53 protein-coding genes and 1 riboswitch (1 of these 54 only partly in view) are annotated in these 56,232 nt (G+C 75.2%); of the genes, 31 read left to right on the top strand and 22 right to left on the bottom strand.

The window, feature by feature from the left end; genetic code table 11:
* Positions 1-739: the 5' portion of a glycosyltransferase family 2 protein gene (locus FVA95_RS00970; protein WP_161992154.1), read on the bottom strand. 638 nt of this gene lie to the left of the window's left edge; only the first 739 of its 1,377 coding nucleotides appear in the window; the start codon lies at positions 737-739; the stop codon falls past the left edge of the window.
* 597 nt (positions 740-1,336) lie between these two features.
* On the opposite strand from FVA95_RS00970, the gene FVA95_RS00965 reads away from it, so the two are divergent.
* A complete protein-coding gene (locus FVA95_RS00965; RefSeq protein ID WP_240051181.1) occupies positions 1,337-2,461 on the top strand; it encodes a C40 family peptidase in 1,125 nt (374 codons plus the stop codon).
* 330 nt (positions 2,462-2,791) lie between these two features.
* Here the strand turns inward: FVA95_RS00965 and galT are convergent, their stop codons facing one another.
* Together galT and FVA95_RS00955 are read right to left on the bottom strand one after the other, a co-directional pair.
* The gene (gene galT / locus FVA95_RS00960) at positions 2,792-3,871 is read right to left on the bottom strand and encodes a galactose-1-phosphate uridylyltransferase (RefSeq protein ID WP_149662561.1); all 1,080 of its coding nucleotides are present in this window, start codon (positions 3,869-3,871) and stop codon (positions 2,792-2,794) included.
* Between the two features lie 14 nt (positions 3,872-3,885).
* Entirely contained in the window at positions 3,886-4,677 is a 792-nt protein-coding gene (locus FVA95_RS00955) for a DeoR/GlpR family DNA-binding transcription regulator (protein ID WP_060714509.1), read from the bottom strand.
* Positions 4,678-4,991: 314 nt separating this feature from the next.
* On the opposite strand from FVA95_RS00955, the gene FVA95_RS00950 reads away from it, so the two are divergent.
* From FVA95_RS00950 to FVA95_RS00930, 5 genes are all read left to right on the top strand, one after another.
* Entirely contained in the window at positions 4,992-6,677 is a 1,686-nt protein-coding gene (locus tag FVA95_RS00950) for a sodium:solute symporter family protein (RefSeq protein WP_149662505.1), read from the top strand.
* Between the two features lie 13 nt (positions 6,678-6,690).
* Positions 6,691-6,999 carry a hypothetical protein gene (locus FVA95_RS00945; RefSeq protein ID WP_161992153.1) on the top strand — a complete coding sequence of 103 codons (309 nt, stop codon included), beginning with the start codon at positions 6,691-6,693 and terminating at the stop codon, positions 6,997-6,999.
* A 312-nt stretch (positions 7,000-7,311) separates the two neighbouring features.
* Entirely contained in the window at positions 7,312-7,938 is a 627-nt protein-coding gene (locus tag FVA95_RS00940) for a YigZ family protein (RefSeq protein WP_149662504.1), read from the top strand.
* 4 nt (positions 7,939-7,942) lie between these two features.
* Positions 7,943-8,428, top strand: coding sequence for a GNAT family N-acetyltransferase (locus tag FVA95_RS00935; RefSeq protein ID WP_149662503.1), 486 nt, complete (start codon positions 7,943-7,945; stop codon positions 8,426-8,428).
* Positions 8,429-8,523: 95 nt separating this feature from the next.
* Positions 8,524-9,783, top strand: a complete 1,260-nt coding sequence (locus tag FVA95_RS00930) for an Nramp family divalent metal transporter (protein WP_149662502.1) — start codon at positions 8,524-8,526, stop codon at positions 9,781-9,783.
* Position 9,784: 1 nt separating this feature from the next.
* Here FVA95_RS00930 and FVA95_RS00925 read toward each other — a convergent pair whose 3' ends face one another.
* Together FVA95_RS00925 and FVA95_RS00920 are read right to left on the bottom strand one after the other, a co-directional pair.
* Positions 9,785-10,588: a crotonase/enoyl-CoA hydratase family protein gene (locus FVA95_RS00925; protein WP_051050258.1), complete on the bottom strand. Its 804-nt coding sequence runs from the start codon at positions 10,586-10,588 to the stop codon at positions 9,785-9,787.
* A gap of 9 nt (positions 10,589-10,597) precedes the next feature.
* Positions 10,598-11,488 (bottom strand): alpha/beta fold hydrolase, encoded by an 891-nt coding sequence (locus tag FVA95_RS00920; protein WP_149662501.1) that lies wholly within the window; start codon positions 11,486-11,488, stop codon positions 10,598-10,600.
* 128 nt (positions 11,489-11,616) lie between these two features.
* Between FVA95_RS00920 and FVA95_RS00915 the strand changes: the two genes are divergently transcribed.
* The 4 genes from FVA95_RS00915 to FVA95_RS00900 are packed head-to-tail and all read left to right on the top strand — an operon-like array spanning position 11,617 to position 16,059.
* Entirely contained in the window at positions 11,617-13,404 is a 1,788-nt protein-coding gene (locus tag FVA95_RS00915) for an SDR family oxidoreductase (RefSeq protein ID WP_149662500.1), read from the top strand.
* Between the two features lie 19 nt (positions 13,405-13,423).
* A complete protein-coding gene (locus tag FVA95_RS00910) occupies positions 13,424-14,335 on the top strand; it encodes a metal-dependent hydrolase (RefSeq protein ID WP_149662499.1) in 912 nt (303 codons plus the stop codon).
* Positions 14,332-15,381, top strand: coding sequence for a PDR/VanB family oxidoreductase (locus tag FVA95_RS00905; RefSeq protein ID WP_149662498.1), 1,050 nt, complete (start codon positions 14,332-14,334; stop codon positions 15,379-15,381). The genes FVA95_RS00910 and FVA95_RS00905 overlap by 4 nt, the downstream gene beginning before the upstream one ends.
* Before the next feature lie 27 nt (positions 15,382-15,408).
* Positions 15,409-16,059, top strand: a complete 651-nt coding sequence (locus FVA95_RS00900) for a TetR/AcrR family transcriptional regulator (RefSeq protein WP_240051180.1) — start codon at positions 15,409-15,411, stop codon at positions 16,057-16,059.
* On the opposite strand, the gene FVA95_RS00895 is transcribed toward FVA95_RS00900, so the two are convergent.
* From FVA95_RS00895 to FVA95_RS00870, 6 genes are all read right to left on the bottom strand, one after another.
* Positions 16,017-17,366, bottom strand: a complete 1,350-nt coding sequence (locus FVA95_RS00895) for a phosphodiester glycosidase family protein (RefSeq protein ID WP_149662497.1) — start codon at positions 17,364-17,366, stop codon at positions 16,017-16,019. The two genes, FVA95_RS00900 and FVA95_RS00895, sit on opposite strands and share 43 nt — an antisense overlap.
* Before the next feature lie 272 nt (positions 17,367-17,638).
* The gene (locus tag FVA95_RS00890; RefSeq protein ID WP_149662496.1) at positions 17,639-19,006 is read right to left on the bottom strand and encodes an LLM class flavin-dependent oxidoreductase; all 1,368 of its coding nucleotides are present in this window, start codon (positions 19,004-19,006) and stop codon (positions 17,639-17,641) included.
* Positions 19,003-20,355, bottom strand: coding sequence for an MFS transporter (locus FVA95_RS00885; protein ID WP_149662495.1), 1,353 nt, complete (start codon positions 20,353-20,355; stop codon positions 19,003-19,005). The genes FVA95_RS00890 and FVA95_RS00885 overlap by 4 nt, the downstream gene beginning before the upstream one ends.
* 170 nt (positions 20,356-20,525) lie before the next feature.
* Positions 20,526-21,290 carry an rRNA adenine dimethyltransferase family protein gene (locus tag FVA95_RS00880; protein ID WP_149662558.1) on the bottom strand — a complete coding sequence of 255 codons (765 nt, stop codon included), beginning with the start codon at positions 21,288-21,290 and terminating at the stop codon, positions 20,526-20,528.
* A gap of 205 nt (positions 21,291-21,495) precedes the next feature.
* Positions 21,496-22,404: an enoyl-CoA hydratase-related protein gene (locus FVA95_RS00875; protein ID WP_149662494.1), complete on the bottom strand. Its 909-nt coding sequence runs from the start codon at positions 22,402-22,404 to the stop codon at positions 21,496-21,498.
* 24 nt (positions 22,405-22,428) lie between these two features.
* Positions 22,429-23,181: a DUF1990 family protein gene (locus FVA95_RS00870; protein WP_149662493.1), complete on the bottom strand. Its 753-nt coding sequence runs from the start codon at positions 23,179-23,181 to the stop codon at positions 22,429-22,431.
* 58 nt (positions 23,182-23,239) lie between these two features.
* Here FVA95_RS00870 and FVA95_RS00865 point away from each other — a divergent pair, with 58 nt between their 5' ends.
* From FVA95_RS00865 to FVA95_RS31550, 4 genes are read left to right on the top strand one after another with little or no spacing between them, the layout of a single operon-like run.
* A complete protein-coding gene (locus tag FVA95_RS00865; protein ID WP_149662492.1) occupies positions 23,240-23,470 on the top strand; it encodes a hypothetical protein in 231 nt (76 codons plus the stop codon).
* 56 nt (positions 23,471-23,526) lie between these two features.
* Positions 23,527-24,198, top strand: a complete 672-nt coding sequence (locus FVA95_RS00860) for a DUF1990 family protein (protein ID WP_240051178.1) — start codon at positions 23,527-23,529, stop codon at positions 24,196-24,198.
* Between the two features lie 31 nt (positions 24,199-24,229).
* Positions 24,230-24,652 (top strand): DUF5313 family protein, encoded by a 423-nt coding sequence (locus FVA95_RS00855; protein WP_149662491.1) that lies wholly within the window; start codon positions 24,230-24,232, stop codon positions 24,650-24,652.
* Positions 24,649-24,999, top strand: a complete 351-nt coding sequence (locus FVA95_RS31550; protein WP_255474605.1) for a nucleotidyltransferase domain-containing protein — start codon at positions 24,649-24,651, stop codon at positions 24,997-24,999. Before FVA95_RS00855 ends, FVA95_RS31550 begins: the two co-directional genes overlap by 4 nt.
* A gap of 144 nt (positions 25,000-25,143) precedes the next feature.
* Here the strand turns inward: FVA95_RS31550 and FVA95_RS00845 are convergent, their stop codons facing one another.
* Positions 25,144-26,286: a Glu/Leu/Phe/Val dehydrogenase gene (locus tag FVA95_RS00845; RefSeq protein WP_149662556.1), complete on the bottom strand. Its 1,143-nt coding sequence runs from the start codon at positions 26,284-26,286 to the stop codon at positions 25,144-25,146.
* A gap of 327 nt (positions 26,287-26,613) precedes the next feature.
* Here FVA95_RS00845 and FVA95_RS00840 point away from each other — a divergent pair, with 327 nt between their 5' ends.
* The 5 genes from FVA95_RS00840 to FVA95_RS00820 all read left to right on the top strand — a co-directional run bounded on the left by FVA95_RS00840 (position 26,614) and on the right by FVA95_RS00820 (position 34,274).
* Positions 26,614-27,564: a LysR family transcriptional regulator gene (locus FVA95_RS00840; protein WP_149662489.1), complete on the top strand. Its 951-nt coding sequence runs from the start codon at positions 26,614-26,616 to the stop codon at positions 27,562-27,564.
* A gap of 122 nt (positions 27,565-27,686) precedes the next feature.
* On the top strand, positions 27,687-29,231 hold the full coding sequence (locus FVA95_RS00835; RefSeq protein WP_240051177.1) for a molybdopterin-dependent oxidoreductase: 1,545 nt from the start codon (positions 27,687-27,689) through the stop codon (positions 29,229-29,231).
* A gap of 130 nt (positions 29,232-29,361) precedes the next feature.
* A complete protein-coding gene (locus FVA95_RS00830; RefSeq protein WP_149662488.1) occupies positions 29,362-30,036 on the top strand; it encodes a fasciclin domain-containing protein in 675 nt (224 codons plus the stop codon).
* A gap of 282 nt (positions 30,037-30,318) precedes the next feature.
* Positions 30,319-33,519 carry an arabinosyltransferase domain-containing protein gene (locus FVA95_RS00825; protein ID WP_149662487.1) on the top strand — a complete coding sequence of 1,067 codons (3,201 nt, stop codon included), beginning with the start codon at positions 30,319-30,321 and terminating at the stop codon, positions 33,517-33,519.
* A 266-nt stretch (positions 33,520-33,785) separates the two neighbouring features.
* The gene (locus FVA95_RS00820; protein WP_020622184.1) at positions 33,786-34,274 is read left to right on the top strand and encodes a carbonic anhydrase; all 489 of its coding nucleotides are present in this window, start codon (positions 33,786-33,788) and stop codon (positions 34,272-34,274) included.
* 101 nt (positions 34,275-34,375) lie between these two features.
* Here the strand turns inward: FVA95_RS00820 and FVA95_RS00815 are convergent, their stop codons facing one another.
* Positions 34,376-35,179, bottom strand: a complete 804-nt coding sequence (locus FVA95_RS00815) for a helix-turn-helix domain-containing protein (RefSeq protein WP_149662486.1) — start codon at positions 35,177-35,179, stop codon at positions 34,376-34,378.
* Between the two features lie 47 nt (positions 35,180-35,226).
* Here FVA95_RS00815 and FVA95_RS00810 point away from each other — a divergent pair, with 47 nt between their 5' ends.
* On the top strand, positions 35,227-36,147 hold the full coding sequence (locus tag FVA95_RS00810; RefSeq protein ID WP_149662485.1) for a TIGR03564 family F420-dependent LLM class oxidoreductase: 921 nt from the start codon (positions 35,227-35,229) through the stop codon (positions 36,145-36,147).
* Between the two features lie 185 nt (positions 36,148-36,332).
* Here FVA95_RS00810 and FVA95_RS00805 read toward each other — a convergent pair whose 3' ends face one another.
* The 8 genes from FVA95_RS00805 to FVA95_RS33770 form a co-directional block, all read right to left on the bottom strand.
* Entirely contained in the window at positions 36,333-36,536 is a 204-nt protein-coding gene (locus FVA95_RS00805) for a hypothetical protein (protein ID WP_149662484.1), read from the bottom strand.
* A gap of 122 nt (positions 36,537-36,658) precedes the next feature.
* A complete protein-coding gene (locus FVA95_RS00800; RefSeq protein ID WP_149662483.1) occupies positions 36,659-38,287 on the bottom strand; it encodes an ABC transporter ATP-binding protein in 1,629 nt (542 codons plus the stop codon).
* On the bottom strand, positions 38,284-39,192 hold the full coding sequence (locus tag FVA95_RS00795; protein WP_149662482.1) for an ABC transporter permease: 909 nt from the start codon (positions 39,190-39,192) through the stop codon (positions 38,284-38,286). The genes FVA95_RS00800 and FVA95_RS00795 overlap by 4 nt, the downstream gene beginning before the upstream one ends.
* Positions 39,189-40,139, bottom strand: a complete 951-nt coding sequence (locus tag FVA95_RS00790; RefSeq protein ID WP_075307361.1) for an ABC transporter permease — start codon at positions 40,137-40,139, stop codon at positions 39,189-39,191. The genes FVA95_RS00795 and FVA95_RS00790 overlap by 4 nt, the downstream gene beginning before the upstream one ends.
* Complete coding sequence (locus FVA95_RS00785) at positions 40,136-41,767, bottom strand: ABC transporter substrate-binding protein (protein ID WP_240051176.1); 1,632 nt, start codon at positions 41,765-41,767, stop codon at positions 40,136-40,138. Before FVA95_RS00785 ends, FVA95_RS00790 begins: the two co-directional genes overlap by 4 nt.
* Entirely contained in the window at positions 41,764-43,140 is a 1,377-nt protein-coding gene (locus FVA95_RS00780; RefSeq protein WP_149662481.1) for an NtaA/DmoA family FMN-dependent monooxygenase, read from the bottom strand. Before FVA95_RS00780 ends, FVA95_RS00785 begins: the two co-directional genes overlap by 4 nt.
* Positions 43,137-44,390: an LLM class flavin-dependent oxidoreductase gene (locus FVA95_RS00775; protein ID WP_149662480.1), complete on the bottom strand. Its 1,254-nt coding sequence runs from the start codon at positions 44,388-44,390 to the stop codon at positions 43,137-43,139. Before FVA95_RS00775 ends, FVA95_RS00780 begins: the two co-directional genes overlap by 4 nt.
* A gap of 117 nt (positions 44,391-44,507) precedes the next feature.
* Positions 44,508-44,606: a putative leader peptide gene (locus FVA95_RS33770; protein ID WP_368667283.1), complete on the bottom strand. Its 99-nt coding sequence runs from the start codon at positions 44,604-44,606 to the stop codon at positions 44,508-44,510.
* A gap of 5 nt (positions 44,607-44,611) precedes the next feature.
* A riboswitch (SAM riboswitch) is annotated at positions 44,612-44,706 on the bottom strand.
* A 581-nt stretch (positions 44,707-45,287) separates the two neighbouring features.
* Here FVA95_RS33770 and FVA95_RS00770 point away from each other — a divergent pair.
* The 9 genes from FVA95_RS00770 to FVA95_RS00730 all read left to right on the top strand — a co-directional run bounded on the left by FVA95_RS00770 (position 45,288) and on the right by FVA95_RS00730 (position 54,059).
* Positions 45,288-46,382, top strand: a complete 1,095-nt coding sequence (locus tag FVA95_RS00770) for an ABC transporter substrate-binding protein (protein ID WP_149662479.1) — start codon at positions 45,288-45,290, stop codon at positions 46,380-46,382.
* Positions 46,383-46,410: 28 nt separating this feature from the next.
* Positions 46,411-47,211, top strand: coding sequence for an ABC transporter ATP-binding protein (locus FVA95_RS00765; protein ID WP_149662478.1), 801 nt, complete (start codon positions 46,411-46,413; stop codon positions 47,209-47,211).
* A 10-nt stretch (positions 47,212-47,221) separates the two neighbouring features.
* On the top strand, positions 47,222-48,097 hold the full coding sequence (locus tag FVA95_RS00760) for an ABC transporter permease (RefSeq protein WP_240051175.1): 876 nt from the start codon (positions 47,222-47,224) through the stop codon (positions 48,095-48,097).
* Between the two features lie 748 nt (positions 48,098-48,845).
* Positions 48,846-49,691, top strand: a complete 846-nt coding sequence (locus FVA95_RS00755; RefSeq protein WP_149662476.1) for an ABC transporter permease — start codon at positions 48,846-48,848, stop codon at positions 49,689-49,691.
* A complete protein-coding gene (locus tag FVA95_RS00750; RefSeq protein WP_149662475.1) occupies positions 49,664-50,407 on the top strand; it encodes an ABC transporter ATP-binding protein in 744 nt (247 codons plus the stop codon). The genes FVA95_RS00755 and FVA95_RS00750 overlap by 28 nt, the downstream gene beginning before the upstream one ends.
* Entirely contained in the window at positions 50,404-51,519 is a 1,116-nt protein-coding gene (locus FVA95_RS00745) for an LLM class flavin-dependent oxidoreductase (protein ID WP_149662474.1), read from the top strand. Before FVA95_RS00750 ends, FVA95_RS00745 begins: the two co-directional genes overlap by 4 nt.
* Positions 51,516-52,601 carry an Rrf2 family transcriptional regulator gene (locus tag FVA95_RS32510; protein ID WP_149662473.1) on the top strand — a complete coding sequence of 362 codons (1,086 nt, stop codon included), beginning with the start codon at positions 51,516-51,518 and terminating at the stop codon, positions 52,599-52,601. Before FVA95_RS00745 ends, FVA95_RS32510 begins: the two co-directional genes overlap by 4 nt.
* Positions 52,602-52,669: 68 nt before the next feature.
* Positions 52,670-53,080: a cupin domain-containing protein gene (locus FVA95_RS00735; RefSeq protein ID WP_051050164.1), complete on the top strand. Its 411-nt coding sequence runs from the start codon at positions 52,670-52,672 to the stop codon at positions 53,078-53,080.
* Positions 53,081-53,273: 193 nt separating this feature from the next.
* Positions 53,274-54,059, top strand: a complete 786-nt coding sequence (locus FVA95_RS00730) for an ABC transporter substrate-binding protein (protein ID WP_205015726.1) — start codon at positions 53,274-53,276, stop codon at positions 54,057-54,059.
* 76 nt (positions 54,060-54,135) lie between these two features.
* On the opposite strand, the gene FVA95_RS00725 is transcribed toward FVA95_RS00730, so the two are convergent.
* Positions 54,136-55,308, bottom strand: a complete 1,173-nt coding sequence (locus FVA95_RS00725; protein ID WP_149662472.1) for an LLM class flavin-dependent oxidoreductase — start codon at positions 55,306-55,308, stop codon at positions 54,136-54,138.
* A gap of 140 nt (positions 55,309-55,448) precedes the next feature.
* Between FVA95_RS00725 and FVA95_RS33765 the strand changes: the two genes are divergently transcribed.
* Together FVA95_RS33765 and FVA95_RS00720 are read left to right on the top strand one after the other, a co-directional pair.
* Complete coding sequence (locus FVA95_RS33765; protein ID WP_368667282.1) at positions 55,449-55,598, top strand: putative leader peptide; 150 nt, start codon at positions 55,449-55,451, stop codon at positions 55,596-55,598.
* A 460-nt stretch (positions 55,599-56,058) separates the two neighbouring features.
* Positions 56,059-56,232 (top strand): leucine zipper domain-containing protein (locus FVA95_RS00720; RefSeq protein WP_149662471.1); only part of this gene is annotated, 174 nt, incomplete at its 3' end.

The raw sequence follows: 56,232 nt of genomic DNA, 5'->3' as shown, positions 1-56,232 counted from the left end.
AGAACGGGAACACCGGGGAGTCCGCGGGTGGGTCGTCGAGCCGGAACCGGCGCGGCAGGAAGCCCTTGTTCCAGGCCAGCGCGACGTCGGCGGCCCGCTCCTCGGGGGTCTCCAGCCGCGCGGCGAGCACCGGACCGCTCAGCGCGACGAGCTCGGGATCCTCGGCGAAGGACCCGGCGATCCGTGACGCCCACCGCGGGTCGGGCTCGGTGTCGTCGTCGGTGAACGCGACGACCGCGGTGCGGGCCTCGGCGAGGCCGCGGTTGCGCCCGACCGAGACACCGCGGCGCGGCTCGCGGACGTAGCGGACCCGCGGGTCCGCGCAGTCGCGGACGACCTCGCGGGTGCGCTCGTCGGGCGGGTCGTTGTCGACGACGAGCACGGTCACGTCGGGGTGGTCGCCGGCCAGCACCGCGGCCAGGCAACGACGGACGCTCTCCGGCCGCCCCCGCGTCGCGACGACGACGGTCAGCGGCTCGGCCGACACCGCGGGCTCGGCCGGTGGTTCGCGCCCGGCGACGGCTGCGGCGGCCCGGGCCAGGTCCGCGGCGCGCGCCCGGCCCCCGTGCAGCGGGACGACGGCCTGACCGACGGGGACACCGCCGTCGGTGACCAGCAGCCGGGCCGAGCCGAACCGCGGCGGGACGGCGAGGTCACCGGCCCCGTGGCCGCTGCCGTGCACGCCACGGTGGTGGGCGAGCTCACCCACCCAGACGGGGTCGCCTGCTCGGTCCGGCACTGCTGCGACCTCCCGGGATCGTGGGTCGGTGTCGGTGGTCGGCCCGACCGGCGCACGCCCCGCCGGTCGCGACGGGCACCCGCCCCGATCGTCGCAGAGCGTCCGGCACCCGCGCTCGCCAGGCACGGGACCCGCTCCGTCCGCTGCTCCGTCCGCCACGGTCCGGACGACCTCCCGGCCCAGTCACGCCGACGTAGTGCCACCGGCGGCACCGCCGGGTTCGGGACAGGGTGGTCCGTCCGGGGCTCTCCCGGTCACCGTGCGCACCGCGACACCCGGGTACACACACCGTTCGGCGCGGCCGAACGACCGTACGACCCGAACGACGCACCGTCCGCACCGTTGGTCGCGGCCCCGGTGCGTGGATCGCGCCGGACCGGCCGCTCGCCGCACACCCGGCGAGCCCCGTCGGTGTCCGAGTCACGGATCGGTTACGGTCCCTCTCGGCTGGTCGACGAGATGTCGGCTGGTGCGCCTGGTCGGTCGCCTGCTCCCCGCTGGCCGACACTCCCCCTGGCGCCCACCCAGCACGCAGCGGGGCGGAGCCGTGTCCGGTCACGAGGACCGGGGCGGGTTCGAGGCGGCGAGGACCCCCGAATGACCACTGCACTCACCCCGGAACTCCATACACCCGAGAGCGACGTCCCCCGGCGTCGCCGGGACCGTGACGCCGGCGCGGGCATCTCCGCCGCCGAGCTGCTCGCCCGCTACTCCGAGGCCGGGTTCGACACCCCCGCGACCGGTGGCCGTCGTGCCCGCCGTGCCGACGCCCCGGGCCCGGACCTGGAGCGCATCGGCACCCCCGCGACCGGTCTGCCCGCCGCGCCCGGCAGCGACACCGTCATCACCCGCGACGCGCCGGACACCCCCGCCGGCGTCACCTCGCGGACCGCGGTCGGCCTGCTCCGCGGCACCTCGGACACCGGGCCGCTCGGGCGCAATCCGCGCGCCGTCGTCGCGACCATGTCGGCGACGCTCGTCGGCGCCACCGCGGTCATGGGCGTCGTGTCGACCCTCAGCTCGCCGGAGCAGTCCCCCGAGACCTCCGCGGACATGGACCTCACCGGCGCGGCCAACGAGGCCACGATGAAGCTGTCGATCCCGGCCGCGGGCTCCGAGCACGGCGGAACCGGCACCAGCGACGCCGCGTCCACCCTGACCAGCGGGTTCGAGCACGTCACCGCGTCGGTGCCGCAGGCCTTCGAGAAGGCCGACGCGGCCCGCATCGCCGCCGTCGCCCAGAAGGAGGCCGCAGCGAAGGCGGCCGAGGCCCGGGCGAAGGCCGCCGCGGGGTCGGCCCGGCACGGTGGGGACGACGACGGCGACGGTGGCGGCGTGATCGGCGACATCGTCGGTGGCCTGACCGGCGGCTCCGCCGAGGGCGCCCAGGCCCTCGCGCAGGCCAAGCAGCAGCTCGGCAAGCCCTACAAGTGGGGCGCCACCGGCCCGAGCGCGTTCGACTGCTCCGGCCTGATGGTGTGGGCGTTCGAGCAGATCGGCATCGACCTGCCGCGCACCTCCAGCGCGCAGTCGCAGATGGACGGCACCCCGGTCTCCAAGAGCCAGCTCAAGCCCGGCGACCTGGTGTTCTTCTACTCGCCGGTGAGCCACGTCGGCATCTACGCCGGCAACGGCAAGGTGCTCCACGCCTCCACCAGCGGCGAGCCGGTCAAGTACTCCGACATCGACTCGATGCCGTTCCACAACGCCGTCCGGGTCTGACCCCCGCCGCACCCTGCCTTCGAGGCCGCACCCCTGGGGAGGGGTGCGGCCTCGACGCACGTCCGGCCCCGCCCGCCCCGCAGCCCAGGGCCCGCCCAGCGACCCACGGCCCGCACACAGACCCACAGCCCGCGCGGTGATCCGCCCGGCGCGCAGTGATCCGCCGGACGCGCGATGATCCGCCCGGCGCGCGATGATCCGCCGGACGCGCGGTGATCCGCCGGGCGCGCGCGTCTGAACGCGCGCGAACAACGGATCATCGCGCGGGCTGCGGATCACCGGCGGACCGCGGGCAGCACCGGCGGGCGGCTCCCCGTGGGAGGGCGGCGGCTACAGCGAGCGGAGCCGTTCCGCGACGCCCTCGGGCAGCACGTCGGAAATGAACGCGCCCGCGCCGGACTCGGACCCGGCCAGGTACTTGATCTTGCCGGGGGCCCGGCGGATCGAGTGCAGCCGCAGGTGCAGCCGGGCGTCGGAGCGACCGTCGGACTCCAGCACCGGGGCCTGGTTCCAGCCCGCGACGTAGGGCAGCTCGTCGTCGTAGAGAGCGTCGAGGCGGCGCAGCACGTCCAGGTAGAGGGTCGCGAACTCGGCGCGCTGGGCCTCGTCGAGGGCGGGCAGGTCCGGGGTGGGCCGGTGCGGGTACAGGTGCACCTCGACCGGCCAGCGCGCCGCCTGCGGCACGAACGCCGTCCAGTGCTCCCCGGCAACGACGACGCGCTCCCCCGCCCGCTCGGCGGCCAGCTGCGTGTCGAACAGGTTCTCCCCCGTTGCCTCGCGGTGCGCGGCGACGTGGGCCAGCATCCGCTGCGGGAACGGCGGGACATAGGGGTAGGCGTAGATCTGGCCGTGCGGATGGGACAGCGTCACGCCGATCTCGGCGCCCCGGTTCTCGAACGGGAAGACGTAGCGGACCCCCGGCCGGGCACCCAGCTCGGCGGTCCGGTCGGCCCACGCCTCCAGGACCAGACGCGCCCGGTCGGGGGTGAGCCGGGAGAACGGGGTGTCGTGGTCGTCGGTGAAGCAGACGACCTCGCACCGCCCCGACGCAGCCTGCGGCACCGGGCCCGGTTCGGGCAGCGGGGCGCCGGGTGCAGACCCGAACGACGGGAAGCGGTTCTCGAACGCGACGACGCCGTACTCCGGGCTCGGCACCTCGGTGTGGCGACCGTCGCGGCTGGGGCACAGCGGGCACTGGTCGGCCGGCGGCTTGTAGGTGCGGTCCTGCCGGTGCGCGGCGATCGTCACCCACTCCCCGGCCAGCGCGTCGTAGCGCAGCTGCGAGGCGGGCACCACCCGCGGGAGGTCGCGGGCGTCGACCAGGTCGGCCGGGTCCCGGGGAGCATGGTCGGGGCCGTCGAACCAGAGGATCTCCCGGCCGTCGGCCATCCGGGTGGCCAGCTTCTGCACCTTCTGCACGTACGTCACCTTCCGGGCCGGGCAATGATCACGTGGTCGACCTCGCCCTCGAGGACCGCACGGTCGGCGTCGGCCAGACCGCTGTCGGTCACGAGCACGTCGGCCTCGGACAGCTCGGCGATCGTCGAGATCCCGACGGTGCCCCACTTGGTGTGGTCGGCGACGACCACCAGCCTGCTGCCGGACTCGATCAGGGCGCGGTTGGTGTCGCGCTCGGTGAGGTTCGGGGTGGAGAAGCCCGCCGCGGCGCTCATCCCGTGCACCCCGAGGAACACCGTCTCCAGGTTCAGCGAGCGCAGCGCGGCGATCGCGACCGGGCCGACCAGGGCCTCCGACGGCGTCCGCACACCTCCGGTCAGGATCACCGTGGTCCCGCGGGAGTCGGCGCCGCCGGTGTGCAACGCGTCCGCGACGGCGACGGAGTTGGTCACCACCGTCAGCCGCGGCACCGCGGCGAGCAGCCGGGCCAGCCGCCAGGTCGTCGTGCCCGCGGACAGCCCGATCGCGGCGCCGGGGGTCACCAGCTCGGCGGCCGCGGCGGCGATGGCGTCCTTCTCCTCCAGCTCGCACACCGACTTGGCGGCGAACCCGGGCTCGGACGTGGTGTGCTCGCCGACGGCCGTCGCGCCGCCGTGCACCTTGTCCACCAGGCGGCGCCGGGCCAGCACGTCGAGGTCGCGGCGCACGGTCATCTCCGACACACCGAGGTGGTCGGCGAGCTCGGACACCCGCACCGCGCCGCGGGTGCGGACCTGCTCCACGATCACCTCGCGCCGCTGCTCGGCGAGCAGGCTCATCGTGTCCGGGCCGGACACCGTCGGGGCTTCACCCGCACAGAATGCAACACAACCGAACGTGCGGCAAGGGTCGACCGAGCGTATCGATCGGCCACCCGAGGGGCGTCCAGGTCACCGACCGGTCTCGAAATCGAGCGAAAGTGTTCACTTCTGATCGAGTCCGGTCTAGCTTGTGCGTTGGTCCGCGCAACGCGCCGTCGTGCACCACCGGCCGGCGGACCGGCAGCACACGCACTCGACGGCGAGGAGCTATCCGAGATGGAGCATCACGAGACGGCCCGGCGGGCCCCGGGGACGTCGCGGGAGGGCACGGCATGACCGCCCAGGAGGTCCTGCGCCTCAACCCCAACCTGGTCGACTACCTGCTGGTGGCCTTCTACTTCGTGCTGGTGCTCGGCATCGGCTTCGCGGCACGCCGCTCGGTCTCCTCCAGCCTCGACTTCCTGCTGTCCGGCCGGTCGATGCCGGCCTGGATCACCGGCCTGGCGTTCATCTCGGCGAACCTCGGCGCGATCGAGCTCATCGGCATGGTCGCCAACGGGGCCCAGTTCGGCATCCCGACGGTGCACTACTACTGGCTGGGCGCGATCCCGGCGATGGTGTTCCTGGGCATCGTGATGATGCCGTTCTACTACGGCTCCAAGGCCCGCAGCGTCCCGGAGTTCCTGCTCAAGCGGTTCAACAAGACCACCCAGCGGGTGCAGGCGGTGATCTTCGCGGTCGCCTCGATCCTGATCGCCGGGGTCAACCTGTTCTCCCTGGGCCTGGTCCTGGAGGCGCTGCTCGGCTGGTCGCTGTACCTGGCGATCCCGGTCGCGGCCGTCGTCGTCCTGGGCTACATCTCCCTCGGCGGGCTGTCGGCCGCGATCTACACCGAGGTCCTGCAGTTCTTCGTGATCCTCGCGCTGCTGATCCCGCTGACCGTCGCCGGGCTCAACCGGGTCGGCGGCTGGGACGGCCTGACCCGCGCGGTCACCGAGGGTCCGAGCGGCGGTGCGGACCTCAACGCCTGGCCCGGCACCCCGCTCACCGAGATCGCCAACCCGTTCCTGTCCGTGCTGGGCATCGTGTTCGGCCTCGGGTTCGTCCTGTCCTTCGGCTACTGGACGACGAACTTCGCCGAGGTCCAGCGCGCCCTGTCGGCCAAGTCGATGTCCGCCGCCCGGCGCACCCCGATCATCGGTGCGTTCCCGAAGGCGCTGGTCGTGCTGGTCATCGTGACCCCGGGCATGATCGCCGGGATCCTGGTCCCGCAGATCGCCGCGGTGAAGTCCGGCGGCGGCGACGCCGTCGAGGGCATCACCTACAACAACGCGCTGTCGCTGCTGATGAAGGAGGTCCTGCCCAACGGGATCCTCGGTGTCGCGATCGCCGGCCTGCTGGCCGCGTTCATGGCCGGCATGGCGGCGAACATCAGCTCGTTCAACACGGTGTTCACCTACGACATCTGGCAGGACTGGGTGCGCCCGGGCCGGGCCGACCGCTACTACCTCGGCGTCGGCCGGCTGGTCACGATCGTCGGCTGCGTGCTCGCGATCGGCACCGCGTTCATCGCCTCGGGCTCGGCGAACCTGATGGACTACATCCAGTCGCTGTTCAGCTTCTTCAACGCACCGCTGTTCGCGATCTTCATCCTGGGTCTGTTCTGGAAGCGGATGACCGGGCCGTCGGCCTGGATCGGCCTGCTCTCCGGTACCGCCGCGGCGGTGCTCGTCGACATCCTCGTGCGCACCGAGGTCTGGACGATGTCCAGCCAGGCGGGCAGCTTCGTCGGCGCCATCGCGGCGTTCGTCGTCGGTGTCGGCGTGGCCGCGGGGGTCTCGCTGGTGACCACCCCGAAGCCGGACGCCGAGCTGGTCGGCCTGACCTGGAGCCTCACGTCCAAGGAGGCCCGCACCCATTCCACCGACGGCGACGACGCGGGCTGGTACCGCAGCCCGGGTGTGCTCGGTGCGCTGGTGCTCGCGATGACCGTCGTCCTCTACATCGCGTTCGGCTGAGCGGAGACCTGCGATGAGCTCGAAGAGTGCAGACCACACCCCCGGCGACCGCGCCGGGGCCGACGCCCCGGTCTCGACGACCGCGGCCAACCTGTTCGACCTGCGGACGGTGATCGCCCTGCTGTTCGGGGTCTACGGCATCGTGCTGCTGATCATGGGCATCGTGTCGGGGAACGACCCGGAGAACCTCGCCAAGACCGGCGGTACGAATCTCAACCTGGACACCGGCATCGGGATGCTGGTGATCGGGGTGCTGTTCGTGCTGTGGGTGTACCTGCGGCCGCTGAAGCTGGCCCCGCCGGCGGCCGACGAGCAGGACTGACCCGGACCACGCCGGCCGGGAGTGCCCTCAGCGCTCGCGGCCGGCGGGGTTCGGGTAGACCGGGTTGAACGCCGCGAGGGTGTAGTCGTCGATCCGGCGCACCACGCGGGTCAGGCCGGAACGCAGGACGCGGAGTGTGTCGATCATGGGTGGGATTCCCTTCGGTGTCGGCGGTGGGACCGCCTGCTGTGGACGAGGGAGCCCGCCGGGTGAGGCGGGCGGCCTCGTCACCGGACCCTTCCAGGATGCACTGAATCGATCCCGACGCGCCGCCGATCGCGAGCGCGGTCACGATGTGAGGCCGGTCGCGGCGTGCGGGTGATCGCCCGCGACGGCGCGCACGAGATCGAGATCGCGCGGTCGCGCTTCCGCTGCACCGTCGCCCGCGTCGTCGACGTCGCAGCGGCCCAGGCCGTGATCGACCGCGTCCGCCGGGCCGGGCCGGACGCCACCCACCACTGCACCGCGCTGCGCATCGGCGACCCCGCCACCGGGGACCTCACCGCCCGCAGCAGCGACGACGGCGAGCCGTCGGGCACCGCGGGCGTGCCGATGCTGGAGGTGCTCACCCGCCGCGGGCTGACCGACGTCGTCGCCGTCGTATCACGCTGGTTCGGCGGGACGAAGCTCGGCGCGGGCGGACTGGTCCGCGCCTACTCCGGTGCCCTGACCGCGACCCTGGACGTGGTCGGCGAGCTGCGCCGGGTCCGGCACCGCGAGCTGCTGCTCGCCGTCGGCCACGACCGCGCCGGGCGCCTGGAGCACGACCTGCACCACTCCCCGTACCGCCTGTGCGACGTCACGCACGGCGCGGACGTCACGCTGACCGTGGCCGTCGCCGAGACCGACACCGGCGCCTTCGTCGACTGGCTCGCCGAGCACACCGGCGGCGACGTCGAGGCGCTCGACGCCGGCCCGCGCGACCTCTACCTACCCTGAGCGCGTGCACATCCGCCCCGCCACCGCCGACGACCTCCCCGCCGTCCTCGACGTGCTCCGCCCGATCTTCGCCGACGGCCGGACCTACACCGTCCCGCCCGACGCCGACGACGCCTGGATCACCCGCATGTGGATGCTCCCGCCGCCGGCACGGGTCGTCGTGGCGGTCCGCGACGGGAGGGTCGTCGGCACCGCCAAGACCGGGCCCAACCAGCCGGGGCCGGGCTCGCACGTCGCGACCGCGAGCTTCGCCGTCGACGCGGGCGAGGCCGGGCGCGGCACCGGGCGCGCGCTCGGCGAGCACGTGCTGGCCCTCGCCCGCGCGGACGGGTACGCCGCGATGCAGTTCAACGCCGTCGTCGCGACCAACACCCGCGCGGTCGCGCTGTGGCACTCGCTCGGCTTCGCCACGGTCGGCACGGTGCCCGACGCGTTCGCCCTGCCCGACGGCACGACCACCGGCCTGCACGTGATGCACCGCTACCTGTGACCCGCACGGTCTGCATCGTTGCACCTCTGTACCTGCAGAGTTAGCCGTGCCTACACTGCGTCTTCGCCAGACCTCATCACTTCACGGGGGCGCACATGACGAGCACGGACACGGCCGCACCGGTCAGCGTGGAGCAGCTGCGCCGACGCGGGTGGCGCGGCAGGCTCGCCGTCCTCGGGCCCGCGTTCGTCGCCGCCGTCGCCTACGTCGACCCGGGCAACTTCGCGACGAACTTCTCCGCCGGCGCCGGCTACGGCTACCTGCTGGTCTGGGTGATCGTCGTCGCGAACCTGATGGCGATGCTCATCCAGTCGCTCTCGGCCAAGCTCGGGCTCGCGACCGGCAAGAACCTCCCCGAGCTGTGCCGCGAGCACCTCACCCCGTGGCGGAACCGGTTCATGTGGGCCCAGGCCGAGCTCGTCGCGATCGCGACCGACCTGGCCGAGGTGATCGGCGGCGCCGTCGCGCTGCACCTGCTGTTCGGGATCCCGCTGTTCACCGGCGGGGTGATCACCGGCCTGATCGCGTTCGTGTTGCTGGGGCTGCAGTCGCGCGGGCACCGGCCGTTCGAGCGGGCGATCGTCTTCCTGCTCGCGATCATCCTGGTCGGGCTGGTGTCCACCGTGGCGCGCACCGACGTGGACGGTCCCGCGCTCGCGGCGGGCCTGGTCCCGGGCTTCGACGGCGTCGGGTCGCTGGTGCTGGCCACCGGCATCCTCGGCGCGACCGTGATGCCGCACGTGATCTACCTGCACTCGGCGCTGACCCAGGGCCGCCTGGTCGCCCGTGGCCCGGAGGACACCCGGTTCCTGCTGCGGGTCGGGCGCACCGACATCGCGCTCGGGATGGGCGTGGCCGGGCTGGTCAAGCTGTCGATGCTGGTCGTCGCGGCCGCCCTGTTCGCCGGCACCGACGTGCCCGGCACCGACACCCTGGAGGGCATCTTCGCCGGGCTGGGCAGCGAGCTCGACGCCGTCGCCGCGTACGGGTTCGCGATCGCGCTGCTCGCCTCGGGGTTCGCGTCCTCGGGCGTCGGGACCTACGCCGGGCAGGTCATCATGGCCGGGTTCCTGCGCCGCCGGATCCCGCTGCTGCTGCGCAGGCTGCTGACCCTCGCCCCCGCGCTGGTCGTGCTGGGCATCGGGATCGACCCGACGCAGGCGCTGGTGCTCTCCCAGGTCGTGCTGTCGTTCGGGATCCCGTTCGCGCTGGTCCCGCTGGTGTGGCTGACCGCGCGCCGCGAGGTGATGGGCGACCTGGTCAACCACCGCGTCACCACGGCCGCGGCGGTCGTCGTCGCCGCGGTCGTGGTGGGGCTGAACGCCTTCCTGATCTGGGAGGCGTTCGTCGCCTGACTCAGCGACCGCGCCAGACCGGGTCGCGCTTCTCGGCGAACGCGGTGGCGCCCTCGCGGGCGTCCTCCGAGGTCAGCACGGGGCGGACGATCGCGTCGTGGCGCTCCCAGCGGTCGGCGCCCCAGTCCGGGCTCTCCCGCACGATCCGCTTCGACGCGGCGACGCCGAGCGGCCCGTTCACCGCGATCCGCGCGGCCAGCGCCAGCGCGGCCTCGAGAGCGGTGCCGTCGTCGACGACGGAGTTGACCAGGCCGGCGGCCTCGGCCCGCGCGGCGTCGATCGGGTCCCCGGTCAGCAGCATCTCCAGCGCCAGTGCCCGGGGCACCCGGTTCGCCAGCTCCAGCGCACCGCCCGCGGCGGCGACCAGGGACCGCTTGACCTCCGGCACCCCGAAGCGGGCGCCACGCCCGGCGACGACGAGGTCGCAGGCCAGCATGATCTCGAACCCGCCGGCCAGGGCCCAGCCCTCGACGGCGGCGATCATCGGGGTGACCGGCGGGGCCTGGGTGATCCCGCAGAGGCCGCGCCCGGGCACCGACGGCCGCTCGCCGCGCAGGAACGCCTTGAGATCCATCCCGGCCGAGAAGACCCCGCCCGCGCCGGTCAGCACGCCGACCCGCAGGTCGGGGTCGGCGTCGAGCTCGTCGACGGCCGCGGCGACGGTCCGCGCGACGCTCTCGTTGAGGGCGTTCTTGGCGTGCGGGCGGTTGATCGTGATCAGCAGGACGCCGTCCCGCCGCTCGACCAGCACGTCCTCGTCGGACGCGGCCGTCCCGGAAGGAGTCAGTTCTGACTGCTCTGTCATGGGCCCACCCTAGATCGCGGGCGCCACCACCGGAACCGAGTGCTCCCAGTCCGCGAGCAGGGTCCGCAGCGCGGTCACCAGCGCCAGCGGCTGGTCGATCATCACGTGGTGCCCGGCGCCGGGGATCTCGACGACCAGCGCGGACCGGCCCATCCGGTCGACGGCCATCTCCCCCATGTCGGCCGGGACCAGGCCGTGCTCGGCGCGGAACAGCGCGATCCGGCAGCCCGGCCGTCCCAGGTCGCCGGGGGTCAGCCCGATCCCGCCGAAGATGCGCGGGTCGAACTTCCAGCTCCAGCCCCCGTCGACGGCGCGCACGCTGCGTTCGGCGATGTGCCGGTGCACGTAGGGCAGGTCGCCGGGCTGGCCGGGGATGGTGCGGAACCGCGCGACCAGCGCGTCGCGGTCGGGGTGCACCTTCACCGGGCCGAACGCCCGCTGTTCCCGTGCCGCCAGCTCCTCCGGCGACCGGTCCCGGATCGGGGAGTCGACGGCGACGGCCCCGGCCAGCTCCTCGCCGTAGCGCAGTGCCGCGGTGAGCGTCACGAACCCGCCCATGCTGTGCCCGATCAGCGTCGGACGCGGGCCGAGGCCCGCGGCGTCGATCACGGCGCGCAGCTCGGCGGCCCAGCGGTCCAGGTCGTAGGACGGTGCGCGCCCGGAGTCCCCGTGCCCGGACAGGTCGACCGCCACCACCCGGCGGCTGCCCTCGGTCAGCAGCGGGGCGATGTGGTCCCACCAGTGCAGGTGTGCCGCGCCGCCGTGCACCAGCAGCACGCCGGGCCCGCCCGGGGTGCCCCAGCTGCGGAAACGGATCTCGACGCCGTCGCTCTCGGTGCGCCCGGGCTCGCCCGGCTCGGCGAGTGCGTCGGTGAACCACGTGGGCGGAGCGGTGGACACGCTGGGACCTCGGATCGTGGTGCGGGGACGGCCGTGGAGAACCTACCTCCCCGCGGCCCCGACGACGCCCGGCAGCGCGGCGGCGACCAGGGGTGGCGTCTTGTTGACACGTTTTCTACGATGACGGTGTGTCTCACAACGAGGTGGAGCCCGCCGGCCGCGTCCGTACGGTGCGCAGCCGGGACGACCTGGACCTGGTCGTGGAGGAACGGGGCGACCCGTCGCACCCGACGGTCGTCGCGGTGCACGGCTATCCCGACGACCGGCACGTGTGGGACCGCGTGGCCGCGGACCTCGCCGCGGACCACCACGTCGTCACCTACGACGTGCGCGGCCACGGTGGCTCCGCCGCCCCCGGGGCCCCGGCCGGCTACGACCTGGAGCTGCTCGCCGCGGACCTGCGCACGGTCGCCGACGCCGTCTCCCCCGACTCTCCGGTGCACCTGCTCGCGCACGACTGGGGCGCGATCCAGACCTGGCACGCCGTGACGCGCGAGGACGGCGCTCCCTCGGCGATGGACGGCCGGGTCGCGTCGTTCACCTCGGTCTCCGGCCCGTGCCTGGACCACGTGGGGCTGTTCCTGCGCCGCCGCGGCCTCCGTGACCTGCGGCCGGTACTCACCCAGGCGCTGCACTCCTGGTACACGCTGGCCTTCCGGGTGCCGGTGCTGCCCGAGCTGATGATCCGCAGCGGGCTGCTCGGGGCGATGGTGTCGCGGACCGAGCGGATCCCGCGGCCCGCGGTGCGCGACGCGGTCAACGGCCTGGAGCTCTATCGGCACAACCTGCCGCGACGGCTCGGACGCCCGAAGCCGCGACGCACCGACGTCCCGGTGCAGATCCTGGCACCGCTCGACGACGCCTACGTCACCCCCGCGATGGCGACGAGCGCCGCCGCGTACGCCCCCGACCTGCGGGTCCGGTACCTGCCCGGCGGGCACTGGATCGTCCGCAAGCGGGCGGGTGTCGTCGCGCGCTGCGTCCGCGAGCTCGTCGCCGAGCGCTCCGGCGGCACCACCGCGCCCGCGCTGGAGCGGGCGGCGGCCCGGGGCGCCGCCCTGGTCCGCAGCGGGGGGCGGCCGGGCCGGGCGTCGCGCTGGGAGGGCTCGCTCACCGTCGTCACCGGGGCGGGCAGCGGGATCGGCCGCGAGATCGCCCGCCGGCTCGCCGACCTGGGGGGACGGGTCGTCGTCGCCGACGTCTCGGAGGCCGGCGCCGCGGAGACCGTCGACCTGGTGACCCGGCGGCACGGGCCCGGGCGTGCGGTGGCTGCGGTCGTCGACGTCGCCGACGAGGCAGCCGTCGCCGCGCTCGCCGAGCGGGTCGCCGCCGAGCACGGGGTGCCCGACCTCGTCGTGAACAACGCCGGGATCGCGGTCGCCGGGTCGTTCGCCGACACGACGACGCAGGAGTGGCAGCGGATCGTCGACGTGAACCTGTGGGGCGTCGTGCACGGTTGCCGGCACTTCGGCGCGCTGCTCGCCGCGCACGGCGAGGGCGGCACGATCGTCAACACCGCGTCGGCGGCGGCCTACCTGCCGTCGCGCTCGCTGCCGGCCTACGCCACGACCAAGGCGGCGGTGCTCATGCTGTCGCAGTGCCTGCGCGCCGAGCTGGCGGGCGCCGGGGTCGGGGTCACCGCGCTGTGTCCCGGGTTCGTCGACACCCCGATCACCGGTGCCACCCGCTTCGCCGGCACCGACGACGCCACACAGGCCATCCGCCGTCGCGACGTCGCGGCGGCCTACGCCCGACGCGGCTACACCCCGCAGCGCGTCGCCGCCCGGCTGGTCCGCGCCGTCGAGCGGGACCTGCCGATCGCCCCGGTCACCGCCGAGGCGCACGTCGGGCTGCTCGCCTCCCGGCTGTCCCCCGCACTCGTCCGCGCACTCGCCCGGGTCGACGGGACCCGCTGAGTCTCCCAGGAGCATCGCCATGACCGACCCGACCGAGGACCGGATCGCGCTGCAGGCCCGCGACGTCCGGTTCGACTTCACCACGCTGCGGACCGACTGGATCCCCGGCGAGCCGTTCGCGTCGCACCTGATCGACGTGCTGCACCTGCTGCTGCCCGAGGGGGAACGCTGGTTCGTGGAGGTCTTCTCCCGCGCGCTGCCGATGGTCCGTGACGAGGCGCTGTCCGAGGACGTGCGCGGGTTCATCGGCCAGGAGGCCGTGCACGCGACCTCGCACCAGGGGGCGCTGGACCACCTCGTCGAGGCGGGCGTCGACGTGACCCGCTTCGTCGAGCAGGTCGAGTGGATCTTCACGGAGCTGCTCGGCGACCGCGGCCTCACCGGCGACGCGGCCCGGGAGTGGCTGGTGGAGCGGGTCGGGCTGATCGCGGCGATCGAGCACTTCACCGCAGTCCTCGGCTCGTGGATCCTCGACGCCGACGCTCTCGACGCGGCCGGGGCCGACCCGCACATGCTGGACATGCTGCGCTGGCACGGCGCCGAGGAGGTCGAGCACCGCAGCGTCGCGCACGACCTCTACACCCACCTCGACGGGCGGTGGCTGCGCCGGATCCGGGCGATGGCGGTGGCCGGGCCGGCGCTGGCGAAGCTGTGGGCCGACGGCACCCGGCACCTGTGCGCCCGCGACCCGGACCTGCGCGGGACACCGCAGCGCCGGGCCCGGCTGCGCGACTACCTGCGGGACTCCCGGCGTGGGCTGGTGCCCGGCCCGTGGCTGTTCGCCCGCGCCGTGCTGACCTACCTGAGCCCGCGGTTCCACCCGGCCGCACACGGCGACACCGACGCCGCGGTGGCCTACCTCGCGGTCTCCCCCGCCGCCCGCGCCGCCGAGGCGGGGCACGCCGACCCGGCAGGGGGGTCCGCGGCATGAGGACCGCGCTGCTGTCCGCCGCGGGCTCGGCCGCGCCGCCGCCGCACCCGAACCGCGGGGCGACCGCGTTGTCGGTGCTCACCGCGGTGACCCAGACCCTGGCGACGGCCGGTGGCCGGCGCCGTCGCCCGGTCACCCCGGTGGACCGCACCGTGGTCGTCGAGGTGCACGCCGTGCGCCGCCCCTGCCCCGACGTCGCCGAGCTCGACCTCGTCCCGGCGGGCACCGGGCCGCTGCCGGGCTGGCGGCCCGGCGCGCACGTCGACGTCGAGCTGCCCTCGGGGTTGCTGCGGCAGTACTCGCTGTGCGGCGACCCGGACGACCGGTCGGTGTACCGGATCGCGGTTCGGCGGGTGCCCGGGGGCTCCGGCTCGCACGAGGTGCACGCCCTGCGCCCCGGGGTGCGGCTGCGGCTGCACGGCCCGCGCAACGCGTTCCCCCTGGCCGCGGCGCCGTCGTACCTGTTCGTCGCCGGTGGCATCGGGATCACCCCGATCGCGCCGATGGTCCGGGCCGCGCATGCCGCGGGGGTGGAGTGGCGGCTGGTGCACACCGGCCGGGACCGGGCGTCGATGCCGCTGTCCGACGCCCTCGCCGCGCTCGCCCCGGACCGTGTGGTCCGCCGCCCCGACGACGTCGCGGGTGCCCCCACGGCGGCCGAGCTGCTGGCCGGGACCGACCCGGACGCCGCTGTCTACTGCTGCGGCCCGCCGCCGATGATCGAGGCGCTGCGCCGGGCGCTGCCCGCCGGGCAGCGGTTCCACTCCGAGCGGTTCTCCCCGCCCCCGATCCGCGGCGGCCGCCCGTTCACCGTCCGGATCGTCGGCGGCCCGGACGTCGCGGTCCCGGCCGACCGGACCGCGCTGGACGCCGTCCGCGCGCTGCGCCCGGACGTGCCCTACTCCTGCCGGCAGGGGTTCTGCGGGACCTGCCACGTCCGGCTGGTGGAGGGCACGACCGTGGGCGACCCGGCCGGGCCGGGCCTGACCGCGCTGTGCGTCGGGCGGGCCACGGACGGGACGATCGTCGTCGACCTCGGGCGCTGAGGCATGGGGTCCGTACCCTCGTCGGTGATGACCTCGCCCGCACGTCCACCCCGGCGCATGACGCCCGAGGCCCGCCGCGCGCAGCTGGTGTCCGCCGCGCTCGACCTCTACGGCGCCCGCTCGCCGGAGGAGGTGGCCGTCGAGGACGTCACCCGGGCCGCGGACGTGTCCCGGGCGCTGTTCTACCGGTACTTCTCCGGGATGGAGGAGCTGCACGTCGCGGCGCTGGGCAGCGTTGCCGAGGAGCTCATCGACCGGGTCGCGCTGCCCACCGACGGTCCGCTGGACGGGCAGCTCGCCGACGCGCTGGACGTGTTCCTCGACGTCGTCGGCCGGCACTCGCGGGCCTACGTCGCGCTGCTGCGCAGCGGCTCGGTCGTCTCCACCGGGGAGACCGACGCGATGGTGGACGGCGTGCGCGACCACATCGTGGACCTGCTGTGCGTGCGCGGCGGTGTGCCCGACCCGACGCCGCTGCAGCTGATGACGCTGCGCGGCTGGGTCGCGCTGGTCGAGGGCTCGGTGCTGGTGTGGCTGGAGGCGGGCCGGGTGCCGGCCCGCGCCGAGCTGCGGGACTGGCTGGTGGAGCAGCTGTTCGCGATGCTCGGGGTGACCGTCGCCCGCGACCCGGACGCTCAGTTCTCCACGACGCCGAGCGCGTTGGGCACCAGCCGGTAGGCGTCCTCGGACGGGCTGTTCACGACCTGGCCGCGGAACACCATCGTCGAGGAGCCGCCCCCGTCGAGGTTGACGCCGTCGACGGCGCCCGCCCGGCGCAGCTGCTCGGCGGTCTCGGCCAGGGTGATGCCGACCGAGGTCGACTCGCGGCCGTCGGCGGTGAGCAGGATCAGCCGTCCCTGCGCGGTGAGGCCCGCGGCGCTGCGCGGGTCGCGCGAGCGGGCGTCCAGCCCGGCGACGGGTGCACCGTCGCGCAGGATCGGCGACGCCCCCACCGCGGTCCGCGGCGGCGTCCCCGACGCGGCGGTGAGCGCGTACCGGACGGTGACCCGGTCGCCGACGGCGAGCCGTCGCAGCGCGGCGGCACCCTGGTCGCGGCCGGCGAGGACCTGGTCCCCGGCCGGGATCGCTCCCCCACCGGGCGGGCGGACCGCGGTGACCGCGCCGTCGCGGACGACGACCTCGACCCGGTCCGGTGCGCACGGCGCGTTCCGGTCGGTGTCGCTGCCGCACAGCGTGGCGGCCCGGTCGCCCGCCCAGTCGGAGGTGAACAGCCCGATCCCGCCGACGGGCACGGCGTAGGCATTGAGGGTGTCGATCCGGAGGCGGCCCTGCGGACCGGTCGCGGAGGCGTCGAGGGTGAGCCGGTCCAGGCGCGGGGTGCCGTCGTCGTCGACGGCGAGCACGTCGCCCTGCTCGGCGCCGGGGACGCCCGGGGCGAGCCGCCGCCCCGGTGGGACGGCGGAGGTCAGCGCCCGGCCGTCGCGGACCGAGGGCCCGGCGGGGGCGTTGCTGCGCCCCAGGTCGAAGAAGTCGCCGTTGATCGCGGCGGCCGCCCCGCCGCGCTGCGCGTGCGCGGGCACCGAGGACCGCTCCCCGACCGTCGCACCGGTGAGCAGGGTGGCGCGCAGCTCGGCCCGGTTCAGGTCGGCGACGACGACGTCGACGGTCACCGGCCCGGCCGGGGTGTCGACCCGCTCCTCGCGGTGGGTGATGGCGGGGGCCTGCGGGGCCGGGGCGACGGGCGCGTCGGCCCCGGTGGACCCGGTGGACCCGGTGGACCCGGCCGTCACCGTGGACCCGAGCGCCACGGTGGACACGGTCTCCGCAGTGGACGCGGTCTCCGCAGTGGCCCCGCTGGACGCGGTCCCCACGGTGGACCCGGGCGCCGCCGCGGGCACGACGGCCGCGACGGGCGGCGCGACCCGGGCGGGGACCGCGGACGCCTGCTGGGTGACCGGTACCAGCAGCCCGACCACGACCGCCGTCGCCACCGCCGCGCCCCGGCTGCCCGTCCACCCCGCCATGCCCGCACTCCCCCGATCGCCACCCGGCCGGGACCGAGGTGACCACGGCGGTGCGGCGACGGCGCGGGGCGTCACGCGACGGTGGCGCAGGGCCACCCGGTCGGGGTCCGGTGGTCCCCGACGGTGTGAACCGGGCCCCGTGGACCCGGGCCGTGCGTCCGGGGCTCCGCCGATGATCGCCGGGAGTGGAGTGCCGGAGGCAGTGCACCCGTCCGGCCGCTCCCGTCCCGGCGATCACGGGAGCCGGCACGGGGCCGGGGTCCGGTGCGGGGTCAGCGGGTCCGGTGCGCCGCCCCGGGGTGGTCCTTCGCGAGCCGGGCGCCGTCGCCGGTGCCGTACCGCTCGCGCAGGGTGGGGCCGCCCGCGTCGGCGGGGGCGGGCATCCGGCCGCGGCGTCGCAGCTCGGGCACGACGTGGGTCACGACGTCGGCCATCGTCCCCGGGGTGACGGCGTAGGCCAGGTTGAAGCCGTCGAGGTCGGCCTCGTCGGCCCAGCGCTCCAGCTCGTCGGCGACCGTCGCCCCGGACCCGACGACGACCGGCCCGCGCCCGCCGACGGTGATGAACTCCGCGAGCTCGCCGCCCGTCCAGTCGCGGTCCGGCCCGGTGAACGACGCCAGCGCCGAGCGGGTCGCGTCGGTCTGCACGTACTCGAGCTTCTGCTCCGGCGACGCACCGGCCAGGTCGACGCCGGACCAGCCGCCGAACAGCGCCAGCGCCGCCGACGGGTCGGTCAGCTCCAGGTACTCGGCCAGGGTGGCGTGGGCGGCGTCGTCGGTCTCCCCGGCGATCGCGGTGAGCATCGCGAACACCTTGACCGAGCGGGGGTCCCGCCCGGCGCGGGCGGCCTCGGCGCGCACCGCGTCGACCGAGCGGCGGACCACCGCGGGCGACGGGCCGGACACGAAGACGGCCTCGGCGTGGGTGCCGGCGAACCGGGCGCCGCGCGGCGACGCGCCCGCCTGGAAGATCACCGGGGTGCGCTGCGGGGACGGCTCGGACAGGAACGGGCCGGGCACGTCGAACCAGCGGCCGTGGTGGGCGATGTCGTGCACCCGGTCCGGCTCGGTGAACACGCCGCGGTCGCGGTCGCGGACCACGGCGTCGGTGTCCCAGGAGCCCTCCCACAGCTTGTAGCAGACCTCCAGGAACTCCTCGGCGAGCTCGTAGCGCTCGTCGTGCGGGATCTGCCCGGACCGGCCGAGGTTGCGCGCCGCGGAGTCCAGGTAGGACGTGACGACGTTCCACGCGACCCGGCCGCGGGTGAGGTGGTCGAGGGTGGTGAACCGCCGGGCCAGCGCGTAGGGGTGCTCGTAGGCGACCGAGACGGTCACCCCGAACCCGAGCCGTGAGGTCACCCCGGCCATCGCGGGGACCAGCAGCAGCGGGTCGGCGAGCGGGACCTGCGCGGCGGCGCGGACGGCCGCGTCGCGGGAGCCGCCGTAGACGTCGTAGACGCCGAGGACGTCGGCGAGGAACAGCGCGTCGAAGCCGCCGTCCTCCAGCATCCGGGCGAGCGAGGTCCAGTGGTCGAGGTCGGTGTAGCGGTGCCCCTCGTCGGACGGGTGACGCCACAGCCCCGCGGACTGGTGGCCCACGCAGGCCATGTCGAAGGCGTTGAGCAGGATGCGGCCGGTCATGCCACCACCTTCTCCCGGGTGGTGCGGAGCCCGCCGCGGTGGGTCTCGGGCAACAGGACGGTGGAGACGATGCAGATCGCGAACAGCACCCCGAGGTAGGCCCAGATCAGCCACGGGGTCCCGCCGCCGGCGTAGAGCAGCGCGGTGGCGATCAGTGGCGTCGCCCCGGCGAGGACGGAGCCGACCTGGTAGCCCAGCGAGGCCCCGCTGTAGCGCAGCCGGGTGTCGAACAGCTCGCCGTACCAGGCGGCCTGCGGGCCGTACATGGCGTCGTGGAACAGGTTGACCAGCACGACCATCGCGACGACGACCAGCACGGTGGACCCGGTGTCGAGCAGCAGGAAGAACGCCCCGAGGAACAGCGGCGCCCCGATCGCGCCGAACAGGTAGACCGGCTTGCGGCCGACCCGGTCGGACAGGACCGCCCACAGCGGCGTGGAGAACAGCCCGATCGCCGACGCGATGATCACCGCGGTCAGGCCGGCGCTCTCGGCCGCGCCGGAGTCGCCCCGGGCGAGGTAGGTGAGGGCGAAGGTGGTCGCGAGGATGTAGAGCGCGTTCTGCGCGATCCGGCTGCCGACGGTCAGCAGCACGGTGCGCCAGTCGGTGCGCAGCACCTCCAGCACCGGACGGCGGGCCAGCGTCCCGGCGTCGCGGGCGGCGGTGAACACCGCGGGGTCGGCGAGGGTGAGCCGGATGGCCAGCCCCACCACGACGAGCACCGCGCTGAGCAGGAACGGGATCCGCCAGGCGCCGGCGAGGAACGCCTCCCTGCCCGCGATCGCGAGCACCGAGGTGTAGACGCCCGAGGCCAGCAGCATCCCGGCCGAGGAGCCGATCTGCGGGAAGCTGCCGAACAGACCGCGCCGACGCTCGGTCTCGGCGTGCTCGACGGCCATCAGCACCGCACCGGCCCACTCCGCGCCGACGGCGAGCCCCTGGGCCAGCCGCAGCACCACCAGCAGCACGGGGGCCAGCAGCCCGACGGTCGGGTAGGTCGGCAGCAGCCCGATCAGCGTCGTCGCGACGCCCATCAGCACCAGCGACCCGACCAGGACGGCGCGGCGGCCGATCCGGTCACCCAGGTGCCCGGCGACGACGGCGCCGATCGGCCGCGCGCCGAACCCGGCGGCGTAGGTCGCGAAGGAGGCCAGCACCCCGGTGGCCGGGTCGGCGTCGGTGAAGAACAGCGGGGCGAACACCAGCGCCGCGGCGGTGGCGTAGAGGTAGAAGTCGTACCACTCGATGGTGGTCCCGACGAGGCTGGCGACGGCGGCGCGGCGCGGGGTGGCGCCGGGCGTCGCAGGAGGGGGCGTCTCGGGAGGGGAAGCGGAAGGGGAACTGGACACGGGTGACCTGCCGGTGTGAGGCGGAGCGGGGGCGTCGGGGGCGGGTCAGCGACAGGCGTGCGACGACAGGCGGCCGTGGTCCAGCCACCGCCGCCGGGTCAGCTCCGAGTGCTCCACGTCGCCCACCCGAGCAGACCGCCCCCGCCCGGCGCAACGGAGCGGGACCGGGGTCACCTCCGCCCGGCCACCCGGGCGTGCAGCCGGACCCAGTGCCCCGCGTCGAGGTCACGCGGCAGCGTCCGCGGCCCGAGCCCGCACTCGCGCGCCCAGTCCCGTGCCAGCGCACGGCCGAAGCGTCGTCCCACGACGTCGACCACCCCGCGGCCACGGCCGGTGAACACCGCGTCGACGATCCGGTGGTGGTCCCGGGGCCGGGCGTCGAGCAGCGGCACCTCCCGGCGGGCGATCTCCAGCACCCCGCCGTCGACGGCCGGGACCGGCCGGAACGCCCTGGCCGGGACCCGGGCGTGCAGGGTGAAGGTGAACCACGGCCACCAGCGGGCGGTGAGGGCGCTGGTGCCTCCGACCGCGGCCCGCTTGCGGGCGACCTCCCACTGCACCAGCACCAGCGCGTGCGCCCAGCGCGGGTTGGCCAGCAGGCGTCGCAGTAGTGGGGTGGTCAGGGCGAACGGGACGTTGGACACCACGTCGACGGGCCGGTCGAGGCGGACGTCGAGCAGGTCACCGTGGACGACGGTGAGGGCGTCGCCGAAGCGTCGTCGCAGGCGGGCCACCCGGTACGGGTCGAGCTCGACCGCGGTCAGGGGCCTGCCGGGCAGGCGCAGCAGCGCGGCGGTCAGCGCGCCGTCGCCGGGGCCCAGCTCCAGCAGTGGCCGGGGCGGGTACCCGGCGACGACGGCGGCCATCGCGGCCGGGACGGCGTCGTCGACGAGGAAGTTCTGGCCGTGCTCGTGACGGCCGAGCGGGCGTGGCAGAGGGGATCGCACAGGGAGGCTCCCGGGTGGGGAGCCGGGGGCGCGGCGGGGCGCCGCCCGGCAGGGGTACGAGGACCGGCTGCTCGGACGGCGGCGCCAGGAGATCGGCAGGGATCAGGTGTGGCGCCGCCGTCGGGCGACGCGCAGGCGTATCGAGGCCACGGGCCGACGGTAGGGGCACCGGGGGCACCGGCGCACCCGGATTTCAGTCCGTCAGGTCGGCGGGCGGGGCGGGCCAGTGCGGCAGGACGTGGCCGGGGTAGTCCTCGGAGACGGTGTCGGGGAAGGCGGGCGGGCGCTTCTCCAGGAACGACGTGACGCCCTCGGCGACGTCGCGGCCCTGCGCGAGGTGCGCGATCGCGGCCGAGTCGGCGCGGTGGGCGTCCCACGGGCTGGGCGCGCCGAGCATCCCCCACAGCAGCTGCCGGGTCAGCGCGACCGACACCGCCGAGGTGTTGTCGGCGATCTCGCGGGCGATCGCGTACGCCGCGCCGAGCAGCTCGTCGTCGGGCAGGACCCGGGAGACCAGCCGGCCGTCGAGGGCCTCGGCGGCGTCGAACACCCGGCCGGTAGCGGCCCACTCCATCGCCCGGGAGACCCCGACGATCCGGGGCAGGAACCAGCTCGACGCGGCCTCCGGGACGAGCCCGCGGCGGGCGAACACGAACCCGAACCGTGCCGAGGCGCCGGCGAGACGGATGTCGGCGGGCAGCGTCATCGTCGCCCCGATGCCGACCGCGGGCCCGTTGACGGCGGCGATCACCGGGGTGCGCAACGCCGCCATCCGCATGGTCACGGTGCCGCCGCCGTCGCGGACGACGCCGCCGATGGTGCCGACGCCCGCCCGGTCGGCGGCGCGCTGCGGGTCGGTGGGGTCGAACGAGGAGCCGCCGCGGCCCAGGTCGGCGCCGGCACAGAAGCCGCGGCCGCGGCCGGTGAGCACGATCGCGCGGACGGTGTCGTCGGCGTCGGCGCGGTCGTAGGCGGCGATCAGCTCGCGGGCCATCGTCGCGGTGAACGCGTTGAGCCGGTCCGGACGGTCGAGGGTGATCGTGGCGACCCGGTCGTCGACGTCGTAGGAGATCTCGGTGAAGGCGGGAGCGTCGGTGCTCATGACCGGCGAGTCTGCCCCGCCGCGTCACCCGGTGGTCGGAAACCGCCGGGTGTGCACCGTCACGCCGCCGTCCGGCCGGCCGCCGGCGATGGCGGCCGCCCGGACGCAGGCGTGCGTCCACATGTTGAACTGCACCTCCTTGGCCACGCGCAGCGTGTTGTAGAGCACGTGCGACAGCCGGTCCCCGGGCCGTGCCCAGGACTCGATGTCGAAGCGCAGCATCTCCGGGTGGTCCGGGTCGCGACGGGTGCGGAAGTCGATCCGGCCGGCCTCCAGGTGCCCGTCCAGGGTGACGAAGGAGAACCCGGTGGGCCCGGCGGCGGCCACCCGCACCGGGCCGTCCCACGGGCCGGGCATGCGGATCAGGAACTCGTCGCCGACGTCCATCCCGCCGGGCTCGCCGCGGGTGCGACGGAACACCGCGAACTCCGGTGACCAGCGGTCGGGGTCCGCGCCGAGGCGCGTCATGAGCTCCTCGGGGCTGCACCGGGACCCGCGGATGCGCACGCCGTAGCGCCGGTGCAGCAGGGTGCCGTACCCGTCCGACGGGCGCTGGACGTCGTCGGCGTCGGCGCCCTGCGGCGAGGCGGGAGGCAGGTCCCCCAGGTCCCCGACGACGTCGCTGCGGTGGATCGGCGTGGTGCGCCAGAAGTAGCGCCACGACACCAGCAGCACACCCACCGGCCAGCGGAGCACCGCCGACACCCGGCGGGACCGCCGGTCACCCGTCACCGGGGTGGTCCGTCCGCTCGTCGAGGCCGTCGTGGGGGTCCGCATCGACCACGGGTACCCCCTGTGCGGGATTACATCCGCCGGCAGCGGGGAACGGACCGCCATGACGGTCGGACGTGTCCTGCACCGGGCCGGGTTGCGCGGTGCCCAGCTCCAGTGGTTCTCCCTCGGCTCGGTGGGCTTCGCCATCGCGCTGTGGCTGCGCGCGAAGACCGTGGACCAGGACGAGCGCGGCAACGCCGAACGCCGCGCGGTCTTCGTCGGCCTGTGGCCGTCGATGTTCTGGCTGATCGGCGACGCGATGCGGCGCGAGGAGAAGGGCGCTCGGTCCTGAAGCGCCCCGGCCCCGAGGACCGTCGCGCCGACCTGGACGGGCTCGCCGCACGCGGCGTGAACTTCGACGACGCCGAGACCCCCACCGACTCCCACGACCCGCGCTGGCACGTCGACCACGGCCGGGCGCTGGTCGGCACCGAGCCGCCCGGCGACCCGGTGCCCGACGGCCCCTGGGAACGCGCCTGCGCGGTGCTGCGCGACTACCAGTTCACCGCCCCGAACCGGCTGCGTGGCGTGTTCCGCCCGGCCGACCCGCTGCTGGGCCGCGACATGCTGCTGGAGGGCCGGTTCGGACCGATGCGGTTCCACCTCGGCGTCCGTGTCACCGGTCTGGTCGACGAGACCGTGGACGGCCGGCGCGTCTGGGGCTGGACCTACGAGACGCTGCACGGACACCTGGAGGAGGGCCGGCTCACCTACGAGGTGGTCAAGGACCTCACGACCGGCGACGTCGAGTTCGTCATCCGCGCGTTCTCCCGGCCCGCACACATCCCGAACCCGCTGTTCCGGTTCGGCTTCGGGCTGTTCGGCCGGGCGGTGCAGCTGGAGTTCTACCATCGGGCCGGGCAGCGGGTGCGTGAGCTCGTCGCCGACGCGGCGGCGGGCAGGCCGCTGCCGCTGCCGCAGCCGCTGCCGGGTGCCGACGGTGTGACCGTCGCCCCGCAGAACGCCGGACGGCACTGGACGGACCCGTTCGCCGTGCTCGTCCGGCATCCGGGTGCCTGACCCGGGTGCCCGACCCGGAGGGAACCTGCAGATGGACGACCGGATCCGGCGGCCGAACCCGTTCCGCTGGGTGGCCTACGCGTTCGGCGCCCGGCTGCCGGCCCGCAACCGGCGCTGGGTGCTCCACGACGTCACCACCCGCACCTGGGTGCTGCGCCACCTCGTCCGCACCACGGTCCAGCTGATCCCGCTGCTGGCCCTGCTGTACCTGGTGGTGCCCGGCCCGCCGTGGGTGCGGCTGGGCGCCATCGCCTCGGGCGCGGTGATCGGCTACTTCTACTCGGCGGTCTACACGGTCGAGGCGTGCGAGACCCGGGTGATGAAGGCCGGCTACCCGGTGGGGGCGGCCGCGGCGACCCGGGAGGCGCGCCGCGCAGAGCAGCACGTCGACGCCCGGCTGCGGCACGACCGGGAGTTCGGGGCGGACCGCGAGCGGGACGACCGCCGGGGCTGAGCGGTCGCCGCTTCGGGTCGCGTGCCGCCGGGACCGCCCGCCCGGACAGCGACCACGATGTCGCGGTGCTGTTCGCCGGCGCCCCCTCCCCCGTGTCCACCGAGCTGCTCGCCGGCGACCTCGCCGCCCTGCTCGGGACCGGGGTCGATGTCGTCGACCTCGCACGGGCCGGCCTCGAGCTGCGGGGACGGGTCGCGGGGTCGGGCCGGCACCTCCACAGCGCCGACGAGGTCGCGCGGGTCCGTTTCGAGGTGGACGCCCGGATGCGCTGGATCGAGTTCCGCCCCGTCCTGGAGGAGACGACCCGGTCGTTCCTCGCCCGCGTCGCGCGGGAGGGGTTGCGCTGATGGTCGGGCGCGCGAGCACGGAGGAGTACCGGTACTGGACGGCGTCGACCGCGGTGACGCCCTGTGCCGCGGCGGCCGCACGGGCCGGCGCACGGCACCCACCGTCGGGGTGTCGCACGGCGGCCCGGGGCGCCGGGGGTGGGATCAGGGGATGACGACCGGACCGGTGGTCGGCGCCGGGTCGTCGGCCCAGCGGTGCCCGGTCTCGCGCGGGGTGACGCCGTCCTCGGTCCACGCGGCCAGCAGCTGCGCGACCTTGGCGTGCATCACGGTGCGCAGCCGGTCGAAGGAGTTCTGCGGGTCGTCGTCGACCTCGCCGAGCAGCAGCCACCAGGCCCAGGCGACCGCACCGGCGTTCGCGACGAAGTCCGGCAGCACCGGCACCCCGCGCGCGGCGAGCATGGCCTCGGCCTCCGGGGTCGTCGCGGCGTTCGCGGCCTCGACGATCACGCGGGCGCGGACGTCGTAGGAGTTGTCCGGGGTGATCGCGTAGGAGATCGCGGCCGGCACCAGGATGTCGACCTCGGCCGACAGGATCGCGGTGCGCGGGAGCTGCTCGACGCCGTCGGGCAGCCGGGTGCGGTCGATCTCGCCGTAGCCGTCGCGCAGGTCCAGCAGCGCGGGCACGTCGAGCCCGTCCGCGCAGTGCAGGGTGCCCGCGGCGTCGGCCAGCGTGGTGACCTTCATCCCGGCCTCGTGCAGGTAGTAGGCGGCCGCACCGCCCATCGTGCCGACGCCCTGGATCGCGACCGTGGTGTCGGCCGGGATCTGGCCCCAGGACACCGCGGAGGCCAGGCAGGCGTGCGCGACGCCGTAGCCGCCGATCACGTCGCCCAGCTCGAACCCGCCGTCGACCTCGGCCTTCAGCCCGGTGCGGACCCGCTCCAGGGTGGCGGCCGGGTCGGCGGCTCGGCTGATCGCGGCGTGGTAGCTCTGGCCGAGGCCGAGCTTCTCGAAGACCTCGTCGATCAGGTGCTGCGGGACGCCGAGGTCCTCCGCGGTCACCCAGTGCGCGTCGATCCAGGGGCGCATGGCCTCGCAGAAGCGCTGCAGCACCTCGACGGCGCGCGGGTCCTTCGGGTCGAAGTCGATGCCGCCCTTGGCCCCGCCGATCGGCAGGTCGAAGGTGGCGGTCTTGTTGGCCATGCCGCGTGCGAGGTCCTCGACCTCGGACAACGTACAGCCGGCCCGCATCCGGGTGCCGCCGGTGGCGAGCCCCGCCCGCAGGGTGTGCACGACCAGGTAGCCGACGGCGCCGGTCACGGTGTCGTTCCACTGCAGGCGCATGTAGGGCTCGGGACGGCGGACGACCGGGGCGACGGTGGGCGCCGGGGCGCCGGGGACGTAGGGGGCGGCCGTGGCCGCCGTCTGCGGGGTGCCCCCGGCCGGGTTCTGCATCGTCGTCATGGCGACCCACCTCCTGCTCGTACTGCACCGGTCGTCGCCACCAGGGGCCGTTCCGGTCTCGTCGACACCGCGGACCTCGTCGTCCCCCCGGCGGCAGTCGTTCCCGACCGGTGGCCCCAGGTTGCGGGCGCACCGGGCCCCGCGTCCATTTACGGATCATTCACGCCGCTGTTCACCGTTCCTGCACAGCGCAATAGGCTCGGTCGCATGGAGCTGTCCCTGTCCCGGCTGCGCATGCTGCGCGAGCTGCACCGGCGGGGAACCATCACGGCGGCGGCGGCGGCGCTGCACTACACGGCGTCGGCGGTCTCCCAGCAGCTCGCACAGCTCGAGCGCGACGTCGGGACGCGGCTGTTCGAGCGGAGAGGGCGCCGGGTTCAGCTCACCGACCTCGGTGTCCTGCTGGCCGAGCACGCCGAGGAGATCCTCGCCTCGGTCGAGCGCGCCACCCAGGCGTTGGAGGAGGCGGGCGAGACCGTTGCGGCCAAGCTCACCGCCGGGGTGTGGGCCTCGGTCGCCTCGGGTCTGCTGCCCGACGCGCTGACCGCGCTGGCCCGCACCCACCCCGGTGTCGAGGTCCGCACCCGCGAGCTCGCCCCGGAGGAGACCGCGGCCGCGGTGCGCGACGGCGAGCTCGACCTGTCGTTCGTCATCGACTACTCGAACTACCCGATGACGTGGGACAAGGGCCTGGAGCGGGCGGTCATCGCCGTCGAGCGGGTCTACGCGGCGGTGCCCGCCGGGGCGGTGCCCGCCGCGAGCGTGACGCTGTCGGAGCTGGCCGAGCACCCGTGGATCGTCTCGCCCGCCCGGTCGCACTTCGGGCAGGCGGCCCGCCTGGCCTGCCAGAGCGCGGGCTTCGAGCCGCGGATCGACCACGAGGTCGAGGAGCAGGCCACCGCCATGGCGATGGTCGCGGCCGGGCTCGGTGTCACCCTGGTGACGGACCTGGGCCTGGCGCTGCGCCCGCCGGGGGTCGACATCGTCGCACTCGGCGACGCCCTGACCCGCACGGTGTCGCTGGCCTACCGCACCACCACCGCGCGCCGGGCCGCGGTGCCGCTGGTGATCGAGGCCGTCCGGACCGCGGCCGCACAGAAGGGGCTCGGCGCCGACGCCCCGATCCCGGTGCAGCCGGAGTCGCTCGGCCTGACCTGACCCCGTTCCGCGGCGGAATCCGCGGGACGGTCGAACCGTTTCCGCCGGGGTTCCGAAGAACGGTTGTGCTGACCGAGAACCGGACCGAGGGAAACGGGCCCCTGGCCCTTCCTCCGCGTTCCGTGGCGATCCTGGTGGAACTGCTGGCGATCGCCGCGGCGGTGGCATCGGGGCACCTCGTGGCGGCCCTGGTGGCGCCGGCGTCGTCACCGTTCGTGGCCGTCGGCGACGCGGTCGTGCGGCTCTCGCCGCAGCCGGTGGTGGAGTTCGCCAAGTCCGCGTTCGGGACGGCCGACAAGCCGGTCCTGCTCACCGGCATCGGCGTGCTGCTGGTGCTGCTCGGCGCACTGGCCGGGCTCGCGGCGCGCCGACGGGCCGCGGTGGGGACCGTCGCCGTCGCCGTGCTGGGGCTGCTCGCGGTGGCGGCGGTGCTGACCGGGCCGGTGCCGACCGCGACCGACCTGGCCGCACCGGTCGTCGCGCTGGTGGTGGGTGTGGCGGTGCAGCGGGGGCTGGACCGCCTCGCCCGCCGTCCCGGCACCACCCGCACCGGGGGCGGCGGCGCCCGGGACGGTGACGGTGTCCCCCGGCGCACCGTGCTCGCCGGGGCGTCGGCGGCGGTCGCCGCCGGGACGCTCGTCGTGGGCGGGACCGGCCTGGCGCTGTCCTCCGCCGGCAGCGGGATCGCGGCCTCACGGGCCGCGCTGACCGGCAGGCTGGCCGCGGCGACGCTCGCCGAGACCGCGCCGCCGGTGCCGGCCTCGGCTGCGTTCCCGCAGCTCGGGACCGTTCCGTTCGTGACCCCGAACGCCGACTTCTACCGGATCGACGTCGCCCTGACCATCCCCGCGGTCCGGGCCGAGGACTGGTCGCTGCGGGTGCACGGCCGGGTCGGGCGCGAGCTCGTCCTCACCGCCGACGACCTGCTGCGACGTCCGCTGGTCCAGCGGACGATCACGATGACCTGCGTCTCCAACACCGTCGGCGGGAACCTGGTGTCCACAGCGGACTTCGTCGGCGTCGAGCTGGCCCCGCTGCTGCTGGAGGCCGGCGTCGACCCGGCCGCGGACCAGATCGTCTCCACCAGCCGCGACGGCTGGACCGCGGGCACCCCGACCGCGACCGTGCTGGAGCCCGGCCGCGGCGCGCTGCTCGCACTGGGCATGAACGGCGAGGCGCTGCCGGTCGAGCACGGGTTCCCGGTGCGCATGGTCGTCCCGGGGCTCTACGGCTACGTCTCGGCCACCAAGTGGCTCGCCGACATCGAGCTGACGACCTTCGCCGAGCGCAGCGTCTACTGGCGGGACCGCGGCTGGGCCGAGCGCGCCCCGATCAAGACCCAGTGCCGCATCGACGCCCCGGTCGGGTTCTCCCGGCTGCCGGCGGGACGCGTGCAGGTCGCCGGGGTCGCGTGGGCGCAACCGGTCGGGATCACCGCCGTCGAGGTCCGCGCCGACGACGGCCCGTGGGTCCGCGCCGAGCTGGCCACCGAGGTCAACCCGAACACCTGGCGGATGTGGCGGGCCGAGCTCGACCTCTCCCCCGGCAGCCACACGCTCACCGCCCGCGCCACCGACCGCCGCGGGCTCGTCCAGACCGACGTCCGCGTCGACCCGATCCCGGACGGTGCGACGGGGTGGCCCAGCACCATCGTCACCGTCGTCTGAACCGATTCCCGAGCCGTCGGAAAAAGATCCGGCAATTCTCCGGAACACCCGAACCGACCGGACCCACGATCCGAACAATCAATCGACAGTCCATGTAGGACATACAGTTTCCTCGAAAGGGAATCCAGCCATGCGCGCTTCTCGCACCCTCGCCACCGTCGGTCTGCTCGCCACCCTCTCGCTCGGCCTCGCCGCCTGTGGCGGCGGCAGCGACACCGCCGCCCCGCCGGCCGCGGCCCCGGCCACCTCCTCGGCACCGGCGACGACCGCCGCCGCCGACGGCGTCACCACCAACGCCGACGTCTTCGGCCCGGCCTGCAGCCAGCTGCCGCAGGGCAACGAGCCCGGCTCGCTCGACTCGATGGGCCCGCAGCCGGTCGCCACCGCCGCGAGCACCAACCCGCTGCTGACCACGCTGGTCACCGCCGTCGGCAAGGTCCCCGGCCTGGCCGACACCCTGAACCAGCAGAAGGGCATCACCGTCTTCGCCCCGGCGAACGACGCCTTCGCCGCGGTGCAGAAGCAGCTCGGCGAGCAGAAGTTCAACGCCCTGCTGGCCGACACCACCGCCCTGCAGGGGCTGCTCTCCTACCACGTGACCCCCGAGCGCCTGGACGCCGCGGGCATCGTGGGGAAGAAGACCCTGACCGAGCTGGCCGGCGGTGACCTCACCATCGGCGGCACCGCCGAGGCACCCACCGTCACCGACGGCCAGGGCAACACCGCGAACATCCTCTGCGGCAACATCCCGACCGCGAACGCCACCGTCTTCGTGATCGACAAGGTCCTCATGCCCAAGAGCTGACGACCGCCGCACGACACGACGGGCCCGGGTGCGAACCCCGGGCCCGTCGTCGTACGAACACCCTGCGGTGACGACTGATGTGGCGCATCGAGATCGAACTGGGACCCGGTGAGCGCCCCCTGCGCGTGCGCGCGACCGACCGGACCGGCACGGTGCACACGGAACGAGAACAGGGCTCGATCCCCGACGACGTGACCGGCCTGCACGCGGTGCCGGTCACGCCGTCCGACGGACGGCCCGGTCCCGCGCCGCGCTCCCCCCGCCGAGTCGATCCGGAAGTCGATGCACCCCTCAGACCGCTCCGCCCCGTCGTCCGTCTCCCGCCGCCTGGTGGTCGCGACCCTGGTCGCCGGCCTGCTGGCGGGGCTGTGCGCCGCGCTGGTGCCGTTCGCCCCCGTCGACGCCCGCACGACGACCGTGTCCTGGCCACGGGCGGGCGAGCGGCCCACGTCGACGACGGCGGCGTTCCAGCCCGCAGCGCCGGAGGCGGTGCACGTCGAGGTGCCCTGCCGGGTGCTGCGCGCCGCGCAGATCCGCTCCGCCGGCACCGGGGCCGCGACGACCGTCGTGGGCTCGGAGCGGTCCGGTGCCCCGGGGACCGGGTTCGCCGTGCTCACCGGGGCGGACGAGGAGCTGCGGGTCCAGGTCGGCGGCCGCGAGCTGCTGCGCGCGCCCGTCCCGTCCGGCGACGCCTGCGGGCTGGTCCTCGACACCGACGAGGCCGGGTCCCGGGTCACCCTCGGCGACGGCACCCCGCGCGCCTTCCCCGGCGACATCGTGCGCGCCGTGGCCGCGTTCAGCACCCAGCTCTCCCCCGCCGACGCCGACGGGCTGCGGGTCACCGCGCGGACCGCGGACTGGTTCGCCGCCGCGTCGTCGCCGGCCAAGACGGCGCTGCTCGGGCTGCAGTGGCTCGCCGCCGCCGTCGCCGCCGTGCTGCTGGCACGTCTGGCCGGTGACCGGTTCCGGCGCCGCCGCGGGACGGCCCGGGTCCGGCGGGCCCGGCTGGCCGCGGTGGGCACCCCGGCCGGGATCGGGCGGGCCGCAGCGGACGTGCTCGTCGTCGCCACGCTGGCGGGCTGGACGGTGCTCGGGCCGCTGTCGACCGACGACGGCTTCACCGAGGCCATCGCGCGCAACGCGACCGGCACCGCGACCGGCGACTTCGGCAACGTCTACCGCTGGGGCAACGCCTCGGAGGCGCCGTACACGCTGGTGATCCGGCTGGTCCGGGCGCTGGCCGAGACCGGTGTGGGGCCGTTGGTGCTGCGTCTGCCGTCGGTGCTCGCCGGGATCGCGGTGTGGTTGCTGCTGTCGCGGGTCGCGCTGCCCGCGGTGCTGGCCCGCCACCACCGACGGGCCTGGGTGCGGGGCACGCTCGGCGTCGCGCTGCTGGCGTGGTGGTTGCCGCTGAACCTCGGGGGCCGCCCGGAGCCGTTCGCGGCACTCGCGACGACCGCGGCGCTCTGCTGTGCGCTGCGCGCCGCCGCCCGGCCCGGGCTCCGCGGCGGGACGTGGACCGCAGCCGCCGCGCTGACCGCGGGGCTGGCGCTGGCGGTGACACCCTCGGCGGTGACCGTCGCCGGTCCGCTGGTGCTGCTGGTGCCCGCGCTGTGGCGGCAGGTCACCCGCCACGGCGGCGGGGGGCTCGCCGTCGGGGTCGCGGCGACCGTCGCCGCGGCCGGGATCGCCGCGGCGGGGCTCACCCCGGTGTTCACCGGGCAGAGCCTGTACACGGTCGCGCGGGCCACCGAGATGCACCAGTTCTACGGTCCGGCCACACCGTGGTTCCAGGAGCTGCGTCGATGGGACTACCTGCTCGGTTTCGGCACCGAGCAGGGCGGCCTCGGCCGCCGGGTGCCGGTGCTGCTCGCCCTCGCCCTGCTGGTCGCGGCGCTGCCGCTGGTCGCCCGCGGCGCGCACCGGTGGGGTCCCGGGCTGCGGTGGACACCGGTGCCCCTGGTCGGGCTCGCTCTCGGGTTCGTGCTGCTCACACCGGCACCGTCGAAGTGGACCCACTACTTCGGGACGCTCGCCGGGACCGGGGCGCTCGCCGCCGCGGCGGGGGTGGTGCTGGTGGTGACCGCGGCCCGGCGGCCGGCCGACCCGACCGTGCGCGGCGCGGCCGCCGCCGGGACCCTGGCGGCGGCCGTACTCGCCGCGCTGGCCTTCAGCGGGCGCAACGAGTGGTTCCTGTGGTCCGGCTGGGGCGTGCCGCGCGCCGACGGCCCGTTCACGCCGCTGAACTCGCCGGCGGTGTGGGCGCTGGTGGCGCTCGCGGTGCTGGTCGTGTCGGCCGCCGCGGTCCACCGGGCGGGTCGGCGGGCGGGTCTGGGTGCGGGTCGGCGGGCGGGTCACGGACGGCACCGGACCGGGCGGGACTCCGTGGCCCGCGCCGCGGCGGCGCTGCCCGCCGGGGTGGTCGTGGTGGCCCTGCTCACCGGGGTGTCGGTGGTGGTGGCGTCGTTCGTCGTCGCCCCGGTGCGCCAGGGCGGGGGCTACAGCGTCGGCGGCCAGCTGTGGAGCGAGCTGACCGGCCGAGACACCTGCGGGATCCTCGACCACGTCACGGTCGGGGTCGACGGGGGCGCGCTGCCCGCCGCGGGCGGCGCCGACACCCTCACCGGGTTCACCGAGGGCCGTGGCTGGGTCGACGCCCCGCCGCGCGGCGGGCTCGCCTGGGGCAGCCTCGACGGCGGCCCGGGCTCCACCGGAGAGCTCCGGAGCCGCTGGTTCGCCGTCACACCGGGGCCGCCGGACCGGGTGCTGTCGGTCGACGTCGCCGGGCGGACCGGGCAGGGCAACACCCTGGAGCTGGAGTACGCCCGCGCCGGCTCGCCGGGCCCGGACGGCCGGGTGTCGTTGGACGACACGGCGACCGGTGCCGGCGGCACCTACCCCGCCGAACGGGTGCAGGAGGCCGTGCCGCTGGACCGGTCGGGCTGGCGCACCGTGCGGGTGCCCGTCTCCGCGTTGCCGGTGGACGTCGACCGGGTGCGGGTGCACGCCGTCGACACCACCGTCGGGCCGGGCGGCTGGGTGGCCGCCGCCGCCCCGCGGGTGGTCACCTCGGCGCCGGTGGTGCCGATGCTGCGCGACGCCGACGGGCCGGTCTACGTGGACTGGTCGATCCTCTGGGCGGCGCCCTGTCTGCGCGACCTGCCCGCCGTCCGGGCCGGCCTGGTGCAGACCCCGCGCTACCTGGTCCTGGGTCCGTCGTCGCTGGGGTTCGCCGTGGACGTGTCCTTCGCCGACGTCGCCGGGGGCAGCTTCGCGGCGATGCGCCGCACCACCACCGAGCAGGTCGTCGCGACCCGGATCGACACCGCCGACGTCCCGGGCCAGGCCGACTGGGGTGCGGTCATCCGGATCGACACCGACCTCGCCGTCGACGCCTACGACGTCAGCTCGGCCCCGGTGCGCCGTTGGGGCTGGGAGGGCGACCGGAGCCCGATCGGGTACCCCGCCCTCCCGACACCCTGACGCGCCGTCGGTCGGGGGCGTGTCCGGACACATCCCCGCCGCAGGCCCATCCGCTGGACGGCTCCTTGCTCCGGACCGGGTATCGCGATCGAATCATGCGGTGATGCGCACCCTGCTCGAGCCGTTCTGGCCCGGTCGGCGCACCGTCGCGTTCGACGAGCTGTGTCGGTGGGCCGCGTAGCGACCCCCGGGTCGCCGCGTGGCCGCCCCGTGCATCGCGCGCGGGTACGACGCCCGCGTCACCGACCACCACTCCGGAGGACCCCGTGTCCGTCACCGACGAACTGCTCGAGAACAACGCCCGCTACGCCGAGAGCTTCTCCGGCCCGCTCCCGCTGCCGCCGGCACGCAAGATCGCCGTCGTCGCCTGCATGGACGCCCGGCTCGACGTCTACCGCATCCTCGGCCTGGCCGAGGGCGACGCCCACGTCATCCGCAATGCGGGCGGCGTCGTCACCGACGACGAGATCCGCTCCCTGACGATCAGCCAGCGGCTGCTGGGGACCGAGGAGATCATCCTCATCCACCACACCGACTGCGGGATGCTGACCTTCACCGACGACGCGTTCAAGGCCTCGATCCGCGACGAGACCGGCATCAAGCCGCAGTGGGCCGCCGAGGCGTTCGACGACCTCGACGAGGACGTCCGCCAGTCGCTCGCCCGGATCCGGACCAACCCGTTCATCCCGCACACCGACGCCGTCCGCGGCTTCGTGTTCGACGTCGCGACGGGGCGGCTGAACGAGGTGAAGTAGGCCCGCCGCACCGCCCGTGCGGTCGTCGCACCCGTCGCGGCGGGTGCGACGACCGCGGCCCGGGTACGACCGTCGGTGGGCCTCCACCGGGGCCGCGGGGGTCAGGACGGCAGCAGCACCAGCACCGCCGCCCCCGGTGCGCCGGCCTCGCCCAGCAGGTAGGCCGTGCGCTCGACACCGCCCAGGCGTACCCGGGGCCGCCCGAACGCGCCGACCCCGCGGCACTCCCACAGCGGGGCCCGCTCCGGGGCCTCGGCGTGCAGGACGTCGCGGACCCCGCGGGTGCCCGGGCCGGCCGGGTCGAGGTCCGAGGCCATCCGGAACCTGCGGTGCAGTGCGGTGAGCAGCTCGTCGGGGTCGGGGCCGAACCGGGCACGGGCCGCGGGGTCGGCGGCCAGCTGCCACAGCACGTGCCGGCGTCCCGGATCCCCGTCGGCCGGACGGCCGATCGCGGCCTCCCAGGCGTCGTTCACCGCGACGACGCCCAGCTGGGCGTCGAGCAGCGCCGCCGGGTCACCGGGCCAGCTCGCGAGCACCGGCAGCAGCTCCTCGGGCGCCGTCGCCGCCGGGGCCGCACCGTCGCGGGACAGCCGGACCAGGTGTGCGACCCCGGGGGCGTCGATGCCGAGCACCCGGCCGACGGCGGCGAGCACCTCGTCCGAGGCGGTCACCCGGCCCTGTTCGAGCCACGTGTACCAGGTGAGACCGACCCCGGCGAGCGCCGCGACCTCCTCGCGGCGCAGCCCCGGCGTGCGGCGTCGGCCGCGGTCGGGCAGGCCGACCGCGGCCGGCGCGACGCGCTCACGGTAGGAGCGCAGGCAGGCGCCGAGCTCCCGGCGGCGGTCGGTCGTCGTCGCGGGCCGCACACGCGTCGACGCGGATCCTGTCACCACGGGTACCCCCATCGGTTCGCTCCTGGTCCGAGCCCGGCCGCCGGCGGACGGTGGACCCCATGATCGGTATCGGTGTCAACCTCGCGGCCGGGCTCGATGATCCCCCACCCGCGAACCTGGTCGAGGAGATCGTGGTGCGGGCGAGGGCGGTGGTCGCTGCCGGGCTGCGCACGGTGTGGCTGCCCCAGGGGTACGGGGCCGACACGCTCACCCTGTACGCCGCCGTCGCCCGCGAGGTCCCCGACGTCGAGCTGGGCGCGTCGGTCGTCGTGGTGCAGCCGCGGCACCCGCGGGTGCTGGCCGCGCAGGCGCTGACCGTGCAGGCGGCGTCCGGCGGGCGGCTCACGCTCGGTCTCGGGGTGAGCCACCCGGGGTTGCTGGAGGTGTACGGCATGCCGTTCACGCGGCCGGTGGCCGCGCTGACCGACCACCTCGACGTGCTCGCCCCGCTGCTGCGCGGCGAACGGGTCCCCGGCTCGTCCGGTCCCGGGTCGGACCCGGCGGACACGGCGGTGCCCGGCGCCACGCCCGAGGTCCCGCTGCTGCTCGGTGCGCTGGGCCCGAGGATGCTGCGGCTGGCGGGTGAGCGGACCACGGGCACCATCACCTTCCTCACCGGGCCGCGGACGATCTCCGAGCACGTCCGGCCGCTGCTCGACGCGGCGGCCGCCGGACGGCCGTCGCCGCGGGTGGTCGTCGGGGTGCCGGTGTCGGCGACGACCGCACCGGACCGGGTGCGGGCAGCGGCCGCGGTCGACTACGCGGCCTACGCCCGGCTGCCGTCCTACGCCGGGGTGCTGGAACGGGAGGGGCTGAGCTCCCCGGGCGGGCTCGTCATCGCCGGGGACGAGGACACGATCGCGGCCGGGATCGCCCGCTACGCCGCCGCCGGCGCCACCGACCTGCTGGTCAGCCCGCTGGGCGACGCCGCCGAGCGGGCCCGCACCGTGGCCGTCCTCGGCCGGATCGCGAGGTCCTGAGCAGTACCGCGCCCGGGCGGTGGCCGTACGCCGGCTGCCCGGTGGCGCCGTGGCGCGCGCTCCCTCGCCCGCCGAGATGCAGCCCAGCGGGCGCACGGGGTCACTCCGCACCCCTGAGCTGCATCTCGCCGTCGTCCCGGGTCCGCCGGGACGCGACGGGCGTGCCGCGTCCCGGCGGACGGGGATCAGGCGACGCGCGGTCGGCGACGCAGCGCCGTGCGGGCCGCCGCGAGCTGCTGGGCCACCTCGGCGGTGATCAGCTCGGCGTGCAGGGCGTCGTTGACGGGGTCGCCGCCGCCACGCAGCGCGCGGTGGCGCCGCACGAGGGCGTCGAGCCCGTCGAGCAGCTGGATACCCGGATCGGTGGTGGGCGGGGTCGGAACGCTCATGGGATGTCTCCTGGTGACGTGGCCGTCGGGGTCGATCGGTCGGGTCGATCGGCCGCGACGACACAGCGTCGAGGAGATCCGCACGTAGTCGATGTGACGCCGCCGGGACAGGACGGTGCGGGTCACGACACCACCCCCGCCCGTCTACCGGCGATCGCAGCGAGCAGCTCTGCGGTGTACTCGTCCTGCGGGTCGTCGAACAGCTCCGCGGTGGGCCGCAGCTCGCGGAGCCGTCCGTCGCGCAGGACGCCGGTACGGTGCGCGACCCGCCGCACCACGGCGAGGTCGTGCGAGATGAACAGGTAGGACAGGCCGTCGCGCTGCTGCAGCTCGGCGGGCAGCTCCAGCACCTGGGCCTGCACCGAGACGTCGAGCGCGGACACCGGCTCGTCGGCGACGACGAGGTCCGGCGAGAGCGCGAGCGCGCGGGCGATCGCGACCCGCTGGCGCTGTCCCCCGGACAGCTCCTCGGGCCGCCGGTCGAGCACCCCGGTCGGCAGCGCGACCCGGTCGACGAGCTCCGCGGCCCGGTCGGCCTGCTCGGCGGCCGACCCGACGGAGAACGCCCGCAGCGGCTCGGTGACGATCTCGCGGACGGCGAACCGGGGGTCCAGGGAGGCGTAGGGGTTCTGGTAGATCAGCTGGGCGCGGCGGCGCAGCTGACGCCACGCCTCGCCGCGGACGCGGGTGACGTCCTCGCCGTCGAGGAGCACCTGCCCGGAGGTGGGGTCCTCCAGGCGGAGCAGCAGCCGCGCCGTCGTCGACTTGCCCGAGCCGGACTCCCCGACCAGCGCGACGGTCTCGCCGCGGGCGATCGTGAACGACACCCCGTCCACGGCGCGGTGGGTGCGCCGCGTCCAGGACCCGCGCGCCCGCGGCAGCGGGAACTCCTTGACCAGGTCGCGGACCTCCGCGACCGGGGTCCCGGCCGTGTCGACGGGCGGCAGCACCGGCGGGGCGGTGATCGCGAGACCGGGGGCCGCGGCGAGCAGCTCCCGGGTGTAGGGGTCCTGTGCCCCGGCGAGCAGCTCGGCCGGGGTGCCCTGTTCGACGACCCGACCGTGCCGCATCACGACGATCCGGTCGGCCCGGTCGGTGGCGACGGCGAGGTCGTGGGTGATCAACAGCAGCGCGGTGTCCCGCTCCCGGCGCAGCGCGTCGAGGTGGTCGAGGATCCGGCGGGCGACGGTCGCGTCCAACGCGCTGGTCGGCTCGTCGGCGACGACCAGCGAGGGTCCGGCGGCGATGGCGATCGCGATGAGCACCCGCTGGCGCATCCCGCCGGACAGCTGGTGGGGGTACTGCCCGGCGCGGGTCCCCGGATCGTCGAGACCGGCCGCGGCCAGCAGCTCGACGGCACGGGCCGCGGCCGTGCGGCGGTCGGCGAGCCCGTGGGCGCGCAGGCCCTCGGCGACCTGCACACCGACCTTCTGCACGGGGTTCAGCGCGACGCCCGGGTCCTGCGGGATGAACCCGATCCGGGCTCCGCGCACCGACCGGTGGGCGCGCTCGGACAGCCCGGTGAGGACGGTGCCGTCGAGCGCGACCGTGCCCGCGGTGACCGACCCTGCGGCGGGCAGCAGCCCGAGCACCGCGGCGGCCAGGGTGGTCTTGCCCGACCCGGACTCCCCGACGACGGCGACGACCTCCCCGGGCGCGACGGTCAGGTCGACGCCGCGCACGGCGTGCACCGTCCCGCCACCGCCGGCGTAGGCGACCTCCAGGCCCGTCACCTCCAGCAGGGTGCTCATGCCGACCGCCTCCACTCGCCGTCCAGGGCCCGGGCGATCCGGTTGACCGACAGCACGGTCGCGGCGATGACCAGGCCCGGCATCGCGCACACCCACCAGGCGACGGCCAGGTAGTTCCGGCCGTCGGCGACCAGCGAGCCCCACTCCGAGGCCGGTGGCGGGGCGCCGTAGCCGAGGAAGCTCAGCGCGGACACGGCGAGGATCGCCAGCCCGAACTCCAGCACCGCGAGCACGGCGACCGGCCCGGCCGCGTTGGGCAGGACGTGACACCACAGCGAGACGTACCAGCGGGTGCCGACGGCGCGGGCGGCCTCGACGTAGAGGGCGCGGCGCACCCGCAGGGTCTCGGCACGCATCACCCGGGCGAAGCTCCCGACGCTCGCCACGCCGACCGCGATCGCCACCTTCACCGTGCCGAAGCCGAGCGCGGTGATGAGTGCGAGCGACAACAGGATCGCCGGGATGGCGAGTAGCACGTCGACGCCGCGCATGAGGACCTCGTCGACCCAGCCACCGGTGAACCCGGCGACCAGCCCGATCAGCCCGCCCGCGACGAGCGCGACGGCGACCGCGATCACCGTGGCCTGCAGTGACAGCGAGGCGCCGTGCACGACGCGGGTCCACACGTCGCGGCCGAGATGGTCGGTGCCGAACCAGTGGCCCGGTCCGGGCGGCGACAGCCGGCGTGCGGTGTCGCCGACGGCGGGGTCGCCGGGGGCGAGCAGCGACGGCACGAACGCCGCGGTCAGCACCAGCAGCACGATCGCCGCGGCGAGCACGAGTCCGGGCCGGGCCCGCAGGAGGCGCCCGAGCCGGGCCGCCGGGCGGCGCGGGGCCGGAACCGGCTCCGGCCCCGCGCCGGGCGCGGGGGCGGGGGTAGCCAGGTCGCGGTCGAGCAGGGTCATCGGGAGCTCCCGGAGGCGACGGCGACCCGCGGGTCGAGCAGCGGGTAGGCCAGGTCGACGAGCAGGTTGACCACGACGAACGCGAGTGCCGCGAACAACACGATGCCCTGGACGACGGGGATGTCCTGCGCACCGACCGAGGCGACGGTGAGCCGGCCCAGACCGGGTCGGGTGAACACCGTCTCGACGACGACGGACCCGGCGAGCACGTTGCCGACGACGTAGCCGAGGACGGTGAGGGCGGGGATCGCGGCGTTGCCCAGCGCGTGGCGCAGGTGCACCGCGGCCTCGCCGACCCCCTTGGCGCGGGCGGTGGTGACGTAGGGCGAGTCCAGTGCCTGGCCGAGGCTCTTGGCCAGCACCTGGGCGACGAGCGCGCCGGTCGGGAGACCGAGGGTGACCGCGGGCAGCACCAGCGACTCCGGACCGCGGTCGCCGACCGACGGCAGCCAGCCGAGGGAGAACGAGAACAGCTGCACCAGCATCAGCCCGACCCAGAACACCGGCAGCGACACCGCCAGCGACGGCAGCGACGCCAGCACCTGCCGCAGCCACGGCGACCGGACCCAGGTCGCCGCGACGGCGACCGCGGTACCCGCGACGACCGCCACGACCAGCCCGGCCGCGGCGATCTGCAGGGTCGGCGGGAGGGCCTCGGCGACGGCGGTCCGCACGTCCTGCCCGCTGACGAAGGAGGTCCCGAGGTCACCGTGCAGCGCGGCCCACAGCTTGGTCACGTACTGCACCGGCAGCGGCTGGTCCAGGCCGTAGCGGGCGCGCAGGGCGGCGAGCTCGGCCGGGGAGACCGGCTCGCCGTCCGACGCCGACGCCATGGTCGCGACCGGGTCACCCGGCAGCAGGTACAGCACGACGAAGCTGACCGTCCACGCCGCCCACAGCACGACGGCGGCGAGCCCGAGTCGGCGCAGCAGGTAGGGAAGGGTCATCGCGCGTCGGACTTCCAGGCGTCGTGGAGCTGGATGCGCGAGGACGCGTCGAACGCGACCCCGTGCGCGTCCGGGCCGACGCCGAGCACGGTGGTGAGTTCGACGACGGGCGCGGTGTCGAACCGCTGCGCGAGCAGCGCCTGCGCCTGCCCGACGAATGCCGCGCGTCGCGCGGGGTCCACCGTCGCGGCCTGGGCCAGCAGCGGTGCCTGCAGCGGCCCGTCGGGCAACCGGTACCGGTTGGTCCCGTCGGTGCCGTAGGTCGACCGCAGGATGTCCGGGTCGGCCCGGGTCAGGTTGCCCCACGCGGCGACGAAGTCACCGCCGTCGAGGACGGCCTGGGTCTCGGCGATCTGGATCTCGCGCAGCTGCAGGTCGATCCCGATCCGGCGCAGCTGCTGCTGGATCAGCTCCAGTGCGGGCTTGGTCGTGCCGATGTTCTGCGCGAAGGTCAGCGGCACGGTCAGCCGCTGCCCGCCCTTGGCGCGGATGCCGTCCGGACCGGGCACCCAGCCGGCGCGGTCGAGGGCGGCGGTCGCGGCGGCCGGGTCGTAGCCGACGAGCGCGGACTGGTCGGCGTAGGACGGCGTCGTCGACGACAGCGGGCTCGTCGCCGCGCGGGTCTGGCTCGGGTACACCGCGGCGACGACCTCGTTGCGGTCGATGCCCCGGCTCACCGCCTCGCGGACGGCGGCGTCGGCACCGAGCGGGGTGCCCTGGTTGAACGTGATCCCGAACGGCAGGCCGGGGTTCGGCCGGGCCGGGAGCTGCACGCCCGCCGCGGTGAGCGGGGCCTCGTCCTGCTGGCCGACGCTGGCGATCGCGTCGACCTCGCCGGACTGCACGCTGCCCGCCCGCACCCCGGACTCGGGGACGACGCGGAACTCGGCCCGGCCGAGCCAGGCCTCGCCGGGGTGGGTGAACAGCTGCGAGCCCCAGTCGTAGCCGGCCCGCTTGGCGAGCACGGTGACGTCGTTCTTGGCGTAGCGCTCGAGAGTGAACGGCCCGGAGCCGACGACGCCCGCGCAGCGCTCGTCGTCGGAGCGGGCGGCGCTGGCCGGGGAGAGCAGGCCGAGGCTGTGGGTGGAGGTGCCCTGCAGGAACTGCACGTTGGGCCGGGAGAACCGGACGGTGAACTCGGTCGGGCTCGCGACGTCGGTGCCGACGTACCCGGCCAGGTAGCCCTTGGGCAGGCTGCCGCGGGCGCCGAGCGAGCCGACCCGGTCGAAGTTGGCCTTGACCGCGGCCGCGTCGACCGGGGCGCCGTCGGAGAAGGTGGCGCCCTGGCGCAGGGTGAACGTCCACGCGGTGGCGTCGGCGTTCGACGACCAGCGGGTCGCCAGCCACGGCACGATCGCCCCGGTGGACGGGTCCTGGTCGGTGAGCGAGTCGACGATCTGGCGCAGCGAGTAGATCGAGTCGTTGCTCTGCACCTGCTGCGGGTCGGCGCAGCCCTGGTCCGAGGACACCGCGAACACCAGCGTCCCCCCGGGACGGGGCGGCCCGGCGTCGGCACCGGCGCCACCGGCGCCCGACCCGCAGGCCGAGAGGACCAGCGCGGTGGCCGCGAGCAGCACCGCGCAGCGGCCGGCGGGCAGGTCCCGCCGGAACCCGAACCGGCGGCTCACGCCGTCACAGCCGGGGTGTGGCGCTCGCCGAACCGTGACGGGTGCGCGAGACCGAGGTTCTCCCGCAGCGTCGCACCCGGGGTGTAGTCGGTCCGGAACACCCCGCGCTCCTGCAGGATCGGCACCACCCGGTCGACGATCTCGTCGAGGCCGGACGGGCTGACGTGGGAGCCGAGGATGAACCCGTCGGAGGCGTCGTTCTGGACGTAGCGGTCGATCTCGTCGGCCACGTGCTCGGGGGTCCCGACGAACACGGCGCGGTCGAACACGTGCTTGACCGTCTCGCGCAGCGAGTACCCGTGGGCGTCGGCGAGCTCGCGCCAGGCGGCGACCGTGGCGTGCGCGTCCTGGGTCAGCGGGGCCCGGCCCTCGATCCACTTCGGGGCTTCGGGGGTGGGCTCGACGTCGGGCAGCGGCCCGTCCGGGTCGTAGCCGGACAGGTCGCGGTTCCAGACCATCTCGGCCAGCACGATGGAGGTCCACGGGTCGACCTGCTGGTCGTGGATGTGCTCGTGACGCTCGCGGGCCTCGGCGTCGGTGTCGCCGAGCACGACGCCGGCGCTGGGCAGGATCCGCACCTCGTCGGGGTCCCGGCCGGCCTTGCGGACCCGGGCCTTGACGTCGTCGTAGAAGGCGCGGGCCTCGTCGAACTTCTGGTACCGGGAGAAGATCGCGTCGGCGGACGCGGCGGCGAAGTCGCGACCGGCCGGGGACTCCCCGGCCTGCAGCACGACGGGGTGGCCCTGCGGGCTGCGCGGGGTGGTGAAGCGCCCGGCGATGTCGAACTGGTTGCCCGAGACCGCGAAGTCGCCGACGTGGCCGTCGCGCAGGAAGGTGCCCGACGCGGGGTCGGCGACGACGGCGTCGGAACCCCAGGAGTCCCAGAGCGCGCGGACCGCGGCGAGGGTCTCCCCGGCGCGCTCGTAGCGCTGGTGGTGGCCGAGGTAGGCGCCGCGGCGGAAGTTCTCGCCGGTGGGGGCGTCGGAGCTGGTGACGACGTTCCACGCCGCGCGCCCGCCGGAGAGGATGTCCAGCGTCGCGAACTTGCGGGCCAGCTCGTAGGGCTCGTTGAAGGTCGAGTTGATCGTCCCGGCCAGACCGATGTGCTCGGTGACCGCGGCCAGCGCGGCGAGCACGGTGAAGGTGTCCGGGCGTCCGACGACGTCCTGGTCGAAGATCTCCCCGCCGCGGGTGCGCAGCCGCAGGCCCTCGGCGAGGAAGAGCAGGTCGAGGCGTCCGCGCTCGGCGGTGCGCGCCCAGTGCGCGAACGACTCCCAGGCGATGTGGCTGCCCGAGGCCGGGTCGCTCCAGACGGTGTCGTGGTTGACGCCCGGGAAGTAGGCGCCGAGCACGATCTGCTTCCTGTTGCTCATGCGGTGGCTCCGGAGAAGGTCGGGACGACGGCGGACCCGGCACCGGCGGCGTAGCGGCTGGCGGGCCTGGGCAGCCCGAAGCGCTCGCGCAGGGTGGTCTCGCCGTAGGCGGTGCGGAACGCGCCGCGGGACTGCAGCTCGGGCACCAGGCCGTCGACGACGGCGTCGAGGTCGGTCGGCAGGACGGCCGGGCGCAGCCGGTAGCCGTCGAGCCCGGCGCGGCGCCAGGACAGCAGGGTGTCGGCGAGCCCGGCGGGGGTGGTGGCGAGGATCGCGGCGTCGGAGGAGAGCGGGTCGAGTGCGTCGAGCCGGGCGAGCCGCTCGCGGGCGGCGCGCCGGGTGTCGGCGAGCACCACGACCACGTCGCCGAGGATGCGCAGCGGCGGTGCGGTGCGGCCCGCCGCGGCCTCGGCGGAGCGGACCTGGGCGACGATGCGGACGGCGTCGTCGGCGTCGTGCGGGGTGGTGGCCACGACGTCGCCGACCCGGGCGGCGAGCAACGCCGGCTCGTAACCGTGGGCCAGTGACAGGACCAGCGGCTGGCCCTGCGGCGGGCGCGGCACGATCGACGGGCCGGCGACGCCGAAGTGCTCCCCGGCGAAGTCGACCCGGTGCAGCTTGTCGCGGTCGACGAAGCGCCCGGTGAGCGCGTCGCGGATCTCGGCGTCGTCCTCCCAGGAGTCCCACAGCCGGCGCACGACCTCGACGACGTCGGCGGCCTCCCCGAACAGCTCGGCGACCAGCGCGCGGGCGGCCGGGGTGTCGAGGTCGGCGCGGCGCAGCCCGGGGACGGTGCGGCGCCCGAAGTGGGCGGCCTCGTCGGCGCGGACCGAGGTCTGCACCCGCCAGCCGGCACGGCCGTCGCTGTCGTGGTCGAGGGTGGCCAGCGCGGACGCGACGTGGAACGGCTCGGTGTGGGTGGTGGTGACGGTCGGGACCAGCCCGATCCGCGACGTCAGCGGGGCGAGGAAGGCGGCGACCAGCGACGCGTCGAGGCGTCCCTGGACCCGGTCGGTGCGTCGCTGTGCCCCGTCGAGGTGGTCCCCGGACTGCAGGCCGAACCCGTCCTCGATCGTGAGCAGGTCGAGCAGCCCGCGCTCGGCGGTGCGGGCGAGGTCGGCCCAGTGGCGCGCGGTGAACAGCTCGCCGGGCCGGGCACCGGGCTCGCGCCAGGCGGCGGGGTGCCAGCCGGCGCCGTCGAGCGCGACGGCCAGGTGCAGCGGCCGGCCTGAGGTGTCCGATGTGGACATGAGGGCATCACTTCCTCGTCACACGGGGTGCGACGGAACGGGGTGGGACGTCACGGGGACGGACGCCACCGCCGACGGAGCGCCGACGGGCGACGCGCAGCGCGGGACAGGGCGGTGTCAGACCCGACAGGTCGCGCCGGCCACCCGCATCAGGTCGACGTGCCGCCGGTACCGAGGGTGGTGCGCGCCGCGCACCTGATCCGCGATCGACCGCATGATGTCCTCCATCGAACCCGGCTGGAGCACCCGCACCCGCTGCTGCGGGGGGTTGCTGCGGCGTCGTCGAGCCGGGTCTCTCGGCCGCTCCGGATGGTGTGCTCCCCGACTGTAGGGAGCCGGTGCCCGATGGTGTCAACCCGCGGAGCCGGCCAGTGATGCCCGCCGCACCGAAGCTCCCGACCGGCGGAATCGCGATGCCGAACCGGCTCCACCTGTCCGGACAGCCCGGTCGCTTTCCTGGGGGGTGGACACCAGGTTGTCCGGAGAGGTGACCACGACGCACCCTGGTCGGGTGACGACGAGCCGACGGAGGCCCTCGCGCCCCGACCGGTTCGCAGGGGGCGCGACCGAGCCCTCCCCCCACCAGCCGGCCCGAGCCGCACGGCGTGCGGTGCCGGTGCATCCGACCGGCCTCGAGCCGTTCTGGCCGAGCCGGCGGGCCCCCGCCTACAGCGAGCTCTGTCGCTGACCGAGCCGTACCGGTCCCCGCTCTCCCGCGGACGGTGACGCCGCACGTCCGGCGTCCGACGCATCCACCGGAACCGGGACCGCCCGCCGGACACCACTCCGGCCCGCCCCCCGTCCTGCATCCCGGCACGCCGTCCCGGCCGGCCGGACCCGGCGCGCTGCGGTCGTCCCGACCGCCCGCCGCCCACCACGGAAGGACCCCGTCCCGCGATGTCCCCGCACGTCCTGCGCCCCGGCTCCCGGGTGCGCACCGCCGCCGTCCTGCTCGCGTTGCTGACCGCGCTCGGACTCATGGCCGGCTGCTCCCGCGCCGCCGAGAGCACCACCGCGGCAGGTCCCACCTCGCCCGCCACCGAGGTCCGCGTCGGCTACTTCCCGAACATCACCCACGCCCCCGCGCTGGTCGGGGTGAAGCAGGGCCTGTTCGCCAAGGAGCTGGGCAGCACGAAGCTCACCACCCAGACCTTCAACGCCGGCCCGGCCCAGGTCAACGCCCTGCTCGGCGGCTCGATCGACGTCGCGTTCATCGGCTCCGGCCCGGCGATCAACGCCTTCACCAAGTCGAACGGCGAGGCCGTGCGCCTGGTCGCAGGCTCCACCTCGGCCGGGGCCCAGCTGGTGACCAGGCCGGACATCACCTCACCCGAGCAGCTCAAGGGCACGATCATCGCGACGCCGCAGCTGGGCAACACCCAGGACATCGCCTTCAAGACCTGGCTCGAGGAGAACAACCTCCCGATCGGGGACGGCCCGGACGCGGTGACCGTCCAGAACATCGACAACCCGCAGACCCTCGACCTGTTCAAGCAGGGCAAGCTCGCCGGCGGGTGGCTGCCCGAGCCGTGGAGCTCGCGCCTGGTCGACGCCGGCGCGAAGGTGCTGGTCGACGAGAAGTCCCTGTGGCCGGACGGCAAGTTCCCGACCACCGTCGTCATCGCCCGGACCGAGTTCCTGCAGCAGCACCCGCAGACCGTCGAGGCGATCCTGCGCGGCGAGCAGGCCGCCATCTCCTTCATCCGCAGCGACCCGGCGCAGGCCAAGACCGTCTCCAACGCCGCGATCGGCGAGATCACCGGCAAGCCCCTGGCCGCGAACATCCTCGACCGCGCCTTCACCGAGCTGTCCTTCGACACCGACCCGCTCGCCTCGACCTTCCCGCAGCTGGCGAAGGACTCCGTCACCGCCGGCATCGCGCAGAGCGAGGCGAACCTGACCGGTTTCCTCGACCCGACCGCGATCGACGCGGTCCGCACCAGCTCCGGGGAGGCCGCCGTGGACCCGGCCGGTCTCGCCGCCGCGAACTGACCATCCCGACCGACGAGGGGAACCACCGATGACCGTCGACCTCACCACCCGGCGCCCCCCGACCCGCGACACGGCCGTGGAGCTGTCGGGGGTCGCCAAGACCTTCGGCACCGGCCCCGGGGCGGTGACCGCGCTCAACGGGATCGACCTGCGGGTCGGCGGCGGCGAGTTCGTCTGCGTGCTCGGCGCCTCCGGCTGCGGCAAGTCGACGCTGCTCAACCTGCTCGCCGGGCTCGACGAGCCGACCGCGGGCGAGGTCGCGGTGGGGTCCGCCCGACCGTCGTTCATGTTCCAGGAGGCCGCGCTCATGCCGTGGCTGACCGCGCTGCGCAACGTCGAGCTGCCGCTCAAGCTCGCCGGGCACGGACGGGCGGCCCGGCGCGAGCGGGCCGAGGAGCTGCTCACCCTGGTCCGCCTGGAGGGCGTGGGCGGGAAGCGGCCGCACGAGCTGTCCGGTGGCATGCGCCAGCGCGTGTCGCTGGCCCGGGCACTCGCCGCCGCGACCGGACTCGGCGACGAGCCCGGCACCGGCGGGCTGCTGCTGATGGACGAGCCGTTCGCCGCGCTCGACGCCATCACCCGCGACGTGCTGCAGGGCGAGCTCCTGCGGGTATGGCGGGCCACCGGCACGACGATCGTGTTCGTCACCCACGACGTGCGCGAGGCGGTCCGGCTGGCCGAGCGGGTCGTGCTGCTGTCCTCGCGCCCCGGCACCGTGGTCCGCGAATGGTCGGTGCCCGCCGACGGACACGACGCCGAGGCCCAGGCCGAGCTGCACGACGACATCACCGGACGACTGCGGCAGGTGATCACCAGCCATGCCGCGTGAGGACTCCTCGATGACGGTCGTCGACAACGACCGGGACTCCGCCGCCGCGGTCGCCGGGCTCGACGCCCTCGACACCCCGGTCGAACGCACCACCCCGTGGTGGCAGCGGTTCCTGCGGACCTGGCTGCCACCGCTCGTCGCGCTCGCCCTGATCGTCCTGGTCTGGCAGATCGTCTGGGCCTCGGCGATCACGCCGGAGTACAAGCTGCCCGCACCGGGCGCGGTGGCCGAGGCGTTCGGCGCGACGGTCGCCAGCGGCGAGATCTGGTCCATCCTGTGGACCTCGATCAGCCGGGCCGCGCTCGGCTTCCTGCTCGCCCTGGTGATCGCCACCCCGCTCGGCGTGGTCGTCGCGAAGGTGCCGGTGGTGCGCGCGGCGATCGGCCCGCTGCTCACCGGCCTGCAGTCGCTGCCGTCGGTGGCCTGGGTGCCGGCCGCGGTGCTGTGGTTCGGGCTGACCAACACCACGATCTTCTTCGTGGTGCTGCTCGGCTCGGTGCCCTCGATCGCGAACGGCCTGGTCGCGGGGATCGACCAGGTGCCGCCGATCCTGCCGCGGGCCGGCCAGGTGCTGGGCGCGACGGGCTACCAGATGGCCCGCTACGTGCTGCTCCCCGCGGCGCTGCCGGGCTACCTCGCCGGCTGCAAGCAGGGCTGGGCGTTCTCCTGGCGCTCGCTGATGGCCGCGGAGATCATCGCCGCCGGCCCGGCGCTGGGGGTCGGGCTCGGCGCCTACCTGAAGAACGGCGCCGACGTGAACGACATCGTCCAGGTGTTCGCCGCGATCCTGCTGATCCTCATCGTCGGCATCGGGGTCGAGCTGCTGGTCTTCCGCCCCCTGGAGCGACGGGTGCTGCGTGCCCGGGGGCTCGCCCTCACCGTCTGACCCGCCGGTACCCGAGCGGGGCCGTCCGTAGGCACCCCGTACGGACGGCCCCGCTCGTGACGTGTGCCGCCCGGGTGTCCGGACGGGCGATCAGAACCGTTCCCACCAGCCGAAACGCCGTGACCCCAATCCCAACTCCAGAGGTTGGGTTTCGGACGCGGGACGGTTACCGTCACCGTATGTCCGTTCCGGTTCCGCTGACCACGCGCGCGCACATCGACCTCGCGCGCGTCGCGTCGGCGCTCTGTCGGTCCTGACACCGGTCGCGCCGACCGCACCGCCCCGCCGACCGCACCGCCCGGCCGACCGCGGCACCCGACGGTGACCGCGACCGCGCCACCGGCGAACCACGACCGCGGTGCCGGCCCGGCGCCCGGCCCATCGGGACGGTTCCCGCCGGAGTCCACCTCGTTCCGGAGCGGTGCGGTGGCTCCCCACCGCGCCGCCGTACCGGCCCCACCGACGCACCGAACCGCCCGGCAGCACTGATCCCACCGGCCGACGCGAGGGCACCGGTCCCGCCGTGCCGCCCGACGCGTCGAGCCACGGGGTGTCGGCACCGCCGGCGCCCCACCCGCACCCGACCCGCCCGGCGACGGCCCACCCGCACCACACCGCCACGTCCGTCCGGCACCGACCTCCGCACCGGACCTCCGCGTCCGGCATCCGCATCCGGCATCCGCACCGCCCGAGCCGCACCGGCCACCGGGCCGGTCGGGCATGCCCTCCGAGCCCCAGGAGCCCCCCCATGACGACCACCTCCGAACGGGAGCGCACCAGCTCCCCACCCGAGGTCGAGACCCTCCGCACCCGCCACACCCGAGGCCCGGACCGGGTGCCCCGCTGGGTGGTCAAGACCGCCTCCCCGGTCGTGCTCATCGTGCTGTGGCAGGTGCTGTCGAGCACCGGGGTCCTCCCCCGCGACGTCCTCGCCTCGCCCGCGACCGTCGCGGTCACCGCCGCCGAGATGTGGGCCGACGGCGCGCTGCAGAGCGCGGTGGCCGTGTCGAGCGTGCGGGTGCTGTCCGGCATCGCGATCGGCCTCGTCACCGCCGTGCTGCTCGCCACCCTGTCCGGGCTGTTCCGCCGCGGCGAGGACGTGATCGACGCCCCCGTGCAGATGCTGCGCACGGTGCCCGTCATCGGGCTCATCCCGCTGCTGATCATCTGGTTCGGAATCGGCGAGGAACCCAAGATCGCGCTCATCGCGCTCGCCGTGACCTTCCCGCTCTACATGAACCTGTTCGGCGGGATCCGCAACGTCGACGCGACCCTCGTCGAGGCCGCCCGCACCCTGGGGCTCGGCTGGTTCGGCCAGGTCCGCCACGTGATCCTGCCCTCGGCGATGCCCCAGTTCCTGGTCGGTCTGCGCTACGCGCTGGGCACCGCGTGGCTCGCCCTGGTCTTCGGCGAGACGATCAACGCCACCTCCGGGATCGGCTACGAGATGAACACCGCCCGGGAGTTCTTCCAGACCGACGTGATCGTCGTCTGCCTCGCGCTCTACGCGGTGCTCGGGCTGGTGGGCGACCTCGTCGTGCGCACCCTGGAGAGGGGGCTGCTGTCATGGCGACCGGCGTTCAGCGGACGGTGAGCACCACCGCGCGACCCGTGTCGGTCCGTGGCCTGAGCCGGCACTTCGGTGACCGGGCCGTCCTGACCGACCTCGACCTGGACATCGAGCCCGGAGAGTTCGTGGCGCTGCTCGGGGCCTCGGGCTGCGGCAAGTCCACCCTGCTGCGGATCCTGGCCGACCTCGACAACGACGTCAGAGGCGAGGTCACCGTCGCCCGGCGACGGGCCGTCGGGTTCCAGGCGCCGCGCCTGCTGCCGTGGAAGAAGGTGTGGCGCAACGTCGTGCTCGGCCTGCCCGGGCGCCCCGACCGCGCCCGCGCCGAGGCCGCCCTGACCGAGGTCGGCCTCGCCCACCGCACCGACGTGTGGCCCAAGGTCCTCTCCGGCGGCGAGGCCCAGCGCGCGGCGCTGGCCCGCGCCCTCGTCCGTGACCCGGACCTGCTGCTGCTCGACGAGCCGTTCTCCGCGCTCGACGCGCTCACCAGGATCACCGCCCGCGGGCTCGTCGACGAGCTGTGGCAGCGCCACCGGTGCGCGGTGCTGCTCGTGACCCACGACGTCGAGGAGGCGCTCGTGCTCGCCGACCGCGTCCTGGTGATGGACGGCGGCCGGATCGCACACGACGCACCGGTGGACCTCCCTCGCCCCCGCGACGTCACCGACCCCGATTTCCAGCGCCAGCGCGCCGACCTGCTCGGCCGCCTCGGCGTGCACCGACCCCAGGAGCGCACATGAGCATCGAGTTCATCGGCATGATCGGGACCCAGGAGGTCTCGGAGATCCTCCCCGCCGCCGGCCCGGTCCTCGACCCGGCGCTCGTCCGCCGGTTCGCCGCCGCCCACGAGGAGGCCGGCTTCGACAAGGTCCTCATCGGCCACTCGTCGTCCACCCCGGACGGGCTGCAGGTCGCCGCGTACGCGGCCGCGCACACCGACCGGCTCGGCTTCCTCGTCGCGCACCGGCCCGGCTTCACCGCCCCCACCCTGGCCGCACGCCAGTACGCGACGCTCGACCACTTCAGCGGTGGTGGCCGGGTCGCGATGCACGTCATCTCCGGGGGCAGCGACACCGACCAGCGCCGCGACGGCGACTGGCTCGGCAAGGACGAGCGCTACGCCCGCACCGACGAGTACCTCTCGGTCGTGCGCCGGGCCTGGACCGAGCCGGAGCCCTTCGACCACACCGGCGAGCACTACCGGGTCGCCGGGGTCGCCCAGGAGATCCGCCCGCTCGGCCCGATCCCAGTGTACTTCGGCGGGTCCTCCGACGCCGCGTACCGGGTGGGCGGACGGCACGCCGACGTGTTCGCGCTCTGGGGCGAGCCCCTGGCCGGGACCGCCGAGCAGATCGCCAGGGTGCACGACGCCGCCCGCGCCGCGGGCCGCACCGAGCCACCCCGGATCAGCGTGTCGTTCCGCCCGATCCTCGGCGACGCCGAGGAGCAGGCCTGGGCCCGCGCCCACGACGTCCGCGACCGGATCGTCGCCGCCCGCGGCGGGCACGGCTCGTTCACCGGAACCCGGATGCGCGAGCCGGGGGCCCCGGCCAACGTCGGGTCGCAGCGCCTGCTCGCCGCCGCCGAGGCCGGGGAGCTGCACGACCGCTGCCTGTGGACGGCCACCGCGGCGGCCTCCGGCGCGGCCGGGAACTCCACCGCCCTGGTCGGCACCCCGGACACCGTCGCCGCGGCGCTCGCCGACTACGTCGACATCGGCGTCAGCACGCTGCTCATCCGCGGCTACGACCCGATCGACGACGCCCGCCGCTACGGCCGCGAGCTGCTGCCCGCAGTGCGCGCCGAGCTCGCCCGCCGCGGCGCGGCCGCCGGGGTGGGGGTCCCCGCGTGAGCGCACCCGCCACCACCGGCACGGTGTGGACCCCCGAGGGGACCTCTCGCGGCACCGTCACCGTCCTGACCGGCCGGGGCGAGCACCCCGGCCTCTACGCCCGCCTCGGGCGGCGGCTCGCCGCCGACGGGTGGACCCTCGCCGTGCCCGGCCCCGGTGCCGGGGCCGACGAGGTCACCGCCGCACCGGCCGGCGCGACCGGGGCCCGGGTGCTGCTCGGGTCCGACACCGGCGCGCTGCGCGCCTGGGAGCTGGCCGGGGCCGTTCGCCCGGACGGGCTCGTGCTGGCCGGGCTGCCCACGGGCGCCCCGGGCGAGCCGCCCGCGGACCGGGCCGGGGAGCTCGACGCCCGGACCGCCTGCCCGGTGCACCGCGGGCTCCTCGAGTCCGACCCCGACTTCGCCTGGGGCGCGCTCGCGCAGGTCCCGCCCCCACCGCCGTCCGACCCGCTGCCCGACGCGGCGGTGCTGTGGCTGCACGGCGATGCCGACCCGGTCGCCCCGGTCGCCGGGATCCGGTCGCTGGCCCGTCCGGGCGACGACGTGGCCGTCGTCGTCGACGGGGTGCACGACGTGCTGAACGACCAGTTCCACCGGATCGTCGCCGCGCGGCTCGTGCAGTTCCTCGAACGCCTCGCCAAGGGTGCCCGCTTCGCCGAGGACGCGCCGCCCGCCGCGGCGGGGCCCGCCCGGTCGCGCCGCGCCGCACCGCTGAACGTCTCCGCGCGGCTCGACCACGCGATGCGCGCACTCGCCGAGCTCGTCGCCGCCGACGGTGCGACCGTCACCTGCGACGCGATGGCCCGCGCCCGAGGTGTCCCGCTGAACTCCCTGGTCAACGTGATGCTCGCGCTGCGCCGGGCCGGTCTGGTGACCAGCCGTCGCGGCTGCGAGGGCGGCTACCGGCTGGCCCGCCCGGCCGCGGAGATCACCGTCGCCGACGTCGTGCGCGCCACCGAGGGCTCGATCGCCTCGGTCCGCGACACCGGTCCGGCCGCCCCGCTGTGGGCGGACCTGGAACGCACCGTCGCGGACTTCCTGACCACCCGCACCCTGACCGCCCTGGAGGGCGATACCCGGTGACCACGCACCCGCACGGGACCGACCCGTTCCACCCCGACCTCGCCCCCACCCCACCCGACCACGCCAGGGTGCACCTGGTCCGCGGCTCGGAGCTGTCCGCGGACACCGCCCAGACCAGCGGGATGTCCCGCCGCGAGGCGGTGAGCGGGCGGACCGTCGGCTCCTCGAAGCTCTGGACCGGCGAGACCCACGTCGCCCCCGCCACGAACTCCGGCGACCACCACCACGGCGAGGCCGAGACCTCCATCTACGTCGTCTCCGGACGGCCCCGGTTCGTCTTCCACGACGGCACCGGCGAGGTCGTCCTGCAGACCGAGCCCGGTGACTACGTGTTCGTGCCGCCGTGGGTCCCGCACCGCGAGGAGAACCCCGACCCCGAGGTGCCGGCCGTCGTGGTCATCTCCCGCAGCACGCAGGAGGGGATCGTCGTGAACCTGCCCTCGCTCACCCCGCTCACCGACCCGGAGACCACCCCGTGACCCGCCGTCCGCTGCTCGCCCTGCCCGCCCTGCTCGCCGCGCTGGCGCTGCTGCTGACCGGCTGCTCCGGCGCCGCCGACGACGGCCCGGTCGACCTGTCGCAGGTCACCCTGCGGGTCGGTGACCAGGCCGGCATCCAGCAGGCGCTGCTCGACGCCTCCGGCGCGCTCGACGGCGCGCCGTACCGGGTCGAGTGGGCGCAGTTCCCGGCGGCCGCGCCGCTGCTGGAGGCGCTGCGCAGCGAGGCGATCGACGTCGGCGTCGCCGGCGACGCACCCACCCTGACCGCGCTGTCCTCCACCGACCGCATCAAGATCGTCGAGGCGACCCGCTCCCCCAGCCAGGGCGGGCTGGCGCTGCTCGTGCCGAAGGATCGCCGATCCGGTCGGTCGCCGACCTGCGCGGGAAGACGGTCTCGCCGACCACCCAGGGCAGCATCGGGCACTACCTGCTGTTGCGCGCGCTGGAGGAGGCCGGGGTGCGGCCGGACGAGGTCACCATCTCGTTCCTGCAGCCGGTCGACGCCGCCGCCGCGATGAACTCCGGCGCGATCGACGCCTGGTCGACCTGGGACCCCTACACCGCCGTCGCCCAGCGGGAGTCCGGCGCGCGGGTCCTGCGCGACGCGAAGGGCCTCGGTACCGGGCTGACCTTCCTCGACGCCAACACCGCGGCGCTGGACGACGCGGGCACCCGCGCGGCCCTGACCGACTTCACCGAGCGCTACGGCCGTGCGCTGCAGTGGGCCCGGGAGAACTCCCGGGAGAACGCAGCGATCTACGCGGAGCTGACCAAGCGGCCCGCCGCCGTCGCCGATCTGATGGCGCAGCGGGCGCTGCGCGACACCCAGCCGCTGTCGCCGGAGCTCGTCGCCGAGCTGCAGGGGGTGGCCGACCGCTACTCCGACTACGGCGTGCTGCGCAACCGGGTGGACGTGGCCTCCGCGGTCGAGGACCTGCGCGCCCCCTCCGGCTCCTGACCCGGCCCGCCCTGCCCCACCGCTGGGTGGGGCGGGGCCGGTCCGTCCTGCCGCGCCACGGCGGGCGCGGCGCGGTTCACGTGCGGTAGTCGGCGGCGAACGGCACGGACCTGCCGGCGCCGGTGTCGACGGCGGTGACGCCGTCGGGCGGGGTCCACAGGCCGCGCTCGCGCAGCACCGGCATGACCCCTTCGCCCATCCACCACGCCTCCTCCAGGTGGGGGTAGCCGGAGAGGACGAACTCGTCGATGCCGGCCTCGTGGTACTCGGCGATCCGATCCGCGACCTCGGTGTGGCTGCCGACGAGTGCGGTCCCGGCACCGCCCCGGACCAGGCCGACACCGGCCCACAGGTTCGGCGCGATCGTCAGCTCCTCGACCGAGGTCTTGACCCCGCCGTGCAGCGCGCGCATCCTGCGCTGGCCCTCCGACTCGCTCGCGGCCAGGCCCGCCTGCACACCCGCGATGGTCTCGGGGTCGAGCGCGTCGAGGAGCCGGTGAGCCTGTGCCCACGCCTCGGCGGCGGTGTCGCGGGTGATCACGTGCAGCCGGATCCCGAAGCGCACGGTGCGCCCGCGGTCTGCGGCGAGCTTGCGGATCCGCTCGATCTTCTCGTGGACCGCCTGGACCGGTTCACCCCAGGTCAGGTAGACGTCGGCGTGCTCGGCGGCGACCTGGGCCGCGGCCGGTGAGGAGCCGCCGAAGTAGACCGGCGGGACCGGGTCGGGCAGCCGCGACAGCGACGCCTGCTCGACCCGCACGTGCTTGCCGTCGAGGTCGACGGTCTCGCCGCGCCACAGCCGGGTGACGACCGAGAGGAACTCCCCGGTGCGGGCGTAGCGGGAGTCCTTGTCGAGGAAGTCGCCGTAGGCGCGCTGCTCGCGCGACTCGCCGCCGGTGACGACGTTGAGCAGCAGCCGGCCGCCGGAGTGCCGCTGGAAGGTGGCGGCCTGCTGGGCGGCGAGCGTCGGGGAGATCGACCCGGGCCGGAACGCGACGAGGAACCTCAGGCGCTCGGTGTGGGCCACGAGCATCGCGGTGGTGAGCCACGCGTCCTCGCACCAGGCGCCGGTCGGGGTTAGGGCACCGTCGAACCCCGCCTGCTCCGCGGCGCGGGCGACCTGGGTGAGGTAGCCGATCGAGGCGGGGCGGAGGGCGCCGGCGGAGCCGGTCGCGTTCCCGTGGCCTCCCCCGACGAGATGGCGGCCGTCGCCCATCGTGGGCAGGAACCAGTGCAGCGTGACTCCCATCCGGCAGACGGAACAGGGCCGCACCGGCCGGCGCAAGTCGGTGGGGACGACGGTCACACTACGCTCCACAGTGGACCGTCCAATCGGCGGGACACCTGTCCGGACGCCCAGGAACCGGCCTCCCACCAGGCAGGACGCCGGTGATCCGGGTCGCCGACGCCTTGGGCAGCGGCGCCGGTCGCGGCTACCGTGGACCCGTGACCGGATCGGTGCTGTTGACCACGCGGGGGCATGTCGACCTCGCGCGCGTGGCGTCGGCGCTGTGTCGTCGCCCGCTCCGCCGCCGCTGAGGCCGCGCACCCACCGACCCGGATCCGCTCCGCGCCCGCCCCACCGGGACCGCCTCCGAGAGCCACCACCGAGGGCCACCACCGGCCGGCTCGTGGGCCGACCGACGGAGCGGACCTGCCCGTGCGACGAGCCCCGCAAGGCGGTGACCGTCCGCCCCCCAACCCGCCGCCACCGCGCGACCGTGCCCGGCGCACTGCCGGCCCCACCGGAAGGAATCCGAATGATCGTGTCAAGCCGCGGTAGCGGGTTCCGGGGTTCCACAGATCAGGTAGCTGCCTAGTTCGCGAAAAGTGGGTCTGAGCTGGGGGAATGCCGGTTGGCCCGGTGACGGGGCGTGTCACTAGGTGTGATGTCCAGGGAGGTTGTCCCGTCCGGGGGCGGTGAGTCTGGCTGACAGACGAAGGCCTCCGGTTGTGAAGTGGAGCTGTCTAGGAACCGCTTCACCCACCGGAGGCCTTCGTGTCCCACGCTAACGCCGCTCTGACCCCGCGCGCCCGGCTGCGGCTCGCTCAACTCGTCGTCGAGCACGGCTGGACCCACACCGCGGCCGCGACAATGTTCATGGTCTCCGCGCGGACCGCCAAGAAGTGGTCCGACCGCTACCGGGCCGAGGGGCCGGCGGGGATGGCCGAC

This window comes from Pseudonocardia sp. EV170527-09 (genome assembly GCF_008369905.1).
GTDB lineage: Bacteria > Actinomycetota > Actinomycetes > Mycobacteriales > Pseudonocardiaceae > Pseudonocardia.
This window is presented reverse-complemented; position numbering and strand designations above follow the sequence as displayed.

What these genes read in the sequence shown, in the direction of transcription:
- FVA95_RS00965 (WP_240051181.1), top strand. Translation starts at nt 1,337, where the DNA reads ATGACCACTGCACTCACCCCGGAACTCCATACACCCGAGAGCGACGTC.
- FVA95_RS00955 (WP_060714509.1), bottom strand. Translation starts at nt 4,677, where the DNA reads ATGAGCCTGCTCGCCGAGCAGCGGCGCGAGGTGATCGTGGAGCAGGTC.
- FVA95_RS00950 (WP_149662505.1), top strand. Translation starts at nt 4,992, where the DNA reads ATGACCGCCCAGGAGGTCCTGCGCCTCAACCCCAACCTGGTCGACTAC.
- FVA95_RS00945 (WP_161992153.1), top strand. Translation starts at nt 6,691, where the DNA reads ATGAGCTCGAAGAGTGCAGACCACACCCCCGGCGACCGCGCCGGGGCC.
- FVA95_RS00930 (WP_149662502.1), top strand. Translation starts at nt 8,524, where the DNA reads ATGACGAGCACGGACACGGCCGCACCGGTCAGCGTGGAGCAGCTGCGC.
- FVA95_RS00925 (WP_051050258.1), bottom strand. Translation starts at nt 10,588, where the DNA reads ATGACAGAGCAGTCAGAACTGACTCCTTCCGGGACGGCCGCGTCCGAC.
- FVA95_RS00910 (WP_149662499.1), top strand. Translation starts at nt 13,424, where the DNA reads ATGACCGACCCGACCGAGGACCGGATCGCGCTGCAGGCCCGCGACGTC.
- FVA95_RS00905 (WP_149662498.1), top strand. Translation starts at nt 14,332, where the DNA reads ATGAGGACCGCGCTGCTGTCCGCCGCGGGCTCGGCCGCGCCGCCGCCG.
- FVA95_RS00900 (WP_240051180.1), top strand. Translation starts at nt 15,409, where the DNA reads ATGACCTCGCCCGCACGTCCACCCCGGCGCATGACGCCCGAGGCCCGC.
- FVA95_RS00895 (WP_149662497.1), bottom strand. Translation starts at nt 17,366, where the DNA reads ATGGCGGGGTGGACGGGCAGCCGGGGCGCGGCGGTGGCGACGGCGGTC.
- FVA95_RS00890 (WP_149662496.1), bottom strand. Translation starts at nt 19,006, where the DNA reads ATGACCGGCCGCATCCTGCTCAACGCCTTCGACATGGCCTGCGTGGGC.
- FVA95_RS00875 (WP_149662494.1), bottom strand. Translation starts at nt 22,404, where the DNA reads ATGAGCACCGACGCTCCCGCCTTCACCGAGATCTCCTACGACGTCGAC.
- FVA95_RS00870 (WP_149662493.1), bottom strand. Translation starts at nt 23,181, where the DNA reads ATGCGGACCCCCACGACGGCCTCGACGAGCGGACGGACCACCCCGGTG.
- FVA95_RS00865 (WP_149662492.1), top strand. Translation starts at nt 23,240, where the DNA reads ATGACGGTCGGACGTGTCCTGCACCGGGCCGGGTTGCGCGGTGCCCAG.
- FVA95_RS00855 (WP_149662491.1), top strand. Translation starts at nt 24,230, where the DNA reads ATGGACGACCGGATCCGGCGGCCGAACCCGTTCCGCTGGGTGGCCTAC.
- FVA95_RS00845 (WP_149662556.1), bottom strand. Translation starts at nt 26,286, where the DNA reads ATGCGCCTGCAGTGGAACGACACCGTGACCGGCGCCGTCGGCTACCTG.
- FVA95_RS00840 (WP_149662489.1), top strand. Translation starts at nt 26,614, where the DNA reads ATGGAGCTGTCCCTGTCCCGGCTGCGCATGCTGCGCGAGCTGCACCGG.
- FVA95_RS00830 (WP_149662488.1), top strand. Translation starts at nt 29,362, where the DNA reads ATGCGCGCTTCTCGCACCCTCGCCACCGTCGGTCTGCTCGCCACCCTC.
- FVA95_RS00825 (WP_149662487.1), top strand. Translation starts at nt 30,319, where the DNA reads ATGCACCCCTCAGACCGCTCCGCCCCGTCGTCCGTCTCCCGCCGCCTG.
- FVA95_RS00815 (WP_149662486.1), bottom strand. Translation starts at nt 35,179, where the DNA reads ATGGGGGTACCCGTGGTGACAGGATCCGCGTCGACGCGTGTGCGGCCC.
- FVA95_RS00810 (WP_149662485.1), top strand. Translation starts at nt 35,227, where the DNA reads ATGATCGGTATCGGTGTCAACCTCGCGGCCGGGCTCGATGATCCCCCA.
- FVA95_RS00805 (WP_149662484.1), bottom strand. Translation starts at nt 36,536, where the DNA reads ATGAGCGTTCCGACCCCGCCCACCACCGATCCGGGTATCCAGCTGCTC.
- FVA95_RS00800 (WP_149662483.1), bottom strand. Translation starts at nt 38,287, where the DNA reads ATGAGCACCCTGCTGGAGGTGACGGGCCTGGAGGTCGCCTACGCCGGC.
- FVA95_RS00795 (WP_149662482.1), bottom strand. Translation starts at nt 39,192, where the DNA reads ATGACCCTGCTCGACCGCGACCTGGCTACCCCCGCCCCCGCGCCCGGC.
- FVA95_RS00790 (WP_075307361.1), bottom strand. Translation starts at nt 40,139, where the DNA reads ATGACCCTTCCCTACCTGCTGCGCCGACTCGGGCTCGCCGCCGTCGTG.
- FVA95_RS00780 (WP_149662481.1), bottom strand. Translation starts at nt 43,140, where the DNA reads ATGAGCAACAGGAAGCAGATCGTGCTCGGCGCCTACTTCCCGGGCGTC.
- FVA95_RS00775 (WP_149662480.1), bottom strand. Translation starts at nt 44,390, where the DNA reads ATGTCCACATCGGACACCTCAGGCCGGCCGCTGCACCTGGCCGTCGCG.
- FVA95_RS33770 (WP_368667283.1), bottom strand. Translation starts at nt 44,606, where the DNA reads ATGCGGTCGATCGCGGATCAGGTGCGCGGCGCGCACCACCCTCGGTAC.
- FVA95_RS00770 (WP_149662479.1), top strand. Translation starts at nt 45,288, where the DNA reads ATGTCCCCGCACGTCCTGCGCCCCGGCTCCCGGGTGCGCACCGCCGCC.
- FVA95_RS00765 (WP_149662478.1), top strand. Translation starts at nt 46,411, where the DNA reads ATGACCGTCGACCTCACCACCCGGCGCCCCCCGACCCGCGACACGGCC.
- FVA95_RS00760 (WP_240051175.1), top strand. Translation starts at nt 47,222, where the DNA reads ATGACGGTCGTCGACAACGACCGGGACTCCGCCGCCGCGGTCGCCGGG.
- FVA95_RS00755 (WP_149662476.1), top strand. Translation starts at nt 48,846, where the DNA reads ATGACGACCACCTCCGAACGGGAGCGCACCAGCTCCCCACCCGAGGTC.
- FVA95_RS00750 (WP_149662475.1), top strand. Translation starts at nt 49,664, where the DNA reads ATGGCGACCGGCGTTCAGCGGACGGTGAGCACCACCGCGCGACCCGTG.
- FVA95_RS00745 (WP_149662474.1), top strand. Translation starts at nt 50,404, where the DNA reads ATGAGCATCGAGTTCATCGGCATGATCGGGACCCAGGAGGTCTCGGAG.
- FVA95_RS00725 (WP_149662472.1), bottom strand. Translation starts at nt 55,308, where the DNA reads ATGGGAGTCACGCTGCACTGGTTCCTGCCCACGATGGGCGACGGCCGC.